This window comes from Vagococcus zengguangii (assembly GCF_005145005.1).
In the GTDB taxonomy this organism is placed as follows: Bacteria; Bacillota; Bacilli; order Lactobacillales; family Vagococcaceae; genus Vagococcus_A; species Vagococcus_A zengguangii.
Map to the genome: position 1 here is coordinate 1,532,501 of NZ_CP039712.1, position 57,671 is coordinate 1,590,171.

General features: G+C 36.9%; 56 protein-coding genes, 1 rRNA gene and 1 pseudogene (2 of these 58 running past the window's edge). 13 read left to right on the plus strand and 45 right to left on the minus strand.

Translation table 11 applies throughout. From position 1 onward, the window contains the following. The 4 genes from FA707_RS07240 to FA707_RS07255 all read right to left on the minus strand — a co-directional run. Positions 1–1,402, minus strand: a 16S ribosomal RNA gene (locus FA707_RS07240) (it extends 159 nt beyond the left edge of the window). Between the two features lie 566 nt (positions 1,403–1,968). Beyond that, on the minus strand, positions 1,969–2,334 hold the full coding sequence (locus FA707_RS07245) for a hypothetical protein (RefSeq protein ID WP_136953590.1): 366 nt from the start codon (positions 2,332–2,334) through the stop codon (positions 1,969–1,971). Between the two features lie 92 nt (positions 2,335–2,426). Then, on the minus strand, positions 2,427–2,798 hold the full coding sequence (locus FA707_RS07250; RefSeq protein ID WP_136953591.1) for a CvfD/Ygs/GSP13 family RNA-binding post-transcriptional regulator: 372 nt from the start codon (positions 2,796–2,798) through the stop codon (positions 2,427–2,429). Between the two features lie 25 nt (positions 2,799–2,823). Beyond that, entirely contained in the window at positions 2,824–3,405 is a 582-nt protein-coding gene (locus FA707_RS07255; protein WP_136953592.1) for a peptidylprolyl isomerase, read from the minus strand. Positions 3,406–3,552: 147 nt separating this feature from the next. On the opposite strand from FA707_RS07255, the gene FA707_RS07260 reads away from it, so the two are divergent. Further along, positions 3,553–4,545, plus strand: coding sequence for an NAD(P)/FAD-dependent oxidoreductase (locus tag FA707_RS07260; RefSeq protein WP_136953593.1), 993 nt, complete (start codon positions 3,553–3,555; stop codon positions 4,543–4,545). 95 nt (positions 4,546–4,640) lie between these two features. After that, positions 4,641–5,144, plus strand: coding sequence for a phosphatidylglycerophosphatase A family protein (locus tag FA707_RS07265; RefSeq protein WP_136953594.1), 504 nt, complete (start codon positions 4,641–4,643; stop codon positions 5,142–5,144). Here FA707_RS07265 and FA707_RS07270 read toward each other — a convergent pair. The 10 genes from FA707_RS07270 to zapA form a co-directional block, all read right to left on the minus strand. Continuing rightward, complete coding sequence (locus tag FA707_RS07270; RefSeq protein ID WP_136953595.1) at positions 5,141–5,788, minus strand: TIGR01906 family membrane protein; 648 nt, start codon at positions 5,786–5,788, stop codon at positions 5,141–5,143. The genes FA707_RS07265 and FA707_RS07270 overlap by 4 nt on opposite strands. A gap of 1 nt (position 5,789) precedes the next feature. Continuing rightward, on the minus strand, positions 5,790–6,551 hold the full coding sequence (locus FA707_RS07275) for a TIGR01457 family HAD-type hydrolase (RefSeq protein WP_136953596.1): 762 nt from the start codon (positions 6,549–6,551) through the stop codon (positions 5,790–5,792). Positions 6,552–6,559: 8 nt separating this feature from the next. After that, entirely contained in the window at positions 6,560–7,396 is an 837-nt protein-coding gene (locus FA707_RS07280; RefSeq protein WP_246032313.1) for a YutD family protein, read from the minus strand. Next, the gene (locus FA707_RS07285) at positions 7,396–8,772 is read right to left on the minus strand and encodes a bifunctional metallophosphatase/5'-nucleotidase (protein ID WP_246032364.1); all 1,377 of its coding nucleotides are present in this window, start codon (positions 8,770–8,772) and stop codon (positions 7,396–7,398) included. The genes FA707_RS07280 and FA707_RS07285 overlap by 1 nt, the downstream gene beginning before the upstream one ends. A 31-nt stretch (positions 8,773–8,803) precedes the next feature. Then, complete coding sequence (locus FA707_RS07290; RefSeq protein WP_136953598.1) at positions 8,804–9,559, minus strand: tyrosine-protein phosphatase; 756 nt, start codon at positions 9,557–9,559, stop codon at positions 8,804–8,806. Positions 9,560–9,696: 137 nt separating this feature from the next. Continuing rightward, positions 9,697–10,152, minus strand: coding sequence for a Dps family protein (locus FA707_RS07295; RefSeq protein ID WP_136953599.1), 456 nt, complete (start codon positions 10,150–10,152; stop codon positions 9,697–9,699). 137 nt (positions 10,153–10,289) lie between these two features. Further along, the gene (trxA, locus tag FA707_RS07300; protein WP_136953600.1) at positions 10,290–10,601 is read right to left on the minus strand and encodes a thioredoxin; all 312 of its coding nucleotides are present in this window, start codon (positions 10,599–10,601) and stop codon (positions 10,290–10,292) included. An 86-nt stretch (positions 10,602–10,687) separates the two neighbouring features. Continuing rightward, positions 10,688–13,060 carry an endonuclease MutS2 gene (locus FA707_RS07305; RefSeq protein ID WP_136953601.1) on the minus strand — a complete coding sequence of 791 codons (2,373 nt, stop codon included), beginning with the start codon at positions 13,058–13,060 and terminating at the stop codon, positions 10,688–10,690. A 63-nt stretch (positions 13,061–13,123) separates the two neighbouring features. Continuing rightward, positions 13,124–13,672 (minus strand): CvpA family protein, encoded by a 549-nt coding sequence (locus tag FA707_RS07310; protein ID WP_136953602.1) that lies wholly within the window; start codon positions 13,670–13,672, stop codon positions 13,124–13,126. Position 13,673: 1 nt separating this feature from the next. Continuing rightward, positions 13,674–14,135 carry a cell division protein ZapA gene (gene zapA / locus FA707_RS07315; RefSeq protein ID WP_136953603.1) on the minus strand — a complete coding sequence of 154 codons (462 nt, stop codon included), beginning with the start codon at positions 14,133–14,135 and terminating at the stop codon, positions 13,674–13,676. A gap of 180 nt (positions 14,136–14,315) precedes the next feature. On the opposite strand from zapA, the gene rnhC reads away from it, so the two are divergent. Further along, positions 14,316–15,248 carry a ribonuclease HIII gene (rnhC, locus tag FA707_RS07320; RefSeq protein WP_136953604.1) on the plus strand — a complete coding sequence of 311 codons (933 nt, stop codon included), beginning with the start codon at positions 14,316–14,318 and terminating at the stop codon, positions 15,246–15,248. Between the two features lie 12 nt (positions 15,249–15,260). On the opposite strand, the gene FA707_RS07325 is transcribed toward rnhC, so the two are convergent. The 9 genes from FA707_RS07325 to pepA form a co-directional block, all read right to left on the minus strand. Then, positions 15,261–15,944, minus strand: coding sequence for a lysozyme (locus FA707_RS07325; RefSeq protein WP_136953605.1), 684 nt, complete (start codon positions 15,942–15,944; stop codon positions 15,261–15,263). Between the two features lie 138 nt (positions 15,945–16,082). Beyond that, positions 16,083–16,370 carry a hypothetical protein gene (locus tag FA707_RS07330; protein ID WP_136953606.1) on the minus strand — a complete coding sequence of 96 codons (288 nt, stop codon included), beginning with the start codon at positions 16,368–16,370 and terminating at the stop codon, positions 16,083–16,085. 154 nt (positions 16,371–16,524) lie between these two features. Next, the gene (locus FA707_RS07335; RefSeq protein WP_136953607.1) at positions 16,525–16,917 is read right to left on the minus strand and encodes a DUF1292 domain-containing protein; all 393 of its coding nucleotides are present in this window, start codon (positions 16,915–16,917) and stop codon (positions 16,525–16,527) included. Positions 16,918–16,948: 31 nt separating this feature from the next. Beyond that, positions 16,949–17,371: a Holliday junction resolvase RuvX gene (gene ruvX, locus FA707_RS07340; protein ID WP_136953608.1), complete on the minus strand. Its 423-nt coding sequence runs from the start codon at positions 17,369–17,371 to the stop codon at positions 16,949–16,951. Beyond that, positions 17,371–17,634: an IreB family regulatory phosphoprotein gene (locus FA707_RS07345; protein WP_136953609.1), complete on the minus strand. Its 264-nt coding sequence runs from the start codon at positions 17,632–17,634 to the stop codon at positions 17,371–17,373. The genes ruvX and FA707_RS07345 overlap by 1 nt, the downstream gene beginning before the upstream one ends. Before the next feature lie 71 nt (positions 17,635–17,705). After that, the gene (gene ytpR, locus FA707_RS07350) at positions 17,706–18,311 is read right to left on the minus strand and encodes a YtpR family tRNA-binding protein (RefSeq protein WP_136953610.1); all 606 of its coding nucleotides are present in this window, start codon (positions 18,309–18,311) and stop codon (positions 17,706–17,708) included. Between the two features lie 15 nt (positions 18,312–18,326). After that, positions 18,327–18,818 (minus strand): universal stress protein, encoded by a 492-nt coding sequence (locus FA707_RS07355; protein ID WP_136953611.1) that lies wholly within the window; start codon positions 18,816–18,818, stop codon positions 18,327–18,329. A 37-nt stretch (positions 18,819–18,855) separates the two neighbouring features. Then, the gene (locus tag FA707_RS07360) at positions 18,856–19,170 is read right to left on the minus strand and encodes a thioredoxin family protein (RefSeq protein ID WP_136953612.1); all 315 of its coding nucleotides are present in this window, start codon (positions 19,168–19,170) and stop codon (positions 18,856–18,858) included. Between the two features lie 9 nt (positions 19,171–19,179). Beyond that, positions 19,180–20,256: a glutamyl aminopeptidase gene (gene pepA, locus FA707_RS07365; protein WP_136953613.1), complete on the minus strand. Its 1,077-nt coding sequence runs from the start codon at positions 20,254–20,256 to the stop codon at positions 19,180–19,182. 162 nt (positions 20,257–20,418) lie between these two features. Here pepA and FA707_RS07370 point away from each other — a divergent pair, with 162 nt between their 5' ends. Further along, entirely contained in the window at positions 20,419–20,754 is a 336-nt protein-coding gene (locus FA707_RS07370) for a PepSY domain-containing protein (RefSeq protein WP_136953614.1), read from the plus strand. 49 nt (positions 20,755–20,803) lie between these two features. On the opposite strand, the gene FA707_RS07375 is transcribed toward FA707_RS07370, so the two are convergent. From FA707_RS07375 to FA707_RS07390, 4 genes are all read right to left on the minus strand, one after another. Next, positions 20,804–21,628, minus strand: coding sequence for a MetQ/NlpA family ABC transporter substrate-binding protein (locus FA707_RS07375; RefSeq protein WP_136953615.1), 825 nt, complete (start codon positions 21,626–21,628; stop codon positions 20,804–20,806). Between the two features lie 13 nt (positions 21,629–21,641). Then, positions 21,642–22,322, minus strand: coding sequence for a methionine ABC transporter permease (locus tag FA707_RS07380; protein WP_136953616.1), 681 nt, complete (start codon positions 22,320–22,322; stop codon positions 21,642–21,644). Further along, the gene (locus FA707_RS07385; protein ID WP_136953617.1) at positions 22,319–23,050 is read right to left on the minus strand and encodes a methionine ABC transporter ATP-binding protein; all 732 of its coding nucleotides are present in this window, start codon (positions 23,048–23,050) and stop codon (positions 22,319–22,321) included. The genes FA707_RS07380 and FA707_RS07385 overlap by 4 nt, the downstream gene beginning before the upstream one ends. A 184-nt stretch (positions 23,051–23,234) precedes the next feature. After that, complete coding sequence (locus FA707_RS07390; RefSeq protein WP_136953618.1) at positions 23,235–24,845, minus strand: ATP-binding cassette domain-containing protein; 1,611 nt, start codon at positions 24,843–24,845, stop codon at positions 23,235–23,237. An 89-nt stretch (positions 24,846–24,934) separates the two neighbouring features. Here FA707_RS07390 and FA707_RS07395 point away from each other — a divergent pair, with 89 nt between their 5' ends. Further along, the gene (locus tag FA707_RS07395) at positions 24,935–25,906 is read left to right on the plus strand and encodes an Rgg/GadR/MutR family transcriptional regulator (protein ID WP_136953619.1); all 972 of its coding nucleotides are present in this window, start codon (positions 24,935–24,937) and stop codon (positions 25,904–25,906) included. Between the two features lie 54 nt (positions 25,907–25,960). Here the strand turns inward: FA707_RS07395 and trmB are convergent, their stop codons facing one another. From trmB to FA707_RS07415, 4 genes are all read right to left on the minus strand, one after another. Further along, a complete protein-coding gene (trmB, locus tag FA707_RS07400) occupies positions 25,961–26,602 on the minus strand; it encodes a tRNA (guanosine(46)-N7)-methyltransferase TrmB (protein ID WP_136953620.1) in 642 nt (213 codons plus the stop codon). Between the two features lie 49 nt (positions 26,603–26,651). Continuing rightward, the gene (locus FA707_RS07405; RefSeq protein ID WP_168177371.1) at positions 26,652–27,437 is read right to left on the minus strand and encodes a phosphotransferase family protein; all 786 of its coding nucleotides are present in this window, start codon (positions 27,435–27,437) and stop codon (positions 26,652–26,654) included. 111 nt (positions 27,438–27,548) lie between these two features. Further along, a complete protein-coding gene (locus tag FA707_RS07410; protein ID WP_136953622.1) occupies positions 27,549–28,757 on the minus strand; it encodes an ABC transporter permease in 1,209 nt (402 codons plus the stop codon). Next, complete coding sequence (locus FA707_RS07415) at positions 28,757–29,494, minus strand: ABC transporter ATP-binding protein (RefSeq protein WP_136953623.1); 738 nt, start codon at positions 29,492–29,494, stop codon at positions 28,757–28,759. Before FA707_RS07415 ends, FA707_RS07410 begins: the two co-directional genes overlap by 1 nt. A gap of 126 nt (positions 29,495–29,620) precedes the next feature. On the opposite strand from FA707_RS07415, the gene FA707_RS07420 reads away from it, so the two are divergent. The 3 genes from FA707_RS07420 (at position 29,621) to FA707_RS07430 (ending at position 31,565) form a co-directional block, all read left to right on the plus strand. After that, positions 29,621–30,046 (plus strand): HIT family protein, encoded by a 426-nt coding sequence (locus FA707_RS07420; RefSeq protein WP_136953624.1) that lies wholly within the window; start codon positions 29,621–29,623, stop codon positions 30,044–30,046. Between the two features lies 1 nt (position 30,047). Beyond that, positions 30,048–30,425: a YtxH domain-containing protein gene (locus FA707_RS07425; RefSeq protein WP_136953625.1), complete on the plus strand. Its 378-nt coding sequence runs from the start codon at positions 30,048–30,050 to the stop codon at positions 30,423–30,425. A 144-nt stretch (positions 30,426–30,569) separates the two neighbouring features. Beyond that, on the plus strand, positions 30,570–31,565 hold the full coding sequence (locus tag FA707_RS07430) for a peptidylprolyl isomerase (RefSeq protein ID WP_136953626.1): 996 nt from the start codon (positions 30,570–30,572) through the stop codon (positions 31,563–31,565). 55 nt (positions 31,566–31,620) lie between these two features. Here the strand turns inward: FA707_RS07430 and FA707_RS07435 are convergent, their stop codons facing one another. The 5 genes from FA707_RS07435 to FA707_RS07455 all read right to left on the minus strand — a co-directional run bounded on the left by FA707_RS07435 (position 31,621) and on the right by FA707_RS07455 (position 39,135). Beyond that, entirely contained in the window at positions 31,621–32,562 is a 942-nt protein-coding gene (locus FA707_RS07435) for a 3'-5' exoribonuclease YhaM family protein (RefSeq protein WP_136953627.1), read from the minus strand. A gap of 8 nt (positions 32,563–32,570) precedes the next feature. Continuing rightward, a complete protein-coding gene (locus FA707_RS07440; RefSeq protein ID WP_136953628.1) occupies positions 32,571–35,237 on the minus strand; it encodes an AAA family ATPase in 2,667 nt (888 codons plus the stop codon). Continuing rightward, the gene (locus FA707_RS07445) at positions 35,227–36,456 is read right to left on the minus strand and encodes a metallophosphoesterase family protein (RefSeq protein WP_168177372.1); all 1,230 of its coding nucleotides are present in this window, start codon (positions 36,454–36,456) and stop codon (positions 35,227–35,229) included. Before FA707_RS07445 ends, FA707_RS07440 begins: the two co-directional genes overlap by 11 nt. A 91-nt stretch (positions 36,457–36,547) precedes the next feature. After that, positions 36,548–36,895, minus strand: coding sequence for a YlbF/YmcA family competence regulator (locus FA707_RS07450; RefSeq protein WP_136953630.1), 348 nt, complete (start codon positions 36,893–36,895; stop codon positions 36,548–36,550). 86 nt (positions 36,896–36,981) lie between these two features. Next, positions 36,982–39,135 (minus strand): transglycosylase domain-containing protein, encoded by a 2,154-nt coding sequence (locus FA707_RS07455; protein ID WP_136954211.1) that lies wholly within the window; start codon positions 39,133–39,135, stop codon positions 36,982–36,984. 230 nt (positions 39,136–39,365) lie between these two features. Between FA707_RS07455 and FA707_RS07460 the strand changes: the two genes are divergently transcribed. Then, complete coding sequence (locus FA707_RS07460) at positions 39,366–40,232, plus strand: RluA family pseudouridine synthase (protein ID WP_136953631.1); 867 nt, start codon at positions 39,366–39,368, stop codon at positions 40,230–40,232. Between the two features lie 113 nt (positions 40,233–40,345). Then, positions 40,346–42,037: an arginine--tRNA ligase gene (argS, locus tag FA707_RS07465; protein WP_136953632.1), complete on the plus strand. Its 1,692-nt coding sequence runs from the start codon at positions 40,346–40,348 to the stop codon at positions 42,035–42,037. Positions 42,038–42,070: 33 nt separating this feature from the next. On the opposite strand, the gene FA707_RS07470 is transcribed toward argS, so the two are convergent. Both FA707_RS07470 and FA707_RS07475 read right to left on the minus strand, forming a co-directional pair. Continuing rightward, on the minus strand, positions 42,071–42,586 hold the full coding sequence (locus FA707_RS07470; RefSeq protein ID WP_168177373.1) for a VanZ family protein: 516 nt from the start codon (positions 42,584–42,586) through the stop codon (positions 42,071–42,073). A 524-nt stretch (positions 42,587–43,110) separates the two neighbouring features. After that, positions 43,111–43,602, minus strand: a complete 492-nt coding sequence (locus FA707_RS07475) for a QueT transporter family protein (protein ID WP_136953634.1) — start codon at positions 43,600–43,602, stop codon at positions 43,111–43,113. Positions 43,603–43,822: 220 nt separating this feature from the next. Between FA707_RS07475 and FA707_RS10470 the strand changes: the two genes are divergently transcribed. Beyond that, complete coding sequence (locus tag FA707_RS10470; RefSeq protein ID WP_168177374.1) at positions 43,823–43,972, plus strand: hypothetical protein; 150 nt, start codon at positions 43,823–43,825, stop codon at positions 43,970–43,972. 124 nt (positions 43,973–44,096) lie between these two features. Then, the gene (locus FA707_RS07480; protein WP_136953635.1) at positions 44,097–45,062 is read left to right on the plus strand and encodes a diacylglycerol/lipid kinase family protein; all 966 of its coding nucleotides are present in this window, start codon (positions 44,097–44,099) and stop codon (positions 45,060–45,062) included. A 496-nt stretch (positions 45,063–45,558) separates the two neighbouring features. Here FA707_RS07480 and alaS read toward each other — a convergent pair whose 3' ends face one another. The 6 genes and pseudogenes from alaS to nifJ all read right to left on the minus strand — a co-directional run. Continuing rightward, positions 45,559–48,210 (minus strand): alanine--tRNA ligase, encoded by a 2,652-nt coding sequence (gene alaS, locus FA707_RS07485; protein ID WP_136953636.1) that lies wholly within the window; start codon positions 48,208–48,210, stop codon positions 45,559–45,561. A gap of 286 nt (positions 48,211–48,496) precedes the next feature. After that, on the minus strand, positions 48,497–49,417 hold the full coding sequence (locus tag FA707_RS07490) for an alpha/beta hydrolase (protein WP_136953637.1): 921 nt from the start codon (positions 49,415–49,417) through the stop codon (positions 48,497–48,499). 68 nt (positions 49,418–49,485) lie between these two features. Continuing rightward, positions 49,486–50,844, minus strand: a complete 1,359-nt coding sequence (gene glmM / locus FA707_RS07495; protein ID WP_136953638.1) for a phosphoglucosamine mutase — start codon at positions 50,842–50,844, stop codon at positions 49,486–49,488. 36 nt (positions 50,845–50,880) lie between these two features. Then, complete coding sequence (locus FA707_RS07500; protein WP_136953639.1) at positions 50,881–51,855, minus strand: CdaR family protein; 975 nt, start codon at positions 51,853–51,855, stop codon at positions 50,881–50,883. Further along, positions 51,856–52,734, minus strand: coding sequence for a diadenylate cyclase CdaA (cdaA, locus tag FA707_RS07505; protein ID WP_136953640.1), 879 nt, complete (start codon positions 52,732–52,734; stop codon positions 51,856–51,858). It lies immediately after the preceding gene. 161 nt (positions 52,735–52,895) lie between these two features. Continuing rightward, a pseudogene (gene nifJ, locus FA707_RS07510) lies at positions 52,896–56,444 on the minus strand (pyruvate:ferredoxin (flavodoxin) oxidoreductase); the annotation flags it as partial. A gap of 235 nt (positions 56,445–56,679) precedes the next feature. Between nifJ and FA707_RS07515 the strand changes: the two are divergent. Further along, positions 56,680–57,309, plus strand: a complete 630-nt coding sequence (locus FA707_RS07515; protein WP_136953642.1) for an NAD(P)H-binding protein — start codon at positions 56,680–56,682, stop codon at positions 57,307–57,309. A 15-nt stretch (positions 57,310–57,324) separates the two neighbouring features. On the opposite strand, the gene FA707_RS07520 is transcribed toward FA707_RS07515, so the two are convergent. After that, positions 57,325–57,671, minus strand: partial view of a SprT family protein gene (locus FA707_RS07520; RefSeq protein ID WP_136953643.1) — the 3' portion only. The gene runs 172 nt beyond the window's last position; the window shows 347 of its 519 coding nt (coding positions 173–519); the start codon falls outside the window, past its right edge — the gene reads right to left on this strand; the stop codon is at positions 57,325–57,327.

Sequence of the window (57,671 nt, forward strand, 5' to 3'; positions counted from 1 at the left end):
GGGAACGTATTCACCGCGGCGTTCTGATCCGCGATTACTAGCGATTCCGGCTTCATGTAGGCGAGTTGCAGCCTACAATCCGAACTGAGAACAGCTTTAAGAGATTAGCTTGACCTCGCGGTCTCGCGACTCGTTGTACTGTCCATTGTAGCACGTGTGTAGCCCAGGTCATAAGGGGCATGATGATTTGACGTCATCCCCACCTTCCTCCGGTTTGTCACCGGCAGTCTTGCTAGAGTGCCCAACTTAATGATGGCAACTAACAATAAGGGTTGCGCTCGTTGCGGGACTTAACCCAACATCTCACGACACGAGCTGACGACAACCATGCACCACCTGTCACTTTGTCCCCGAAGGGAAAGTTCTATCTCTAGAATGGTCAAAGGATGTCAAGACCTGGTAAGGTTCTTCGCGTTGCTTCGAATTAAACCACATGCTCCACCGCTTGTGCGGGCCCCCGTCAATTCCTTTGAGTTTCAGTCTTGCGACCGTACTCCCCAGGCGGAGTGCTTAATGCGTTAGCTGCAGCACTGAAGGGCGGAAACCCTCCAACACTTAGCACTCATCGTTTACGGCGTGGACTACCAGGGTATCTAATCCTGTTTGCTCCCCACGCTTTCGAGCCTCAGCGTCAGTTACAGACCAGAGAGTCGCCTTCGCCACTGGTGTTCCTCCATATATCTACGCATTTCACCGCTACACATGGAATTCCACTCTCCTCTTCTGCACTCAAGTTCCCCAGTTTCCAATGACCTTCCTCGGTTGAGCCGAGGGCTTTCACATCAGACTTAAGAAACCGCCTGCGCTCGCTTTACGCCCAATAAATCCGGACAACGCTTGCCACCTACGTATTACCGCGGCTGCTGGCACGTAGTTAGCCGTGGCTTTCTGGTTAGATACCGTCAAGGCGTGAACAGTTACTCTCACGCTTGTTCTTCTCTAACAACAGAGTTTTACGATCCGAAAACCTTCTTCACTCACGCGGCGTTGCTCGGTCAGACTTTCGTCCATTGCCGAAGATTCCCTACTGCTGCCTCCCGTAGGAGTCTGGGCCGTGTCTCAGTCCCAGTGTGGCCGATCACCCTCTCAGGTCGGCTATGCATCATGGCCTTGGTGAGCCGTTACCTCACCAACTAGCTAATGCAGCGCGGGTCTATCCATCAGCGACACCCGAAAGCGCCTTTCATCATTCGACCATGCGGTCAAAAGAATTATGCGGTATTAGCACCTGTTTCCAAGTGTTATCCCCCTCTGATGGGCAAGTTACCCACGTGTTACTCACCCGTCCGCCACTCATTTCGTTTCTGTGGAGCAAGCTCCGGTGAAACAAAATGCGTTCGACTTGCATGTATTAGGCACGCCGCCAGCGTTCGTCCTGAGCCAGGATCAAACTCTCAATAATATAAGTGGTTCACAACAAAGCTGATGTACCACTATAGCTAGAAACTTGTTTCTAGCATCTTATGAGTTTTAGCTCATTTATGTTTGCTAGCGAATTACTTCACTAAAATTCAAAAATTGTTTGGTTTTGTTTTACACTTTGTAAAACACCCTACACATTTGGTTTGTCTTATTCATTGTTCAGTTTTCAAAGGTCTACTTTTTAAGTCGTTGTCTTTCGTGACAACTTCATTAGTTTATCACGCTTAGTTGACCAAGTCAACAACTTTTTAAAAGTTTTTTTATTCAAAAGTGTTCGTTGTTTTAGAACTTCTATATACTATCACGTTAGTTACATTCAGTCAATCAAAAAACTCGGAAATATTTCAATAAAATCATGATAACTAACTTAAAAGTTGTGATAAAGACGATTAGCTTTACATATCAAACAACATACGCGGAAATATTTTCTTAAATTCAGAGCCATTTTAGTTCATTTTATAAGTCGACTATTCAATTGAATAGCACTATACAAAAAGAGCCATGACTATCTAGTCATGGCTCAAAAGAAATCATTTCATCAAATACTTAAATTAAAAAAGCTTCGCCTTTTATTTCTCTAGTTGAGAGTAATTCTCTTAAATTAGCTGGTGACTCCCATAAGAAGTTCTCAGCTAACTCATAAGTAATAAATTTCTCATCTAATGCAAACAAATAAAGAGGTACACTGCGATTATTTAGACTGACACTTGTTAATTCTACCAATTCAACATGATCAAGATTAATATTTGCCATGTTTTTCAAAAAATCCAAAATACTAGCCAGACTGGTTTTATCATCTAATACTTGGGTTACTGCAAAATCTAAGACATCTTCAACTTGATGCAAAAGAAACAATTGTTTCCCCTCAGTAGTATTAAGCATCACAGTTCCCGCCACAAGTTTATTGTACAAAAACTTTCACCTCTTAAATTATATAGTAGACTACACTTTCAAAAAAACAAATTATAATTTCCATAAAATTATATCATATTTCTGAAAAAAAATCATTGTTTGTTTTTCAATGAGTCTAGTGAGTCATCTACCCAATGTTCCATTGAAGAATCTAAACTTTCAAAACCAATCGTTAATTTAGAATTAGTGAAAAATTTCTTACGTTTATTAGCTGATTCATGAGAGTGATTTTCCAAAGCGCGCATTGATAACGAAATTTTATGAGAAAACTCGTCAATATCAATAACCATCACTTGTACTTGGTCACCAACTGAAATGGCCTCTTTAATATTTTTGATATAACCGTATTTAATTTCTGAAATATGAATGAGCCCTTGGTTATTCGCGTCTAAAGCAACAAAAGCACCGTATGGTTGTAAGCCAGTAATCGTGCCTGTTACGACATCTCCTATTTTGTAATCCAAAATAAACCCTCCTTCAAAAATCGGCTTATTCTGAAATTTCTACCGTTTCAATTACTACATCTTCTTTAGGTTTATCTTGAGCACCAACGGCTACTGCTGCGATAGCATCAACAACATCCATTCCTTCAATAACATGTCCAAATACTGTATGGCGCATGTCTAACCAAGGTGTTCCACCTTTAGTGTACTCTTCAATAATTTCTTCAGGGAAACCAGCAACTTTTAATTGACCTAGCATTTGAGCTGGCATGTTTTGGTTTTGAACGATGAAGAACTGAGAACCGTTTGTGTTAGGACCTGCATTTGCCATTGATAATGCACCACGTAAGTTGAAAACATTTTGTGAAAACTCATCTTCAAAACTTCCGCCATAAATACTTTCGCCACCCATACCAGTTCCAGTTGGATCGCCACCTTGAATCATGAAATCTTTAATGACACGGTGGAAAATTACACCATCATAGTAACCTTGTTTTGCTAATCCTACAAAGTTTGCAACTGTCTTAGGTGCTTCACTATCAAATAACTTCACTTTGATATCACCCATGTTTGTTTTCAGTGTTGCTACCGGACCTTGTACTTCTTCTAAATTTAATTGTAATAACATATTATCACTCCTATCTATATTCTTTTCTATTGTATCTTATAAATGCAATTCTTGCTAGTTACTTTGAACTATCAAACAAATTAATGTTTATTTTTTGAATTCTCTACTATAATGATATGGCTTATTATTTTTATTGGAGGTAAAAAAATGTCTCAGCACGAGAGTTATGATATTACAATTATTGGTGGCGGTCCGACCGGATTATTTTCAGCCTTTTACGCCGGTATGCGACAAGCTAGGACCTTGGTGATTGAAAGTTTGCCACAACTTGGTGGACAACTAGCCATGCTATATCCAGAAAAACATATTTACGATGTTGCAGGTTTCCCAAGTGTAACCGCTAGAGAGTTAGTCGATAATTTAATCGAACAAAACCAACGTTTCGAGCACGATTATGCCCTTACCGAAACAGTGATTGCTATTGAAAAGAACGAGGATAATTTATTCAACATTATGACAAACAAAAACGTGTATCGATCAAAAACAATCATTATCACAGCTGGTAACGGGGCGTTTGAACCGCGTAGAATGACACTGAATGAAGCAGATACTTGCGAAGAGCACTCGCTTCACTATTTCATCAACGATTTAGAAAAATTTCGAGACCAACGAGTTGTCGTGACTGGCGGTGGCGATTCTGCCATTGACTGGGCCCTTATGCTAGAGCCTATCGCAAAGGAAGTTACGTTAGTTCATCGACGTAAGGAGTTTCGTGGCCATGAACATAGCGTGTCATTATTGAAACAATCTAGCGTACAACTTAAGACACCTTATATAGTGGACGAGATTGAACACACAGAGGGAATGATTCACACTATTCATTTAGTCAACCCTAAAGAAGATACGCAAGAAACAATCCTAGCCGATCACTTAATCGTTAATTTTGGATTCAAGTCCTCCATTGGTCCTATTAAAGATTGGGGATTAGAATTAAAGGGGCGCCAAATTAAAGTCTCGAGCGATATGATGACAAGTGCCCCAGGAATTTTTGCAGCAGGTGATATTTGTTGGTATCCCGGAAAAGTAGAATTAATCGCAACTGGATTAGGGGAAGCCCCGACTGCGGTAAACAACGCTTTACATTTTGCTAATCCTGAACAAAGAGTGCAACCTGGTCACAGCACGAGTCTTTTTGACTAATGTAATAACTAATTGGTAACTCCCTTTTACCCTATTTGATTTTACAACGTATAAACGCTATGATGAAGGTATAAAAATATTTAGGAGGCGAGATTGTGACAACAGATATTAATATTTTAGAACAAAAAGCCCGTGATTTATTAGCTGAACGTGGCGTAACCATTGCGGATATTGCTGATTTGGTTTACTATTTACAAGCTCCTTATGTAGAAAATCTTACACTTGAACTATGCACTCATCATATTGAAGCAGTATTAAGAAAGCGAGAGGTTCAAAACACGATTTTAACCGGTATTCAATTAGATTTATTAGCCGAGAAAAACGGCATGATCGAACCTCTACAGGCTATTGTTGGTGAGGACGAAGGTTTGTATGGTATCGACGAAATTTTAGCTCTTTCAATCGTTAACGTTTATGGTTCAATTGGCTTTACTAATTATGGTTATATTGACAAAGTAAAACCAGGTATTCTTGGTAAATTAAATTCACACGATGGCGTTAATGTCCATACTTTCTTAGACGACATCGTTGGGGCTATCGCAGCTGCAGCAGCTAGCCGTTTAGCTCATGAAAATGGCGATAAAAAAACTACGAACTAATTTAAAGTTCGTAGTTTTTTTAATTGGTGTTTGCTTTTAAAAAATAAAGCTAAGATTATCGCTTCAAATAAAATCACCGCTAACGCAAAGCAGTGGAAAAAATATTGCTCAGGTAGTGCCATAATTACCGGGTCGGTCACAGGATCAAATAGCCACGCATCATTGTTAAACATCAAATGATGAAAGGCAATGAACACTTGGTCAAAAGCCACAAGCATCACAAAACCTAAAATTACTGGCACTAAGGCTGTATAGGCTAGCGCTTGTTTGATAATCCAAAGACGATTCGACTGCCATAGTTGTTTCACAAAACAAACAGCCGGAATACTGGTCACAATTAATAAAGCATAATTCAGTATAAACAAACGTTTCACTTCATAAAAATGAAACGCCCCTGATTCTGATACAGGAAAATCATCCATCTTCAATGTTTTAATAAACGGATGATTCAGATAACCCATCAACTGGTGGTAATTTGACAATAACGTTCCCTTGGTTAATCCTGTCATCTCCTCAATCCCTAAATGACCGATATCAAAAACGTAAAGTGGGTAAGCATTAATCGTTAAAGTAATCGCCAACGTTAAAATAAACACAACCAAAATTAAAAATTGGACTTTGTTTTTTAGCGTCATGATTTTCATTCTAAAAACTCCATTCTGCTAAATTAGTTAAAACATGGGTTGGCGCAGTCGGTAACGTTGGAACCTCATCCGGTTGAGTGAAGCCGGTTAAAACTAATAAAGTAGCGATATCATTTTGAATACCCGCCTGAATGTCAGTTTCATAATTATCGCCGACCATTACAACATCTGTCTTTTCCAGCCCCATTCGTTGCAGAGCTCCCTCCATAATGACTGAGGACGGTTTACCAATTATAATTGGCTCTTGTTGCGTGCTTGTGGCTAGACAAGTAACTAAAGAACCAGCACCCGGATACAAACCAGCTTCAGTCGGAATGTTTTTATCAGGATTGGTCCCAATAAAAAGCGCTCCATTTTGAATTGCTAGCGTTGCTTTGACTAACTTGTCATAGTTAAACTGACGATCAAGTCCAACTACGACAAAGTCTGGTGTCGTTTCTTCCCAAACAAAACCTTCCGCAAGTAAACAATCTATCAAACCTGATTCTCCAATCACATAGACTCGGTTTCCTTTATCTAATGATTTCAAATAATCCGCTGTTGCCAAGCTTGCTGTATAAATGGATGATTCGTCGACTACAATATCAAAATTCGACGCTAAATTCTTTTGAACTGCTTGTGGCGTTTTAGTTGTATTATTGGTGACAAACAAAAATGGTAGTTGCTCAGCTTGTAATCGTTCAACAAATTCTTTGGCTCCCTCAATTGATTGGGTTCCCTTATAAATCGTCCCATCTAAATCTAATAAATAACCTTTATACATTCAGACACCTATTTCGGCTCATCTTTTTGGCGAATCACAAAGGAGCGATTAGCTGATGAGTTGTTTTTTTCTGAACGATTTTTGTTGTTATTTTTGTTTGATTGATTTGGGCGGTTTTTGTTATTCGTAGGATTAGTCTTTGGCTTATGCTTAGGCTGTTGAGTTTTTTCTTTATTATTTGGGTTATTTTTATTCTGTTGATTCTTTTTATTTTTTGAGCGATTAGCTGATTTATTATTTGATTGTTTATTTTTAATTGATGCGTTATTTTTATTATTTTTTACTTGCTGTTTCACGTCTTTGACTTTACCACGCTTTTCTTTCGTGTGAGCGGGAATGGTATTAATTAATTTGTCATCTAGTTTTTCAAGACGTTCGATCACAAAATAAGCACAACCAAAATTACAATACTCGTATAAATAATCTTCTAATGTCCCAATTTTCTGATCATAGCCAACTTTTTTACGAAAATCGTCAAAGAAACCTTTTAAGCGTAACTGCTCAAAACCGATATCACCAACAATATAGTCATATTTATCTAAGACATCACTATAACGCTCGTTTAGTTGTTCAATATTAAAGCCATCTTGATAATTCATTAATAATTTGTATTCACGCTCATCAATAACTAAACGATCTGGCGCAATCATGCGGATACGTGGTATCTCCTCAATTTCAACCACTTCTTCCGTCACCTCAGCAGTTGCCAGGATTTCTTGGTCCGTTGTACTTATGGATTCTGAAGGAGTTTCTATATTAGGTGTTACTTTAGTTTCTACAGTAGGCATTTCAATTTTCTCCCCAACCACTTCTAACGTGACATCTTTTTGCTCTGAATGTTCCATTAATTACTCACCTTCTTATTACCATACTTTTTATTAATATAACATGCCACTACATTCCGTAACAATGACGGGCATAATGATTCGATTTTACCTAGTGCGGCTATTTTCGGGAAAAACTTGATAAACGAATAATGATCCATCATCACCAATCGATATGGTTTATCTAACGCTATTGGCTGACCACCGACCAGAAAATCAGCACCCATTTTTTCGATATTTTTAGCTTTCATTTCACCAAAAACTTTCCCTCTAAAACCCATGCCAACAATCGGATAGTCTATCAAATAATCGTGTTGATTAGCAATTTCCGTCAACACTTCAATTAAATTAGCACCACTAAATGTCACCCGAATCAAATGCATCGGATGGGGCAACGTACGATGCAAATCATCGCTGGTCACTTGGCCGGATGCTAAATCACCTAAGAACAGACCTGTACTTAACAAATAGGCATCGGCTTGCGTAAAATCAGCTACCGCCTCTAAAGACTGCTCTATATAACTAGTTGGCCCTTGTCCATTTCGCAACCATGGATTTGGCAAATCGCCAATTATTTGGGCCTGTAACAATTCATGACCTTGTGATTGATAACCTATAACTTCTGCTTGATCATAAGCGTGTTCAACCAATAATTTTGTTGGATAAGTGGTCGATTTTTTGCTAACTACATGATGGTTTTCATCAAGTTCGAGGGTGATTTCACCGACATATTGACCAAATTTACCAGCCGCTGCAAGAAGTGTTGTGTCGACCACTTTACCATTTTCAAATAAGTGATGAGTGTGTGAGCCGATAATCACATCAATCTCTGGGTAGTGCGCGGCAATATGCTCATCATCAAGATAACCCAGATGCGATAATAAAACAATCACATCGGTTTGTGACGACAACTCAGCTAATAATTCAGGCAACACCTCGTCTGGAAAGCTAACGTCCCAACCAAGCGGACCATAAGTAAAAGGAAATGGCGCCGTTAATCCAATAATTCCTACACGAGTCCCTCGTGGGGTTTGATGGATTTTATAGGTGTGACACCAAGGTGACGTCTGTTGATGATTATCATCTAACAGATTACTGACTACTACTGGAAAATTAGCGTGTTCATATAAACGATCTAGCTGAGGTTTCGTATTACCGATTCCCTCATTATTCCCTATCGTTACGGCATCATAGTGCACTTGATTCATTAGTTCGACATTGGCCCGACCATCCGTTGCTTCAGTCAGCGGGTGAACTCGGTCACAAAAATCTCCTAAATCAACGGTCAATACCGGGTGTCGATTACTAGCGTATTGTTGCTTTTGTTGAATAAAACGCCTAATTTTAGGCCAATTTTCAAAATGTGAATGGAGATCATTCGTATGGATTATCGTCATTCTTTCCAACGAAATCCCCTCCCATCTCTAATTAATCTTCTAAATATTTCGCTCTAATTTGAGCGATTAGTTCTGGGCTAACGTCTAAGCCTTCTAAGACATATTGTTCAACCGTTCCGTAGTGCTGTTTAATTTGCGCGAAACTTTCTGCTAAATATTCATGTTTGACTTCCATCATAATTTGGAACATCTCTAACTGCTCTTTTGGCGCACCTTCACGAGCCATCGTTTCAATCATTTTATTATTAGCTTTCTTACGCATAAGATTCGTTAATAAGTAGTCATGATAAATATCTAATTCCGATACACCTAATAGCGAAAGGATCAAAGCAGCCGCAAAACCGGTACGATCTTTACCAGCAAAACAATGGAAAATAAACGGTTTGTCTAACGTTGCCACTGTTTCTATAAATTGTTTATAGCCCGCACGAGCACTTGGATCCGTCACAAACGCACGATAGGCTTCTAACATGAACGCGTCAGGACGCGTTTGCGTCGCTTCTTCTTTTAAGTCATCTAAACTAACAGAACGTTGCATTCCTTTTAAGATATCAATCGCATAAGTTGTGACGCCGTCGAAATTTTCATTCGGACGCTCATCACGCTCTGAATCACTTCTAAAATCAAAAATTGTTTCAATATGATACTCATCTTGAAATGATTGATGATCCTCTGGAGATAAATGATTGATTTCGCCGCTGCGATAAATCAATGCTTGCTTTACTTTTTTATTATCTAAACCTCGGTAACCACCGATATCTCTGAAATTCGTTAATGTAGGTAACATCGCTTAATTCCTCCTCGTTAAACAGTCAATATGATTTTATTATAGCATATAATTCCGGTAGAATAGCACGCTTTTCCACCTAGAAAAAAATAGAGAGTCGCGAAAAAGCGACTCTCTAACTTGTTTATACAAATGAATTAGTTAATTTCTGGTGCACGACCCAATTGTGCAGTTAACATCCAGATTTTCTTTTCTACAGCACCTTTGATTCCAATAAAGATGTCTTCTGTTACAGCATCATCTTCATCATCAGCTGCTTCAATACCTTCCTCTGCTAAACCTTGAATATAGCGGTAACCTTTTAAGATAGTTTCTAAATGATCCGTCATTGATTTATCGTAGGATCCTTTTTCATCTTCAATTTTTGTATTATCAGCAAATTCTTGTAAAGTAGAATAAGGAGAGCCACCAATTGTGATTAAACGCTCTGCGATTTCATCTAGCCAATCATTCACTTCATCCATTAATTCATCCATTTTAGGATGCATAGTTAGAAAACCATTACCTCTCATATACCAGTGTGCTTGGTGAATCACTGTTGCAAATTGACTTAAGTCTGCTACTGCTTGATTTAAAACTTGTTCTTTCTTCATTATTTTCCCTCCATCTATTAATAATTATTATAAACTAAAACGTTTTATACTTATATTTTAACATCTTATTTAGAATAATTACAATAAATAACCTTTTAAAAACACAAAAAACTAGCCATTTCTGACTAGTTTTTCTTTTACATGTATTTAGCTAAAACGTCTTGTAATTGTTCTTTACGGTGAACACCGATTAATTTTTCAACAACTTGATCGTCTTTTTTAACAAGTAATGTAGGAATACTCATAATTCCAAATGAAGCAGGAACTTCAGGGTTTTCGTCAACATCCATTTTGTAGATTTTAACTTGTCCATCTAATTCTTCTGCTAATTCATCAATGATTGGTCCTTGGATACGACATGGTCCACACCATGGTGCCCAAAAGTCTACTAAGACTAATCCTTCTTTTGTTTCTTCTGCAAATAAAGCATCTGTTAATTCCATTGCCATTTAATCTTCCTCCTACTACTTTAATTATCCTTATTATATCAAAGCAACCTTTTTTTTAAAACGAATTGAATTGTGAAAGTTTTATTTTATTTGAATTCCACAACGGTTGCACCGGTTCCGCCCATATTTTGTGGCGCTAAACCAAAACTTTTGACACTACGATGACCATTTAAATAATCTGTTACCGCGTTACGAATAGCACCGGTTCCTTTGCCGTGTACAATAATAACGGATGAATAACCTGACATTAAAGCTTCATCAAGATACATGCTTAACTCATGTACTGCGTCATCATAACGCATGCCACGTAAATCTAACTGACTGTCAACACGTTTACGGGAACCACCATCTGAATTTTTAACACGGACAATATCACGTTGAACCGTTTTTACAGGTTTAACTTTCGTTAAGTCACTTTCAGGTAAATTCATTTTTAAAATACCAAGTTGAACTTGCCACTGACCTCTACCATTAGATGAAATTAAGGTACCACGTTGGCCATACGATTCTACCATAACGTCGTCACCTGGTTTTAGAACTTGTGCTTCTTTTGCCTTTTGTAACACTTTATTTTTCTTCAAATGGGCTTCTTCATGCGATAAATCACCTAGATCTTTTTGCACTTGAATTAATTCATGTTCTTTAACATGCGCTGTTCCTAGATTTTGTTGTTTTTTACGAATATCACGAACAATTTCATCAGATTTTTCTTTGGCTTCTTCGATAATTTTATTCGCTGCTTCTTTAGCTTTTGCCATCTCTTTTTCACGTTCTTCAAAGAAGTAGCCATAAGCATTTTTTAAATCTGCTAATAATTTTTCGGAAGCTGCGACTTGCTCACGAACTTCTAAATATTCCGTTTCCGCCATCTTCCGACGCAATTCTAAGTCAGCAATCATCTCGTTTAAATCTTGGCTCTCACCGTCGACTAGTTGTTGCGCTACTTCGATAATTTGGTTATCTAGACCCAAACGTCGTGAAATTTCAAAGGCATTACTACGTCCGGGAACGCCGATTAGTAATTTATAGGTTGGGCTTAATGAATCGACATCAAATTCCATACTGGCATTGATCGTTCCTTGACGGTTGTATCCATAAACTTTCAACTCAGGATAGTGAGTTGTTGCAACTACGTAAGCTCCGGTCGCAGCAACCGTATCTAATAGAGAAATCGCTAAAGCAGCTCCCTCTTGTGGATCAGTTCCGGCTCCCAACTCGTCAAATAATACCAATGAATCTTGATCGATTTGGTCGATAATGGACACAATATTGGTCATGTGAGAAGAGAACGTACTCAAGTTTTGCTCAATTGATTGTTCATCACCGATATCAGCAAAGATTTCTTTAAAAATAGCCACACTACTTTCTTCGGCTGCAGTAATTGGTAAGCCTGCTTGGGCCATTATTTGTAGTAGTCCTAATGTTTTGAGCGTAATTGTCTTCCCACCTGTATTAGGTCCAGTAATAACAATTGTTTGGTAATCTTTACCAATAACGATATCATTAGCGACTGCCACGTCTGCAGAGATAAACGGGTGACGTGCTTGTTTCAATTCCACCTGTTGCTCATCACTTATATGTGGAATCACCGCTTTGACCTCTTTTGCAAATTTCGCTTTAGCATTAATAAAGTCTAGCTGCCCAATCACATAGGCATTTTGCATGATTTCTTGGCGATATGGAGCGATTTCGTTAGATAATTCAGCTAAAATCCGCTCTACTTCATGACGTTCAGCAATTTGTTGTTGGCGTAAACGATTATTTAGTTCAACCACTTGCTTAGGCTCCACAAAAATCGTTTGACCTGAGGCACTTTGATCGTGAACCACTCCACCAAAAACACCACGATATTCACTTTTAACTGGGATAACATAGCGGTCATTACGCATGGTGATAATCGCATCGCTCAAATATTTTGCATTTTTCCCACGAATTAATCCATCCAATTGTTCTTTAACGCTCATCTCTGAACGACGAATTTGATGACGAATTGTTCGTAATTCTGGTGAAGCCTCATCAGTTACGCGCCCATCTTCTTCTACCGCCGCTCTAATTTTCCCCGATAAACTTGGGACACTCTCTAACTTGTCGGCTAATTCATAAACACGTTTTAGTGCTAATTCACTATCAGCTAATTCTTCAAAAAAACGGACTAACTCTGATGTCGTATATAAGACCTTACCGATTTGGGCAATTTCAAGACCATTCAATAATGCACCGATTTCAAGACGTTTCAAATGCGGACGAATATCTTGTAAATTTGGGACAGGTATCCCTCCCTTAATACGATAAATCGTCATGCCATCTTCCGTTTCATCCAATAGTTTCGTCACAGCAGTCGCTTCAGTTTTAGGGGCTAATGCTTTAACCGCTTCTTCACCAAACGCTGTTGTTGTATAATCATTAATTTGTTTTTTTATTTTATCAAATTCTAAAATCGCTAGAATTTTCTTATTCAATTCGTTCACTTCCAATCTATACTTTAGAAAAAGCTGAACGGAATCGTCCAGCTTATCGCGTCACTATGACACAGCTGTCTGTGTCCATAGCTCAATAATTTTATTTGAATAATAGGGTAAATTAGCAATAATAAATTTTGCCAGTCCGCTACCCTCAATCATGTTTTGAACAAAATCTAAAGGCACCATCGCAACAACATTTAAAATGCAACTTAATGTGACCATAGCCACCATAACTGCTAGAATTCCGCTTAAAATTTTTCCCACAACACCAAATAAATCAAAAAAGGTTAGCCCATAGAAAAAGAACCCAGTAAATCTAATCACTGCCCAACCAATTAATAAGATTAATAAAAATGCGACCCCAGCATAATAGTATTGATCTAAATCAAATAACTGTTGACCTGAATAATAAATAAGGTTTGAATCTAGGGCTGGTTGAGGATAAGGGACCAATAATTCTAATTTATCACTTAGCTTCTCAAAATTTTTACTCGCTAAATAAAATACAATAAGATAACCGATAGTATGGACGGTTTGAAAAACAAATCCACGACGAACACCACGAAAAGCCGCAAATCCTAAAATTACAATTAATAACAATGATAACATTTTACTTCAAATCACTTTCCTGTTGAATTTTTTCCAGATTGTGCTTATTAATTAACTCTTGAATTTCAGCAAGTGATAGGTCTTCATAAGTTAAATTTTCAGCTGCTACTATATCTCGAGCCTTCTTATCATAAACTTCAAAGCGTGCTAGTCGTCGTTCTAGCTCATCGATGCGGGATAAGGCTTTATCTAATTCATCCATACAATCTTTATTTTTCTTTAATTCATTAATTTCAGTTTCTAATTGATTACACTTTTCTTGAAGATGCAACTCATCTGAAAGGACATTAATAGCTAGCAACACTGCCGCTTTAGTCAGCGATGTATCAGGTGAAAGTTCAATAATCTTATCAATTTGATGATTGGCTAAACCAGTAACAGCATCCATATGTGCTTTGGTTTCAGTTCCAACAATTGTATAAGTTTCACCATTAATTTCTGCTTTATAACGTGTTTTATTCATTTAGCCCGAACTCCTTTCAATCATTTCATTTAATCATCATTAATCTCTTCTACCCATTATAAAATAGTTCTGTTTCATTTACAAACGCTATCCTCTATTATTCAAAAAGAAAGTATTTGTCAGATAGACTTTTTTTCGTTACGATTAAAGAAATAAAAGAAAGTGAAATCGAGGAGACACATGAGTAGCTATTCATTAAAAAATCAATCTAAGACACAACTTAATACAATTAAAGAGCACTATCAAGCATTCTTACAACCTAAAGTTCCCGCGCACGCCCTTTTCGTAGCCAAAGCACCTGGCGTAACGGTTACAGCATACCATTCAGGAACAGTCTTATTTCAAGGAAATAACGCCGAAACAGAAGGAAATCGTTGGGACAATTCCTCAACAAGTTCATCCACTCCTAGCAATTCAACAGCAAAAAAAACAAGCAGTAACTTACCTACTGGCTTTTCTCAGTGGAACGTGGTCGGTAGCGATGAAGTTGGAAACGGTAGTTATCTAGGTCCAGTCGTCGTTTGCGCTAGCTATGTAACCAAAGAACAAATGCCTTTACTTAAAGAGCTAGGGGTAAAAGATTCAAAAATGCTAAAGGATAGCGAAATCATCAAAATAGCTGCTGACTTGAAACATGTCATTCAATATCAAGAACTTGTGGTTACACCACAAAAATATAACGAAATCCAACCAAATTATAACGTCAACCGTATGAAAGTTGCCTTACATAATCAAGCAATTTATTTATTGTTAAAAAAAATAGCACCTGAACAACCACAAGGCATTTTAATTGATCAATTCACACCTGAAGGTAATTACCGAAAATATTTAAGTATGGAAAAAAATCAAGTCAAAGATGACCTTTATTTCACGACTAAAGGAGAACAATATCATCTGGCCGTCGCTGCCGCATCAATTATTTGCCGCGCTAGCTTCTTAAATGAATTGAAAAAAGCCAGTCAGGAACTTGGTTTCAACGTTCCTTCTGGTGCGGGCAAACCGTCTGATTTAGCTGCCGCTAAGATTTTAAAACGCGGGGGTATCGAATTATTAAGCAAATACGCCAAACTTCATTTTGCAAATACCGATAAAGCAAAAAAATTATTAAAATAACCGCTCAAAAGCCTATGAAAAAAACTTTTCATAGGCTTTTTTTATCATATCAATCGGCGTTAGCGCTTCTTCGCTATTAGCTTGTGATGGAGCGCTTGAATCACTCTCAACTGAATTTGACGTACTAGTTTCAGGTGAACTAGTATTTGTCGATGACGAAGCTACCTCTTCACTCACCTGTTCAGAACTAGAAGAGCTTGTGGTCATTTCTTGACTCGTTGTTGATGTGGCTTGAGATTCACTAGTACTTGTTTTTGTGTTATTTTCAAGAACAGATAAAAACAACTGAACCTCATCGTGGCGGCGGTTGACTAAACCTTGTGATTTTTCTTTACCCGCGTAGACATAACGTTCCATCTCCTTAGCAGCCTTTTTCCACTCTTGTTGATTAATATAGATTAATAAATCAGAATCTTTCAAAATTTCTGCACCTAAGTTAAAGTGAAAGCTAGCTAACGCATCGAATTGGTCTTGAGTCAATGGCACCTTTATAACCTGTTCCATATAGGCAACATGATGTTTAATATCTTTTTTTAAGAAATCCTCGGCTTGTTGTTGCGTGATAGTCATACCTTTTTTGACATCCTTCGTGTGACCGTAACCGATTGTCCAGACACCAATAATGTCTTCGTAGGCTTCTAAACGAACGCCTTCCCATTTTTTAATGAGATTAATCCCTTTCGCTGAAATTTCCATCTAACTCATCTCCTTTCAACCATTTAATAACATGTAATTTCTTAATGTTAGTGTATCAAGAATTTGGTTTAAGCAAAAATTATTGGCTTAAATCATCAAAAAACCTCAGAAAATTTTTCTGAGGTAAGACAATATAAGTTATTCTACTTTAAGTTTTAAGTTTTTCCAAAATGATAGGCCATTAATTCCAATAGTAGCGAATGTTAAAATCCATAACATTGAAGACATCGTTGGCGTTACATCCATTAAAGCCGCTAAATCTTCTTCCTCGATCCACTTGACAACAGCACTGTATTCAGCACAAATAGCTAACGCTGTTAAAGACAAACTAGCGTAGCTTAACCAACGACTGTTTTTATTTTGAAACGTCAGAATAACACCCACAATCCCCAATACAAGTCCTAAAGCACCTAACATCATTCCCATAACAAATCCCTCCGTCCTCCAAGTATTAGCGATATTATAGCACCCTCAGCTATTACATAAACTAAATTAGATTCATTTTAAATGAACCTTAAACTTTTTGGAACAAAAAGACCTAACACCATAAAAGGTATTAGGTCGATAATGTTGATTAAAATTATTCTTCTTCTGCTGCAAATGCATTGAAGACTTCTTCAATCATATCCCACTCAGCGTCAGTTTCGATAGGTTTTAATTCGCCTTCAGAATCGTCTTCGCTTTCGATGTATTGGTAAGCTAATAAATCAATTTCTTCTTCGCCATCTTCATCGAATTCAGCAGGGTATAGTAAAACGTATTTTTTGTCAGCAAATTCTTCTTCGCCGTCAATTGTTAATAAAATTTCGAATAATGCTTCGTTACCAGCTTCATCAATTAATGTGATGAATTCACGGTTTTCATGATCATGGTTATGATCGTGGTTGTGGTCATGGCCACATCCGCATCCTTCGTGTTTTTCTTCTTTATGGTCGTGACCGCATGCGCAATCGTGATCGTGATTATGTCCCATTCTGTTACCTCTTCCTTATTATTAATATTTATTATTTTGAATGTCTATCCAAATAATTTTGTAAAATCATCACCGCAGCTAATTTATCAATGACTTTTTTACGTTTGCTACGTGAGGTATTGGCTTGTTCTACTAACATACGCTCTACTTCAACCGTTGTTAAACGTTCATCTTGATATTCAACTGGGATATTATATAACTCTTCTAGGGCCGTGCCGTACGCTTGAGACGCTTCAGCTCTTGGTCCTAACGTGTTATTCATGTTCTTAGGTAACCCTAAAACCACTTTTTCGACTTTGTATTCGTCGATTAACTCTTTGACACGCTCGTAACCAAATTCACCGGCTGCTTCATTAATTTTAATTGTTTCGATTCCTTGGGCTGTCCAACCTAAGCGATCACTAATGGCTACGCCAACCGTTTTAGAACCGACATCTAATCCCATAATTCTCATTAACTAATCCCATTATCAGATAAATAACTTCTGATTAACTCTTCCATAATTTCATCACGTTCATGGCGACGAATTAAATTACGTGCCTCTTTGTAACGTGGAATATAAGCTGGATCCCCAGATAGTAAATAACCAACAATTTGATTCACTGGGTTATAGCCTTTTTCTTCTAACGCATGATAAACAATCCGTAACGTTTCACTGACTGGTTGTTTATTTAAGTCATTGACGTCAAATTGCATAGTCTCATCTGTATAACTCATCTAACATCCACCTCTTTCTGCTGTGTATCTTCATTTTACAAGAAAGGGGTTTAAACTACAAATAATATTTTTTAGCCTTTAAACTCAGAACCAACGACAGCGTCTTCTGGTAAAACTAAAATCCCTTTTACTTGAGGCGCATTTGGTAAGTTTAATTCTTTGGCAGAACATACCATTCCGTAGCTATCCACGCCTCTTAAATTACCTGGCCAGATAATTAAACCATTCGGCATCATAGCGCCTGGTTTAGCTACAACAACTTTTTGCCCCTGTTCAATATTTGGTGCACCACAAACAATTTGTAATTCTTCCCCATTGTCTACTTCAATTTTTGTCACTGATAAGTGATCAGAATCTTCATGAGGTACACATTCCTTAACATAACCAACGACAAATTTGGGACTATTGTCCGCTACTAAGTTCGCGTCAAAACCAGCGTCACTTAATTGCTCATTTAAACTAATCACTTGTGATTCTGTTAAGAAAACTTGTCCTTGTCCTTCTAAATCATTTAAATAAGTGGAAACATCGAAGAAGTTATATCCCACTGTCTTATCAGCAGTAAAAACTTTTGCAACGTTTCCTTTGCGCTCAAAAGAAACTTTCTCTGATCCTGAATTGTCGACAATCGCAACTAACACGTCGCCAACGGCTTCTTTATTATATGAAAAAATCATCCCTTACTCCTAATTCTAAGACTTACTACTTTGTCTATTTTTTTTGCTTTTGATATCCTTGTCAGAACGAACAATCAGTACATCACATTTAGCATGACGGACAACATATTCGCTGACACTCCCAATAATAACACGTTCAACAGCATTTAAGCCAGATTGACCAATCATAATTAAGTCGACATCATATTTTTCTGGTAATTCTTCGGTCATCACGAATTTTGGGGTGCCAAATGTTAAAACAGTTTCTAAATTGTCAAAATCTTGCTTACTTGCATACTCGACGTAATCTTGTAACATAGTTTTTGAGCGATCTTTTTCCACCTCAATAATATCAGCGCTTGTTAAGGCATACCCTGTATTCCCAAACAAACGGCTTTCGATAATATGAGCTAAAATGATTTTTGCATCGTTACGTTTGGCTACTGCTAACGCCTTTTGAAATGCGGTGAAAGCCTGATCACTACCATCAATACCAACTAAAATTGTTTTATACTCTTGCAATAACATAACAAACACCTTCCTTTTCTAAATAATTGAAAAACTATTAATAAAAGGGTGTGATGAACTCGATAACTTGCTCTTTCGTTTTGCGTTCTTTGCTGACGAATCTTCCGAGTTCTTGCCCTTTATCCACGATAATAAAACTTGGAATCCCCATGACCCCCATCTCGATGCATACATCTAAATACTCGTCACGGTCTATTTCAACAAATGATAACTCTGGAAAAGTGGCCATGATTTCTGGCAAATATGGTTTAATAAAGACACAATCACCACACCAATTAGCAGTGAAGAATAAGACATGTTTACCTGTATTAATTAATTCTGCTAAATGTTCTAAGCTAGTTGGTTTAATCATTAAAATGACCTACTTCCCGTAAATGATTTCATTAATTTTTTCGTTTGTTAAGGTTGTCATTGACGTGATTAACATTTTCTTAGCTGCTTCATAATCGGATAGACGGTACATCGTTTGATGCGTATGAATATAACGTCCTGGTACACCGATAACCGTACTTGGAATACCATCGTTCATCATGTGAGCTGCCCCAGCATCTGTTCCACCTTTTGATACAAAGTATTGATGTGGAATTTCGTGTTCTTCTGCTAAATCTAGTACGAATTCACGCATACGTTTTAACATGATCATACCCGGGTCAAAAATACGTACTAAGAAACCTTCACCTAATTTACCAAAGGTCTCTTTTTTACCTTCTAAGTCATCTGCTGGTGAGCAGTCAACCGCAAAGAATAAATCTGGTTTAAATTTATGTGTTGATGGACGTGCACCACGTAAGCCAACTTCTTCTTGAACGTTAGCGCCGGCTACTAAGTGAAATGGTAACTCAACGTCTTTCAACGCTTCTAACATCTCAATAACAGCGACACAGCCATAGCGATTGTCCCACGCTTTACCGATTAAGTTTTTACCGTTTGCTGAAACAACTGTTTCAACATCAGGAACAATACTGTCACCTTGACGCACACCGTACTCTAAGGCTTCTTCTTTTGATTCAAATCCAGCGTCGAATAAAATATCCGTCACTTGTACGTTGCTTTGACCATTTGAACCACGTAATAAATGTGGTGGAACTGATGATGAGACGATTGGGTAATCACCTTTGCGTGTTTTTAATGTGAAACGTTGTGCTGAAACAACATAAGGATTCCAACCACCTAAAGGTTGCACACGCATTAAACCATTGTCCATAATCTGCGTTAACATAAAGCCGACTTCGTCCATATGAGCGGCTACCATAACTGTTTTAGCTTCAGGGTTTTTACTTTTTTTAATTCCAAAAATACCGCCTAAGCCATCGTATTCAATACGATCAACTAATGGTGTCATTTTTTTGTTCATTAAGGCACGTACATCGTCCTCAAAGCCACTTGTTCCTTGAACTTCTGTTAATTCTTTAATGAGTGAGATTGTTTTTTCTTCCATGATTTATCAATCTGCCTATGCAGATATCCACCTCTCTATCTTCTTTCTTTTATTATACCTCATTTTTTGCAATTTGTTATAACAAACTCCATCAAACATGAGATGTTTGGAATTTTTTTTATCTGTGGTACAATGTTTATGAATATGATAGGAGGTGTCTTGATGGCACAGAACAAAAATAATGCCTTAATTGGTTGGGGACTTGTTGGCGCAGCAGCTTTAGGAATTGCTGGTGGCATAGTGGCTAACAAAAAATATCAAGAAACAAAAACCTTATCACCTGAAGAAATTTTAGAGTTAATTAAAGAGCACTTTTTAAAAGAAGGCACAATTGAGGGAGCTTGGATTAATTATACAAAAGAACCTTTACGCAAATTTGCTGTGACATATACGACTTACAAAGGTGGTATCACGCGTAAAGAAGGCGACGAAACCGTTCAATATGAATTTATCGCTGACGCTCAAACCGGTAGTATTTTAGATGTTTATCCATTATAACAAACAAACCAGACACGACGATTAAGTCATGTCTGGTTTTTGCTTTCGCTTAAAATGATGGAATTAACGACACTTTATTTTCTTCATTTTGTAAGTAGTCACGGACACCATCACTGGCAACGGCTTTTTTCAAGACTTGAATCGCTTCTGAGTCCTGATTGTCTTCACGAGCCACTAAACTAATCGCAAAATGATTGTCGTTTGGTGTTTCTAAGAATAACGCGTCTTCCGGTGTTAAATTGATTTTTTTCAAGTAAGTTGGGTAGTTGTAAACTAGTGCCATATCTGGTTCGTCATACGCTGAAGCTAAGTTTACTAAGTCGATTTCTTTAAAATCAAAATCTTTAGGATTTTCAACAATATCTTTAACTGTTCCTTCAAACGCCACACCGTCTTTTAATTTGATTAAGCCTTTTTCATCTAGAATGGCTAAGGCGCGACCTTGATTTGATGGATCGTTTGGTAAAGCAACTTTTTTACCGTTCGGAATATCTTCAATGTTTTTATATTCTTTTGAGTAGAATCCAACTTTTGCATCATACACGGGTTGAACAACCACTAAATTACCTTTATAGGCTTCGTTGAAGTCTTCCATAAATGGTTTGTGTTGTGCTAAATTAGCGTCAACTTCTTTATCATTTAATAATTTATTGTATTGCACGTTATCATTAACGCGTACCATCTCAATCGTGTAGCCTTCTTTTTCGGCTTCTTTGTTGGCAATTTCTAAAATATCCGCCACTGACTCCATTTGAGAAGCGACTTTAATGACTTTTTTCTCTGACTCTTTGCTTTGGCTGTCAGAATTTTTATTGCTCGTGCATCCTCCTAATAAAACGGCAAAACTTGCTAATAAGACTAATGTTTTCTTCATTTATAACTCTCCCTTATCTTCTTTTATCTATTTTTTTTGATACAAATGAACCCAATAATTGAATCAAGACGACCATCACAATCATTAACACAATGGTCAAATACATTAAAATAAACTCATACGATTGATAGCCATAACGAATGGCAAAATCCCCAATACCTCCACCACCAACGACCCCCATGATAGTTGAATAAGAGACCATTCCAATTGTCACTGTTGTAAAACTCAAGACTAAACTAGAACGTGCTTCCACGTATAAGAAATTAAAAATAAATTGACGTAAGGTTGCTCCAAGAGATTTGGCTAAAGCAATCGTTTCGACTGGCACATCCAGTAGTGATTGTTCAACCATCCGACCGTACTGAGCCACCGCCACAAATGAGAGTGGGAGTGAAGCTGCGCCTGTTCCAAATGAGGTCCCCAGTACTAAACGCGTAAAAGGAATCAAGGCCACGACTAATAATAGAAATGGAAACGAACGGACTACGTCAACATAGACAATCGCTAATTTGGATAAAAATTTCATCGCTGGGTGTTTTAGTTGATCGGTTTTTCCTAAGAAAATTAAGGTCCCCATCGGTAGTCCAATCAAAAGTGCTACCGTCATCGACACGAGCAACATTAATCCGGTTTGCGCACACGCGGTAAATAGTTCTACTCGGTACGTATTAAAAACTTCGATTATTTCTTTCATTGCAAATACTCCACAACTTGCTGATAGTAATTGGCTGATTGTGTGACAACCTCTTCAGGTTCCACTTCAATCACCGCTAATAAATTGCCTTTTTCCATGATGCCTGCGCGCTGGCACCATTGTTTTATTAACGGTAATTCATGGCTGACAAAAATCACGGTGGTGCCGAATTCCGTCTGCACTTGCTTAAGGAGCTTCATGACTTCAAAGCTATTCTGTGAGTCAAGCGCCGAGGTCGGTTCGTCACACAATAAAATATCTGGTTTCGTCACTAACGCTCTGGCAATGGCGACTCGTTGTTTTTGCCCGCCACTTAGTTGTACGGGATACTTGTCTTGGAATGGTGTCATCCCAACAAATTCCAAAACATTAGCAACTAACGCATCATCTGATTTTCCCTGTAATTTCAATGGTAACTTCACGTTCTGCTTGACCGTTTGATTTTGCAACAAATTAAACTGTTGAAAAATCATCGCCGTCTTTTGAACCATTTTTCTTAGTTCTTGCTCATTCATTTGATTCAATGATTGACCATTTATCAAAATATCACCTGAAGTGGGAACTTCTAAGCGATTCATTAACTTTAATAAAGTTGATTTTCCCGAACCACTCTCACCAACTAAACCGAAAAATTCATTTGGTTTAATGCGGAGCGATACAGAATTTAAAGCTGTTATATTCTTTTGGTTTTGCTGATATATTTTCGAGATATTTTTTAATTCAATCACTCGCTACTGCACCTCCTGATAGACACCATAATGCCATAGTATGAACACAAGCTCAAAGAAACCTTGTGAAAAACACAAAAATAATTTTCCTGAAAAATTAACGAGCCTATCATACCAACTATTACAGAGTTTCTAACTGTTACACAAAGAACAATTTTGTATTTTTAAAACAAAAAAAGAGAAGCTAACTCGCTTCTCTTGCTTGTTTATCGAGTGGTATCACACGATCAAAGCCACGTTGTTCTTCTGTACTTAATTTATGCCCGACTTCAATTACTGTACCAGGATAAGCGTTAATTATATCACGAATTGTTAACGAAGTTTGTTTGTCTAGTGCAGAAGTCCCTTCATCAATTAATAAAACCGGACGCTTCCTTAATAAAGCTCTAGCAATTTCTAACCGTTGAATTTGCCCACCTGACAAATCGCCTTGTCCCTCACCTAACAAATAATCCCAGCCCTTTTCAGCAACAACATCCGCCAACCCAACTTGTTCGATGACATGCTCAAGCGCCTCGTCTGAATAATCTTCGCCGAGCGTTACATTGAATAATATACTACTGTTAAAAATATAAGGTGTTTGCTGGACATAAGCAAAGTAACGTTGTAATTCTAATTGGGAAAGTTTTTTTACTATTTGATTATTAATAAAATATTTACCTGTACTTAACTCATGATGCCCTTGCAGTACTTTTAACAATGTACTTTTCCCATAACCTGACGGCGCGGTAATTAGGATTTTTTCGTTTTCTTTCACTTTTAAATTAGTAGACGGCATTAAGACATGCTGTCCATCTGAAACGATAGCACCGCTTAGTTCCAATGAATCAAACTTAATGTGCTCCTGAGGCTCAAATTCATTTAGTGAACTTGTATTCTCCGTAGCAAGGATTACCTCCAAGTTCTCGATAATAGCATCTGTGGTCGCTTTTTGATTTTTCAATTGCATCATCTGAATCAACGGGTTAACAAAGTTATTGGATAATTGGAGCACGCCCATAAAAATGCCCAAACTTAGTTGCCCTTCAATGACCAAATAAATACCCACCGCAAAAGGCAACATCATGCCTGATATCCATGAAACCAAATAAACAAAGGTATCTGATAGTGAGACTATTTTATTCATAGTCGCTAATTTATTTTCTAATTGATTAGTTGCGACTGTTGCACGTCTTTCCATGGGCTGTATCGTTTGATAAGTTTTGATTGTCGTTAAACCATCTAACGTATCTTTGACCATTCTGACGTATTGTTGATTAGTTCTTTGCCACTCAGCGCTAGCTTTTGTTATTTTCCTTTTAGTTAACTTGCCAATAATTAAGGGTAGTAACGAACCAATAAAGAAGACGATCGTCATACGAACATCAAATAGCAACGCACCGAACACGGAAATAACAACTGTAAAAAGACACGTTATCGCCATTAATTCGACTTGTAAAGCATTCGTTTCTAACTGTTTTAAATCATTAGTTAGAAACGCTAGTCCTTCTTTACTTAACGCTTTATCATTGCTATTCAAATATACCGACATCACTCTAGACCTTAGCGATTGATTAATTGATTTGATTAACTTAATTTTACTCAATTTCGACAAATAGTTTACCACGGCAAAAAGAGTTAACAGTGTAATGCCTACTATTAGAACTCGTTTGAACAACTGACTATCTTGTTGGGTGGCGGCAGTAGTAAAACCACTCACAATATACGCCATCATTAATCCTTGAAATGATACAACCAAAAATAAAGCCAAACAAAGCAACCATTCTCTTTTTTTCCCATATTTAATAATTAACATCTCAACCACTTCCTTTCACTTTGATTGTAAAATAAATAAAAGAACGTTAAACTAAAATTACAATATACTGTAAATATAGAGGTGAGCAGATGAAAACTTATGGTGAGGTATTTCACTATTTAAGAACAAATAAAGGCATGAGATTAAAAGAATTATCCGATGAACAACTGTCCATTTCACTCATTGCCCAATTTGAAAAAAATCAATCGAAATTATCTTATGACCGCTTTATTCGCTTGATGAATAAATTAGAAGTTTCTTTTGATGAAGTACAGGCTCTTTTAGAACAATCGACTTTAGAAAAGAGCTATGAAGACATATTAATGAACCAGTACCAAAATATAACGAATAGTGTAGTCGGTTACGATAAAGAGTTATTTTCTCAACTACATCAACAATTAATACAAAAATCACAAGAATTTTTTACATATTTACAAAAGCATCCTAGTTTACGTTTAGCTCATTATTACCAATTTGTATTAATTAATAATCAGATGTGGTATGAACTCTCCGCACATGATAAACAACTGAAATTAAGTTATTGCCAAACAAAAGTACAATCCTATTTATCACCGATTATCCAATACTTACTTTCGGTTGATAACTGGGGAGTGTATGAAATTTCTTTAATGAATCGTTTTGCCATTGCTATGCCCATTGATTTACTTATGAAATTAATGAATCAAGCAACCAAAAGAGCCAAAAACTATCAACACCTTCCAGGAAACCAAGAAATGATTTTTAATGTTTTTTTGACTTGTTTTTCAGTAGCCTTAAACTTGGATGCATTTGATGAAGCCAAACTCATTCTCAAAAAAATAAGAGACCATCTAAAAACAACTCCAGATACACGTTACGCTATGCGTTTAATGTTTTATGAATCATTGTTACAAAATAAAATGGGGAATAATCAAGAAGGCGAACGACTTTTCCAACAACTGATAGAAACCTATAATCTAATAGGATTACCTGAACTAGGAAAAAAAATAACAGAAGAACGAAAAAATATGGAATACTCAGAACAACAAGGAGCATTTTCCGTCTATATTTATATTGTTTAAGACAAAAAAACAGGCAAACCACTCTTGCATCTGAGTAGTTTGCCTAGTCTATATTTATTTCACAAATTGTGCTTCAACGCGATAAATTGGTTGGCCTTTACTTGAGAACTTCTCTTCGTATTCGGTCATCACATTTCCTTCAAAGTCAGAAGCATGTAAGTCTAACCAGACTTGTTTTAAACGCATGCCATATTCCGAGAAACTGACTAATGAATATTCAAATAAACCGCGGTTATCGGTTTTGAAGTGAACTTCACCGTTATCGACTAAGATCGTTTCATACGTTGCTAAAAATGTTTTATATGTTAAACGACGCTTCGCATGGCGTGTTTTTGGCCATGGATCAGAAAAGTTTAAGTATAATAAATCAACTTCGCCTGCTTCAAAATACTCCGTTAAGGCTGAGCCGTTAACGTGTAATATTTGCAAATTAGGTAATTTTTCTTCTAATTGTTTTTCTAGAATTGAGACTAAAACACTTTCTTCTAATTCAATCGCGATATAGTTAATATCTGGATTTTGTTTCGCCATTCCTACGATAAAACGACCTTTACCAGAACCGACTTCGATATGTAAGGGTTGAACCTTTTCAAAGCGTTCTTGCCATTTTCCTTTATGGCTTTCAGGATTTTCTACAACGTATTGGGGATTTTGTTCGATTAACTCTTTTGCCCATGGTTTGTTTCTAACTCTCATAATTACTCCTCTTCATAGAAAAAGCTGAGCGAGTCTGCACTTGCTCAACTTATTCAAAAATAAAATAGTCTTTTAATAACTTTAATTCTTGTTCTATTTTTTCATTATTTTGTTGCAAATGGTAATGCTTGATATTTAGTAACAACATCATGCCAATGTACCACTGAACTTTTTGCATATAATCGGGTGTCACTTCCACACCGTATGCTTGTAACCACGCTTGCCATTCATCTTTAGGAATATAGCGACATAATATATATGCGACATCAACAACTGGATCCGCAAGTACGCAATTGTCCCAATCGACTAAATATAAGCGTTGATCATTCGACACGTACCAGTTGTGATGAACCGGATCACCATGACACACACAACTATCCGTATCGCTTGGTAAATGATCTTCTAAATATCTAAAGACACGATGTAAATAATGATTATCTTTTAATTCTTGCGGTACATCTTGTGCATATTCTCTTAAAAAATCAAAGGCGCTACGTTTATGTCCGCCAACTTTGCTTAACATATTTTTTAGAGAACTTGAATGATGTAAACGCAATAATAATTTAATCACTTCTTGGTTTTCTTTCATATCAGCCGCGCTTAAAACGTTTCCGTCAAGCCATTCTTGGGCTGTGATAATATCGCCGGTCCCTGTTCGCTTTGTCCACAACAGTTTAGGCGCAACGCCTTCTTGAGAAAGTGCAGCCAGAAACGGTGTGGTATTACGTTTTATGAATACTTTTTCAGTATTGCGAATGCCCATATAAGACTTACCGGTATCTCCCGCAATGGAGTGCAGGGTCCAAGTATTATCAAATTGAAAATCAGTTTCCATACTTCCCTCCACCATTTCTTAGTAATTAAACTCTCTTCAAGAAAAACTAGCATTTTCTATTGTATATCGCAATGTCTTAAACGTCAAGATAGGATATCGTAACATAGGTTTTTATTTTTTGAGACGCAGTGGCACATAAAGGTAGCTTAGAACTAAACTAAACGCAATAGTCGCTGCAACGGCTAAGCCTTTATTAGCTAAACCATTGACTGTGATAGCTAAAACAATAGCCAAAATCACAGCAGCAAGCAGTAATAACACCGCCATTACTTTTTGGAGTCCCTTTTGCTTCTGACTGTCCGGAACAGGATATAGTTGGGTCATAACCATGTAATCAAATTGGTGATACATCGGAATTAATTGGAAACCAATTAAAAAGATAGCGACTAAACTAATAGGTAAAGCCATGTATAAACTCTTCGCGAACCATAACATGACAATCGCTACTAATAACAACCTCACAAACATCCCACTAAATTCATTACCACGTACAAAACTTCTCGCAAACAAATAGACATACGGATTTTTATCATTTTTCGTGACTTTTGTTATCAAGCCATCGAAATAGCTACGACGTTTGACTTGACTCTTAATACCTGGCACATCCGTGAATAAATTAATAAACTGATAGATTTTTTTCTGACGACTATTTTCAGCTTTAATCGCCTGGTCCCAGTCGAAAATCCCCTGAGCTAAGATTCGTTTCGTTTCTTTATTGAAGCTAAGGACCCATCCTAGTGAGCCACACATCGCAAGAACCGGATTAAAAAGTAAACCTAAACCAATAAAAAGGACAGCTATTAACCACAAATTGCGAGTCGCCGTTTTCTTCTGTTTAGCCGGCAACTGATACAAAGCCTGTTGTTGCAGTTGCAGATGAGAAAATTTAAATGCCAACATCATGAATAAAAATGGTGATAAGCCGATAAACGTTTGACTAGCATCTGTTAACAATAGCGGTCCAGACAACGCCACGACAAGGACTATAACAAACATAGGAAGCATTAATGAATGCTTAAATGCCTGATTTAAATAGCGGCTAATTTCTTTTTCTTTAGGTAGTAAAAAAACTTTATCAGCTTCTTCGACCAAGGTCGCCAATCGACCGATAGATAAAGCACCTAACCAGATAAAACCGACTAATACCTTAATCATCAGCGGATGCTCCGCAATAACTTTAATAAATTCTGTATAATAAAAAACAAAACCACCGACTAAAAATAGTAATAACAATGACATGTGATCATTAAAGACATACTTCAGATATCGAAATAATTTCTTTTGGTAACGACTTAAGCGTAATTGGAACAGTTCTGCCATTAAGCATTCCCCTCTTCCTCGGTCAGCTTAACATAGATTTCATCAAGTGACGCTTCAGGTAATGAAAACTCTCGGCGCAACTCAGCCATCGTACCTACTGCTCGTATTTTCCCTTCATGTAACACGACAAAACGATCACAATATTTTTCAGCGGTCGCTAAAATATGTGTTGACATTAAAATAGCTGCCCCTTGTTCTTTCATTTCGTTCATCAATTCTAACAAGGCGTGAATCGCTAATGGATCTAATCCTAAAAAAGGTTCATCAATAATATACAAACTTGGTTCAATTAAAAAGGCACATAAAATCATCACCTTTTGTTTCATTCCTTTTGAAAAATTTGACGGAAACCATTCTAATTTATTTTCGAGACGGAAGGTTTTCAATAAACTTTCTGCTCGCTTCATCCCTTCTTCTAACGGAATATCATACGCCATACATGTAATTTCGATGTGCTCTTTTAACGTCAATTCTTCGTACAGAGCAGGCGTTTCTGGGATATAGCCAATTTTTTTACGATAAACAGATGGATTATTTTTTAATTGCTCACCATCAATCGTGATTTCACCTTTTTGTGGTGTTAAAAGACCGATGATGTTTTTAATCGTCGTACTTTTACCGGCTCCATTTAATCCGATTAAACCAACTAATTCACCGGACGACACGTCAAAACTAATATCTTTTAAAACAGGTAAATGGCCGTAACCCCCTGTTAGATTATCTATTTTTAAACTCATTTTTTTCCTCCTATATGAACTCCACTATATTATAACATAATTGTGTTTTTACAATCATTTCCTTTTGACTTTAAATAAGACTTTCCTTATCATTAACTTATATGACTCACTCAGGAGGGAACAAACATGACAGACTGTATTTTTTGTAAAATCATTTCAGGTGACATTCCAAGCTATAAAGTCTATGAAGACGATGAGGTATTCGCCTTTTTAGATTTATCACAAGTTACGAAAGGTCACACACTAGTTATCCCTAAAAAGCATGTCACAGATATTTTCGAATACGATGATGACTTAGCTGCTAGTCTATTTGCGCGTGTACCCAAAATCGCCCGTGCGTTAGAAAAAGCTTTTCCAGAGATGCAAGGCTTAAACTTAATTAACAACAATAAGGAACTAGCGTACCAATCAGTCTTCCATTCTCATATCCACTTAATTCCACGTTATGCTACTGATGACGATTTCGGTTTGAAGTTTGGCAACAACCAAACAAAATATTCAACAGAAGAAATGTTGGCTATTGCTGAAGCCATTAAAAATGAGGTGAACTAATATGGCTAAATTTTCTAAAGGAATCTTGTTCGGTTCACTTATCGGTGGAGCGTTAGGTTTACTTTATGCACCTAAAAGTGGCAAAGATTTACGTCAAAAATTTTCTAGTGATGTTAATCAATCAAAAGACAACATGGTCAATGCAATCGATACATCCGTCCAAAATGTGAATGAGATGCAACAAAGTTTAACCGATTTAAACCAATCATTAGCGAACTTTAAAGCAGTCGCACAAGAAACCTTACCCAAAATTGCTAGCGAAACGAAAGAAACTATCGAAGCGTTCAAGTTCCAATCAAAACCACGTATTAAAGAAATTAAACAGACGACTGAACAAATTAAACAACATCTTAACGATTTTAATAGCCCGCAAAAATAGTTTTTTTAAGTTTCGTTTAAGTTATATATGTTTAAATATTTAATAGAATTTACTTTACTATAGTTTTAATAAATTTAAAGTATGGTATATTATTATAGGATAGAAAAACATACATAACTAAATCATGAGAAATGGAGTCACAAAATGAAAAGCAAAAAGTTTAAATTAGCGATTATTGGATTCATTTGTGCCACTACGTTAGCGGCATGTTCATCTGAAAAAAATGAAGACGTTATTACAATGAAAGGTGATACTATCACAGCTGTAGATGTCTACAACGAAGTAAAAACAGATAGTACTGTTCAATCAAAAATCACCAACATGATTTTACATAAAGTAGCCATGAACGCTTACGGCGATAAAGTGGATTCAAAAGAAGTTGACAAAATGTTCAAAGAGACAAAAGATCAATATGGCGATTCATTCGCTTCAGCTTTATCTCAACAAGGCTTAACTGAAGAGTCTTATAAAGAAGCTTTAACTGCTAATGCTGCCTTTGAAAAAATGTTAGAAGCTCATATTAAAGTTAAAGACGCTGACTTGAAAGAAGTTTGGGCTAACTTCCATCCAGAAGTAGAAACTCAAATAATCGCCATGACAGACGAAAAAGAAGCGAAAAAAGTTTTAGAGGAAGCGAAGAAAAAAGACGCTGATTTTGCTAAATTAGCTAAAGAAAACTCTACATTAGAATCAGCTGCTGATAAAGGAACCACTAAATTTGATTCCACTGATACAACTGTTCCAGATGAAGTTAAAATAGCTGCATACAAATTAAAAGATGGTACTGTATCAGACTTAATCAAAGTCACTTCATACGATGCTAACTACCAAGAAGTTACAAACTACTACATCGTGAAAATGGTTAAAAATCAAGAAAAAGGTAATGATATGACACCTTTCAAAGATCAATTAACTAATATCGTAAAAGATAACAAAAAGAACGATAGCGAATTCCAAGTGGACGTTATCAGCAAAGAATTCAAAAAAGCTAATGTAAAAGTTAAAGATGAAGATATTTCTTCAGTCATTAGCCAATTCATCCAAGAAGATGAAAAATCTACTGAGTCTTCTACAAAAGATTCAGCTAAAACAACTGAATCTTCAAAAGCAACTGAAGAATCAACAGAAGCATCTAAATAATATAAAAAACGTTGTTCCCGATTTGGGAACAACGTTTTTTTACTATTTATTTAATTTAACATTTGGGTAAATAGAAATTTCGGTTGTCCAAACCAAAGATTCGTTCTGTTCTCTCACCCGGTTCAATCGAGCGTAAAGCTCCTAACATCATCTGAATTGACGCATCCAGATTATCTAATTGATGCAAGATTTCCGCTTCCATAATTTGTGGCCTAACTGGTGAGCCATATTCTAACAAGCCATGATGTGACAATACCATATGTTTCAAGACAATCACATCTTCAGACATTTGATCCAACTTTAACTCCTCACAAGTCTTCGTAATCTCTTCATCAATAATGACAATATGTCCCAGTAAATTACCTGCTAGCGTATATTCAGTGCTCACTGAACCCGAAAGCTCGATTACCTTTCCTAAATCATGTAATAATGTACCTGCGTACAATAACGATTGATTGACTTCTGGATAAAAATGGGTGATACCTTTTGCCAGTCGCAACATTGATAGCGTATGGAAAGCCAATCCTCCAGAAAAGGCATGATGATTACGTTTTGCGGCTGGAAATTCGTAAAAGGCCTCGTGATACTTTGTATAAAGATGACGAACAATGCGATTCCACGTGGCATTTTGAATATCAAAAATCACTTGTTGAATTTCTTCTTCCATCGCTTCACGTGTCATCGGAGCTGCTTCCATATATAAACTCGGATCATTTGGCTCTAACTCCGTTGCTAAACGCATATTCAAAATTTTAATTTGTGGTGCATTTTGATAGGCTTCGCGTTTTCCGCCTAAAAGGACGACTTTTCCTGCAGTGAATTTACTGATTTCATCCTCACTTGCTCCCCAAAACTTCCCGTCAATCGTGCCTGACTTATCTTGAAAAGTAAACGCGATAAACTTCTTACCATTTTTTGCAACACGTACATCAGCGTTTTTTAATAGTACAAATATTTCAAATGTTTCATCTAATGTTAATTCTTTTAATTTCTTCATCGTTCCTCCTATAAATTAAGCATGTCCACTTGATAAGTTTCAGCAAATTCTTTTAATGTGATGTCTGAGCTAAAACAAATCACTTGAACGTGACGACTTAGTTTATGTAATGCTTTAAACAAAGCAATCTTCCGCTGATAATCATAATGTAGCCAACTATCATCAATTAGTAATGGTGCTAAGCGGTCATCGCTATGGATTGTTAAAAATGCTAAACGCATGGACATATATAATTGATCTTTTGTCCCAGTTGAAAGTTCACTCAACGTAAATTTTTTACCTTTAGCATGTTGAGCGACTAACTGCCCTTTTTCGAATAAACAATATTGATAGTTTCCTAATGTTAAATCGTTAAAGTAATCCGAACAAACATTTAATAATTGTGGCAATTGCTCGCTCCCCATGACATCTTGAATATCTTGAGATAATTGCGCCACTAACTTATGGACTATCCACTCATCTTGCACACTATTGATTTCACCTCGTAAATTGGCTTCCATTTGATACAGTTCTGCTAACGAGCTATCTTCTTCCATACGTTCAATTGCGTAGTTCAGCGCATCATACGCTTCTTGTTTGTCCTTCAGTTGTTGTTCTAACGCCTTAATTTTTGTTGCTTGCTCTGCCTGTTTAGCAGTTAATTGTTCCAAATCATAGGTTGCTTCTGGATTAAAATTAGGAGTAATTAGTCGTTGCTGATGTTCCAGCTGATTTTTTGCTAATTGTTGAGCTTCTTGTTTCTTAATAAAAGCTGGTAATTCTTCAAACGTCGTCATACCGTATTGTTGCAAACGTGGGCGAAACTGATTAATTAACGTTTTACGTTGTTGACGAGCATTTTTTAAAGAATCAAATATTTGATAGGTATCAGAGTTTTCTAGTAAATATTGTTGTTGTTTTTGTTGCATTAAATGAATATGATTGGTTACTTCAGAAAGTTTAGCTGGCATCTCTGATACCTTGACACCAAAACGTTCCACTAACCATGAATGATTAGCTAAGTAATCTTCTAAATACTTTTCATTTTCAGCAATTGACTCAATCATCTCTTGCGTTGTAACTTGCATATCGAACAAGCGCTCACGTAAATTGATTTCATCTAGCCACTGTTCAGCTGTCTTCTCTTGATTGAATTGATAAATTCCCGCATAGGCTTGTTTTTCAACTTTAATCTTATAAGCCTCTTGATCAAGGTTTGTTAGCCAATCACTGTTTTTGGTCATCTGTTGGTCTAAGAGCGCCAATAACTCTTGTTGCGGATCTTCGGTTTCTTTTTTTCCAAAAAACTGATATAAAAAGTAACCTAGCAAGCCAAGACCTAGTAGACCAAAGGCCAAAGCAAACCACTTCATCTTGATAATCATTGAAAAACCAAGTGCCAATATACTAAATGCAAAAGCACCATATAAATATTTGTAGTCAACTGGCGCTGAAACTTGCCTCACTTCTAGCTCAGTTGCGACGGCTTTCTCTTTTTGCTGTAATAGGTCGCGCTCACGTTCACGTTGCTCTTGATAATTCTTTTGAAGTTTAAGCTCACGCACTGCTAAGGCTTGAATCTCTTTTAAACCTTTATTTTCTGGATAGAAGGATTCTTCGATATCTTCAATTTTTAGGTGATTTTTTAGCGTCGCGATTTCTTCTTGTTTATCAGCTAATGAACGTTTCAACTGTTCCACATCACGTGCAAAACTTTCAACAAGAGAGCGGTCTTGTTGATATTGTCTAAATTGCTCTTCATTATTCAGATAATAAGCTAACTCTTCACTATCCGTTTTAGCTGAATGCAATAATTGTTCTTCAGTTAAACGACGTTCTTGCTCATCTAAAATTTGATACTTTTGATAGGCTTTATGGTACATACCTAACGTTTCATCATCTAAATCAATTTCAATTTTTTCGACTTCACTCTTTAACTCAGCAAAGCGTAACCAATCGTCAAAATGGTTGATACGGCGTCCTAGTTTATCGGTTAATTGTCGTTCTTCTTGTAGGAAGAGTTGTGCTTCGTTAATTTCATCCATTAAGTTGTCACGATCAAACAGTTTCTTTTGATAAACTTTTTCTTCATTTTCTTTTTGCACTAATTGCTGTTTTAATCCTTCGTACTCTTCCAATTGTTGATTCAATTTCGGATTTTTACCACGTGGTCGGTAGACTTGATCAGCTAATTTTAAGTTATTCTCCTGAAATTCGACGAGTTTTTTACTCCCAACTAGCCCGATATTTAATAATTGCTTTTGTAAGTTTTCTTCAGATAACGAAGCTAAGGATTGTAATTGATTTTGATCCAATCGGAAAACTTCATCAAATAGTTCTTCGTTAAGGGGTGCTAGCATATCTTGCAAGAACGCTTCATCAGCTTGAGAGCCATTAGCTAAGACCACAATCGCTTTACCTTTATTTTCGGTCTTGAAGCGTTTAATCGTCAACTCACCATAAACTGGATGATCAACCACCATCTCTCCACCAAATAAGGCTTGTTCTCGTGGCTCGTATGATTGAAGACTAGCATTTTTTCTTGGAAAACCAAATAGCATCGTTTTGATAAAGTGATACATCGTAGATTTGCCTGCCTCATTTACACCGAACACTAACGTCATCTCATCTGAGAGATTAACTTGTTTATTAATTAACTTCCCGAAACCAACAATATTTAGCTGTTTAATTTTCATGACGCGTCACCTCATCTCTGAAAGCAAATGATTCATTAAATACGCTATTTGCGTGTGCTATTAATTCTGCTTGCTTAACATCATCGATTGCAACTAATTGAGCAGAAGTAGCATTTTTATACAAATCACCCATCAGTTCTTGGAAACGTTCTGATTCTTGATAAGCAGCTAATAAATTGGCTGCTTTTGTTTGAGTAATTGGCAAAGCAAAGCGTTCAAATTCAAAATCTGGTTGCGTTTCTAACGCATACAACCATGTTTTTTGATTAGATGCTTCAAAAATTTCATTTTGCAATAAATAAAGTAATTCTTTCTTTTGAGTGGTATCTTCTAGGAGACTTGCAAATTTCTCCGACATATTCTCAAGTTTCACTTTGACTAACTGATAGTCCCCACCCTCTCGCTTAAACAATTGGCGAGAATGGTTAATTAAACTTTGCATATTATCCACTTGTTTAACATCTAGTTGTTCCTGAAGCCAAGCAACATTCGCTACATGGTGCCATTCATATAACAATTGATTCCCATCACTCGTCACCAATACGTAGGCACCACTGTCCTTTTCCTTCTGTGTATGAGGAATCAGACTACCTGCATAAATTATAGGTGGTTGTTCTTGCACAATTTGAGGCTGATGAATATGCCCTAAAGCCCAATAATCATAGCCTTTTTGGGCCGCAGTCATCGGTGAGAACGATGCGTATTGGTTTTCTCCCACTTGTCCATGGAAAAAGCCAATATGATAATCAACCGTCGACTCACGTTGTGGATATTTTAAGGTCATCGACTCAGTTAGCCAACGATGTTCGTAAGAAAAACCAGTTATAGCCACTGTCTCCCCAGCTTGTGTTTCAAGCGTAACCGTTTGAATTTCTTCTGAATCAAACAAGTAAACATTTTTAGGAAAGTCAAACCAGTAACGATGCGCTTGATAATAGTCATGATTACCAAAGGATAAAATCACTTTAATTTGTTGTTGTTCTAAACGTTTTAACTGCTGAATAAAGAAATTTTGGGTTTGAATCGTAATGCGTGGTTGGTGAAACGTATCGCCAACCATTAAGAGAAAATCAATATCATGACGGATGGCTTCATCCACTAGTTTGACCATGGTCTGTTGATTTTGTTTTAACAAATTCGTTGCTAAAGAATAAGGAATCTTTCCTAATCCTTCAAATGATTGATCTAAATGTAAATCTGCAACATGCATGAATTTCATCGTCATCTCTCCCTAATCTAATTAAAGCCCTTCGACTTTTAGGTTAAAAAAAAGCTGTCTCAATATTATTAATACAGAGACAGCCTATTTATTATTTATCTTCGTATAATTCTTTAACTGGCGTCATGATTATTCTGTTTAAATCGTTAATGATGACACTAAATGCTTGTTCTTTTTGCATTAAATTTGCAATTTTTTCAGAAGCTTGTACTTTCTCCGTTAATGATTGGGCTTTTTCAGCATCCTCATCTGTAAATTCTTCACCAGTCATTTGTTTTTGTTGGAATGATACTTGTAACTCTTGAAACTCGATGAATAATTTATATGCTTCTTCGTCAGCTTTTAATGTAGCGAAAGCTTCTTTTAACTCAACGAATTGAGGGATTTCACGAATTTCTTTTTCGATTTGGTTGGCACTATCATAAATATTAACTGTCATAAATTTAATCTCTCCTCTAATCTATTAATTGATACTATTATTGTACCATTAGTCATGGTATTTGCCCATCTAAAGTAGCTCAAATTTTAGCGATTCATCAGACCATGCCAGGCATCAGAAAATTGATCTTTCCAGTAATGAAGACCTTCTTTTATTTTATCCTTAATAGTTGGTAAATTTTCATCAACAGTATCTTTCACTTTGTCTTTCAAATTGTCATTAATTTTATCTTTCCATGACTCTAGCGTTTCACCAAATCCCGATGAACTTTCTTTATTAACATCGGTCACTTCAAAAGGTGTCTGTGGTGAATTAGCCAAAATCCGTTCGGTCTGATCTTTAAATAAAGCCGATAAAGTTTGACCACTTGAGCCGGTTAAATAATGTGTTTCACTACTCTCATCAAAACCAATCCACGTTGCAACTACTACATCCGGCGTATATCCAATCATCCATTGATCTTTAGCATTACCATCTGAGGAGATATTTTCTGTCGTCCCGGTTTTACCTGCCATTTGATAGCCGTATGGTTTAGCTGACGCGCCCGACCCATTTGAAAATACACCTAACATCATACTCGTCATATCGTCTGCTACTTTTTTAGACGTCACACTCTTCGCTTTTGGTGTTTCATTTTCATAGACAATTTTGCCAGAAGCATCTTCTATTTTACGAATGAAACGGGCAGGTACTTGTTGGCCATCGTTAGCAAAGACACTATAGGCACTTGCCATACGCATCGGAGTAGTCCCTTTCGTTAAGCCACCTAATCCCATACCGTAGTAATGATCTTTTTCATCTAAGTTTATTCCAAATTTTTGAACTTTATTAAAACTTGTATCAATCCCAATTTTATTCATTAACCAAACAGCAGAAACATTTAAACTTTGTTCTAATGCGTAGTGCATCGTCACATCACCATAGAATTGTCCGTCATAGTTAGAGACGTTATAAAAATCAATTGGTTCGTCTTTAAGAATGGAATCTGCATTGTAACCTGCTTCTAAAGCTGGTGTATATATTGCTAGTGGTTTCATAGTTGAACCAGGTGATAAACTAGCTTGTGTTGCCCGATTTAAGTCACGATAAGCTTTCTCACCACGGCCTCCGACCACTGCTTCAACACCACCAGTAGATGGATTTAAAGCAATTGAAGCCCCTTGAACCATCTCCCCATCCTCAGCATTTGGAGGGAATAAATAGTCATTTGCAAATGATGTGTCCATTCCTTGTTGGTAATTTTGATTTAAATACGTGTAGACTTTATAACCTTTCTTTTGTAAATCTTCTACCGAAATTTTGGTTTTAGCTTCCACTTCATTAAGGACTGCATCAAAGTAATAAGGATAACGATAGCCATTCGTTGTTTCATTATAATTATCGCTTAAATATAATTGTTGAGACATATATTTATCTGCCTCTTCTTGCGTTAATTTCCCATTATCCACCATGACACTTAATACTGTATCACGACGGGCAATCGCATTATCATAATGATCAATTGGATTATAAATCTCAGGACCTTTCAACATACCAACTAACACAGCTGCTTCATCCACAGTTAATTCAGCCGCTGTTTTTCCAAAGTAGCGATGAGAAGCATCTTCGATTCCTTTTACGCCGTTAGCCATGTAGACATTATTTAAATACATTTCTAAAATTTCATCTTTACTGTAGGTCTTCTCAATTTCAATCGACAAGAACAACTCTTTTGCCTTACGCGTTAATGTTTGATCTAAGTTTAAATACGCATTTTTAGCTAATTGCTGCGTAATTGTGCTTCCCCCACCAGTAATGCGTCCTGTTGTCAATTTACCGACAACCGCCCGTGCTATCCCTTTCAAATCATATCCTCGGTGCGTATAAAAACGACGATCCTCGGTAGATACTAACGCGTCAATGACATAAGGGGAGATTTCATCAATTGTTACAAACGTTCCTTTCTGACCTAAAGTTCCCGCTTCTTGATCTGATTGGTCATAAACCACGGTTTTTTGTTGAAGACCAGCTTTTAACATACCGACATTTTGACTTTTAGCCAGTACGAATAAATAAACACTAGTGACCAGTACCGAAACTAAGGCCAATAAAATTAATATCTTATTCACCTGATACTTTTTCCAAAAACGTTTGCGCCATTCTTCAAAGCGGATAAGTTGGGGTTTGATTTTCACCCAAACAGGTGTCCAATACTCAACAATAACAGCCCAAAAACGTTTGAGACTATCGACTAATTGCATCATTTTTTCTTTCATTTATTTTGTCCCTCTTTTACTTAATAATTTAATTTTCATTTCTCGATTTTATGTAGTTTAGAACGTATTTACGCTTCATTTTAGCATAGTTTTCTTAAAAACATCTAAATCCTAAGACGGATATTTAGAATTTATCTTAAATTTTACCTTTTATATAAGGAAGTTTATTCAATCTGTGATACAATCTAATAAATAAACAAAAGGAATGTGTTTTTATGCAATACAACATACAATTGCCAGATAACTTCGAAACATGTGATATTAAGACACTGTTAGAAGAACGCTGGCTCGTACCTCGTAAAGTCCGACATTTTTTACGAACTAAAAAAAATATTCTCGTAAATGGAGAAAGTCGCTCATTTCATGAATTAGTCGACGCTGGTGATGAGATAACGTTACATTTTGACGCTAGCGATTATCCAGACTATGAGGTGACGTTAGGTGATGCTTCAAAAGTCGAGGTTATTTATGAAGATGAGTATCTAATTATCGTCAATAAACCGATTAAAATGAAAACTCACCCTAATCAACCAGATGAAAAAGATGCACTTTTAAATCATGTCGCCAGTTATTTAGCACCACAAGGCCTATTACCTTATGTCGTACATCGGTTAGACATGGAAACAAGTGGTTTAATTCTATTTGCCAAAAACCCATTTATCTTACCTATTCTTGGCCGTATGCTAGAACAAAAAAATATTAAACGCTCGTATCAAGCAGTTATTGACGGTCAACTTAACAAAGATAGTCTGAGCGTTAATAAAAAAATTGGGCGTGACCGCCATGATCGTCGTAAACGACGTATAGACGAACGTACTGGGAAAATAGCCGTTACCCACTTTACGACAGTTAAACGTGAAAATCGTTATTCTTTGGTGAACTGTGAGTTAGACACTGGGCGAACCCATCAAATACGTGTTCATCTTCAAAGTTTGGGACATCCAATTGTTGGGGATCCACTATACAACCCACGGAGCCAAGCCGGACGTTTAATGTTACATGCCTATAAACTTAACTTTATACACCCGCTAACCAACGAACATATTAGTTGTGAAAGTAAACCTTTCGATTTTATAATGTAGGTTTTTCGTAATAAATAATAATAGGAATATAACGATATTTTTGCTATACTGTAAGAGTATGACTTTATATTTCACGTAAATAATTAAGCCAATTAATCTATGGAGGGATTCGAATGAACGAAAAAACTTTAGTAGCACAAGCCTTAGAAAAAGTTCTAGGCGAACATCTTACACTTGAAGAAATTACTAACTCGATTGAACGACCAAAAGTTTCAGAACATGGAGATTTAGCTTTCCCAGCTTTCCCACTTGCAAAAATCATGCGTAAAGCACCTCAAATGATTGCGCAAGAAATTGCTGAACAAATCGAGCCCAGCGAAGATTATACAGTAAAACCAATCGGTCCATATGTTAACTTCTTCTTAAACAAAGCAGAAATTAGCGAAGCAACTTTATCTGAAATTGTTGAAAAACAAAATCATTATGGGAATCAAACAATCGGCAATAATGGGATGATTCCAATTGACTTATCTGCACCAAATATTGCAAAACCAATGTCAATGGGCCACTTACGTTCTACTGTTATTGGTAACAGTATCGCTTTATTAGTTGAAAAATTAGGTTACCAACCATATAAAATCAACTACCTAGGTGACTGGGGTACTCAATTTGGTAAATTAATCGTTGCCTACAAAAAATGGGGATCTGAGCAAGCCGTTATCGCTAACCCAATCAAAGAATTACTACGTCTGTACGTTGATTTCCATGAAAAAGCTGAAACTGATCCTTCACTAGAAGAAGAAGGGCGTGCTTGGTTCAAGAAATTAGAAGATGGCGACGCAGAAGCATTGCATTTATGGAAATGGTTCCGTGACGAGTCATTAAAAGAATTCCAACGTGTTTACGACTTATTGGAAGTTGAATTTGATTCTTACAACGGTGAATCATTCTACAATGATAAAATGGATGCACCAATCCAAATTTTAGAAGATATGAACTTATTAGTATCAGACCGCGGAGCTGATATTGTTGATTTAACTAAGTATGATTTAAACCCTGCCCTAATCCGTAAATCAGATGGCGCAACGTTATATATTACGCGTGACCTAGCTTCTGCTTTGTACCGTAAAAAAGAATATAACTTTGTAAAAGCTGTCTACGTTGTAGGTAACGAACAAAGTATTCACTTCAAACAATTAAAAGCCGTACTTAAAGAAATGGGTAACGACTGGGCTGATGATATCATCCATGTACCATTTGGTTTAATTACTAAAGATGGTAAAAAATTATCAACACGTAAAGGTAAAATTGTCTTACTTGAAAAAGTTTTAGGCGAAGCCATGACATTAGCTCAATCTCAAATCGAAGAAAAAAATCCTACCTTAGAAAATAAAGAAGAAGTTGCACGCCAAGTCGGTGTTGGTGCAGTTATCTTCCACGACCTTAAAAATGACCGTATGAACAGCTTCGACTTTAAACTTGAAGAAGTCGTGCGTTTCGAAGGTGAAACTGGTCCTTACGTTCAATACACACATGCTCGTTGTGCTTCTATCTTACGTAAAACTAACTGGCACCCAGCAGCAGGTCAATCTTATGCCTTAAACGATGCTGAGAGCTGGGAAGTTGTTAAGTTATTAAAAGATTTCCCTTCTGTTATCGAAAAAGCAGCAGCGAAATACGAGCCATCAGTTATCGCTAAATATGTGATCGACTTAGCTCAAACATTCAATAAGTACTATGCACATACTAAGATTGTTAACGACGACGAACAACAAGACGCTCGTTTAGCCTTAGTTTACTCAGTGAAAACTGTTCTTAAAGAAGCGTTACGTCTATTAGGTGTTCACGCTCCAGAAGAAATGTAACAAAAAAACAACTTGCCTCAGCAAGTTGTTTTTTTATTTATTACCTAAATACAGCATCACAGCAAGTCCTAAAAAAATGATTAACAAGATAACGCCACAAATATTTAAAAAAGCATTGAGACGTGCTTTTTTACGGAATATTAACTCTAAAATATCATATAAAACCAAGCCAATAAATCCACCTAATGTATTATTAATTAAATCCGTAATATCTGCCCCACCGATTGTTAACCAATACTGAATGGCTTCGTAACCAAAACTTGTTAAGAAAATCAATAACCATTTGGAGCTAAATCTCATCTTTGAAAAATTCATTGATAACAGTAATCCAAAAGGCACAAATACTGCCACATTTGCTAATAATTCTTTTTTGTCTAAAGCACCATTGATTATCGCAGTCCCTTTAAATGGAATCAAATTTAAACGATGGACACCAGTAACCAGTTCTTGATAGTTAAATCCAAGTTTCAATAACACTAACCATGTTAATATTATTAAGTATAGCATCAATAATAACGCTGAAATCGTATGATGTTTTCGCTCTTTCATCCTCTTCACCTCATAACAAGTATAGCAAATATAAGGGGGAACAAACATCAGACTTAAGCACTAAAAAAGCTTGGTTCTCTTATTAGAACCAAGCTTTTTATAGTATGATTTTCGTCGTTTCACGCATATTGCTAAGAAGCTAAACGCAACCTCAAATACTTTTTTAATCCGGCTTTCGGTCGCAACTTCCTCGGTAATATGTCACGACTCTCAAAAATTACTTCGCAATTTTCGTCATAGTGTGCATATTACTCGGAAGCTAAACGCAACCTCAAGCACTTTTCTTAATCCGGCTTTTGGCATCAGCTTCTGCGGTAATATGATGAAGTTCTCAAAAGGATTTTCAATCCTTTCGTCACTTCATGCCTATTACTTGAAGCTAAACGATGCCTCCAGCACTTTACGCAATCCGGCTTTTGGTCGCAACTTCCTCGGTAATATGTCACGACTCTCAAAATTGTTGCACAATTTTCGTCATCGTGCGCATATTACTCGGAAGCTAGACGCGACCTCAAGCACTTTAATTAATACTTTTTAAAATTAACGCGTTTATCGATGGCGTACATGATTGGTGCTGAGATGACCATGATGAATAATTCACTGACGAAGGTCCAACCGTATGTTACCCAAAATGGGGCTTCGACTGCCATGTTTAGCATTAAGGCGATCAAACACATGCTTAAACTGAACACTAACGTATTTGCGACTAATAATTTCTTTTTATCTTTAATCACGCGACTTAACAAAGCTGTCATTAACAATGAACCTAGAGTTTGTGTACCTCCAAAGGCTACATCTAAAATACCAAATTCTGAAAACATCATATTATATAGTAGAACGCCCGAAAAGACACCCCACAATAATCGTTTATTAAAGACGACAATGTGATTCAAACTTTCTGAAATTCTAAACTGGATAGGACCAGATGCCACGGGATTGACAATAATTGTTAACGCTAAGTAAATAGCTGCGATAACCCCATTCATAATTAAGCTTGTTGTTTTTTTTGATGCCATAAATCTTCCTCCTAGTTTTGATAACGCGGGATGGTATGAACGAACCGCGGTTTTTTGACTACCTTACTACTCTATGCTTTTTATTCAAGCTTGTCAATCAAGAAACTTAATACTTGCATTCATTTAAAAAAGAGCGTAAAATAGACAATGTTGGAATTTCGTTATGAGACCTAGTTACTTTGCCTTTTGTGAATGAACACAATGTAAAGGAGAGGATACTATGCTATTCAATAACAAACAATTACCTTACCGTATCGCTTTAAACACTCAAACGCAACAATTTATGGCGTTCGATGCTAAAGATGAGTCTAAAGTGGCTTATGGTAATACAATTGAAAAAGCTATTGCAGCTTTAAAAAAAATCATTTAAAAGGAGAACTTTTAAAATGGATGAATCTTGTAGTTGTACAAGATAGAAGTCGTTAGCACTTAAAAAAAGCTGATGACTTCTTTTTTATTGCTTTCCAACAATTTTTAATACTGAGAGGATTATTATGCACTCATTACATTTACATATTATTGCGAACGAAAATGCCGGAAGCGGCAACGGGATGCACTCATTACAACAAGTAAAAAATTATCTCATTGAACATAACTTACCTTATACTATTCATCTATCTGAATATGCAGGACACGCAATTGAACTAGCACAAACGTTAGCTCAATCGACTTTAAAACCTTGGCATGAAGCTTCGGACGTAAACTCTAGTCCTTTTCCCTTGCTAGTTGCTCTAGGTGGTGACGGCACAGTGTTTGAAATCCAAAACGGCTTGTCTGAATTTCCGCTTATCCCATTTGGTTACATCCCAAGTGGCTCAGGTAACGATTTCGCTAGAAGTGCAGACATTCCAAGAGAACCAATTGAGGCTCTAAAACAACTACTAGCAAGTACTGCGCCAACAAGCATTTATTCCTTACTTTATCAAGAAAATACCACAAATGAAACTTACTTAATTTCAAATAACTTAGGCATTGGCTTAGACGCGGCCATCGTCGCTAAGGCGAATGAATCTCAAAATAAGACGACTTTAAACAAATTAAAGCTAGGTTCGCTAGCTTACCTATTTTCGATGATTGGTTTATTGTTTAAACAGAAAGGCTATCCCTTAACGGTTGATGATGGTCAACAACAAAAAAAATTTAAAAAAGCTTTTCTAGCTACAAGTAGTAAGCATCCTTATTTCGGTGGTGGCGTTAAAATTTTACCAAATGCTAGTTTGTACGAACCGGAGTTAGAGTTAATAGTTGTTGAAAAAATTAGTTACCTGAAGATTGCAAGTTTGTTATTGAAATTAACTAAAGGTACACACGTTGACAGTCCTTATGCTCATATCTTCCGTTCTAAAGAATTAAATTTATATACAGAAACTAAACAATATGGTCAAATGAATGGTGAAGCGATTACCCCACGTCCATTTAAAGTCAACTTAACCTCGGTTGAACGACTGCTTTGGAAATAAGACAACAACCCCCACGTAAAAGATACGTGGGGGTATTTTTATATATTTTGAAAAAAGAGCTCACCAAATTGGCAACCTCTAATATACGATTGTAGTAAAAAGTACTCAAAAGTTAAACGCACTCGCAAGCACTTTATTTAATCCGGCTTTTGAGTGCAGTCCTTCGGAAATATCTCCTAACAGTTTAAAAATTTAAGAAACAATTTTTAACTGTTTTTCGATATTTCTCAGGCCTAAACGCACTCGCAAGCACTCTATTTAATCCGGCTTTTGAGTGCAGTCCTTCGGAAATATCTCCTAACAGTTTAAAAATTTAAGAAACAATTTTTAACTGTTTTTCGATATTTCTCAGGCCTAAACGCACTCGCAAGCACTCTATTTAATCCGGCTTTCATGAGCTGCTTTTTCGTCAATATGTTGTGACTCTCAAAAATTGTTAAACAATTTTTGTCGTCCCACGCATATTGCTCAAAAGCAAACCGCTCATTCAAGCACTCTACTTTTCAGCGATCCATGTTTTGACTGCGGCTAATGCTTCAGACATACCGGCTGGGTTTTTACCGCCTGCTTGGGCTAAGTCTGGGCGTCCGCCACCGCCACCACCTACTAATGGTGCGATTGCTTTAATTAAGTCGCCAGCACGTAAACCTTTTTCGTTCATGGCAGGTGTCATCGCAACTAGTAAATTTGCTTTATCGTCTTGGGTGATACCTAAAACTAACACGTCAGACACTTCTTTTTGTTTCCATTGATCTGATAATTGACGTAATTGGTTCATGTCTTTGACAGTTGCATGTTGAGCAATCACTGTAATGCCGTTAACTTCCTCAACATTATTGAAGATATCGCCAGCTTCTTGGTTCGCTAATTTAGCAGCTAATTGTTCGTTTTCACGTTGTAACTCTTTTAATTGAGCTTGTAATTGTTCCACACGGCTTGTTGCTTCTTTTAATTGAGGAGCTTTAACTAATTGTGCAATAGCTTTTAATTCGTTTTCTTCGTTATGGAAAACTTCATAAGCTTCTTCACTTGTCACCGCTTCAATACGACGAACACCAGCACCGATTCCTGATTCAGATAAAATCTTGAAGATTCCAATTTCGCTTGTGTTACGAACGTGCGTCCCACCACATAATTCTAATGAGTAGTCACCGACTTTAACAACACGTACGTCTGAACCGTACTTCTCACCGAATAACGCCATTGCACCCATGCCTTTAGCTGTGTCGATGTCAGTTTCGATTGTTTCAACAGCTAAGCTTTCCCAAATTTTTGCGTTAACGATTTGTTCCATTTTTTCTAACTCTTCAGGGGTTACTTGACCAAAGTGTGTGAAGTCAAAACGTAAGTGACCTGGTGTTACTAATGAACCTGCTTGGTTAGCATGTGTGCCTAATACATCTTTTAAGGCTTGGTGTAATAAGTGAGTCGCTGTATGGTTTTTCACGACTTTATTACGACGTACTTCGTCAACAACTAAGCGGTACGATGTACCAGTTGTCATTGGCTTAGTCACGATTAATTTGTGTAATGGTTGACCGTTTGGAGCTTTTTTCACGTCCACTACTTCGGCTACCACTTCGTTTTGGTCGTTGTAAACTAAACCAGTATCAAACGTTTGTCCACCCATTTCAGCATAGAAAGTCGTTTGGTCAAACATTGCTTCAGCCGCTGTTTCTTCGGTTGGTTCTAAGCTAATAACTTTTTCATCATTAGCAATCAATACGACTAATTCACTTGTCACTTCTAATTGATTGTAACCAACAAACTCGCTAGCAACATCGATATCTGTTAATAAACCTGATTGAATGTTCATTGATTCAACAGAAGCACGAGCAGCACGTGCACGTTCACGTTGGGCCGTCATTTCTTCTTCAAAACCAGCGTGATCCACATCAAAACCAGCTTCTTCAGCGATTTCTTCGGTTAATTCAACTGGGAATCCGTATGTATCATACAATTTGAAGATGTCTTTCCCGTTAATTTGTGTGTCATTATTTTCTTTAGCATCAGCTAAAATACCGTTTAAAATCGTTAAGCCTTCATTGATTGTTTCGTGGAAACGTTCTTCTTCAGTTTTAATTACTTTTTGGATAAAGTCTTTTTGTGCTAATACTTCTGGGTAGAAGTCTTTCATAATATCGCCAACAACTAGCACTAATTCATACATAAATGGTTTGTCGATCCCTAATTTTTTACCATGACGAACAGCACGACGTAATAAACGACGTAACACGTAACCGCGGCCTTCGTTTGAAGGTAGCGCACCGTCACCGATGGCAAAACTTACGGCACGTACATGGTCAGCGATTACTTTAAATGAAATATCTGTTTCAACGCTTTGACCATAAGTGAATTGACCGCTCATCTCTTCGGTTGCTTTAATGATTGGCATGAATAAATCTGTTTCAAAGTTTGTTTTAGTGTTTTGAATAACAGAAGTTAAACGCTCTAGTCCCATACCTGTATCAATGTTTTTGTGTGGAAGTGGCTCATACGTGCCTTCTTCTGTATGGTTAAACTCTGAGAATACTAAGTTCCAAATTTCTAAGTAGCGTTCGTTTTCCCCACCTGGGAAGTTTTCTGGATCATCTTCCGCCACATCGTTGAACTCTTGGCCACGGTCGTAGAAGATTTCTGTGTTAGGACCTGATGGACCCACACCGATTTCCCAGAAGTTACCTTCTAAATCGATAATGCGGTCTTGTGGTAACCCAATTTCTTCGTGCCAAATGCGGCGTGCTTCTGTGTCACTTGGGTGAACGGTGACAGATAATTTTTCTGGATCAAAACCAATCCATTTTTCATCTGTTAAAAATTCCCATGCCCAGTGAATCGCTTCTGGTTTGAAGTAATCACCTATTGAGAAGTTACCTAACATTTCAAACATTGTATGGTGACGAGCTGTCTTCCCTACATTTTCAATATCGTTCGTACGGATACTCTTTTGAGCATTCGTTATTCTTGGGTTTTCTGGCGCAATGGTACCATCAAAATATTTCTTTAATGTCGCAACCCCTGAGTTAATCCATAAAAGCGTTGGATCTTCAAATGGTACTAATGACGCACTTGGTTCAATACTGTGACCTTTTTCTTTGAAAAAGTCTAAAAACATTTGACGAATTTGACTACTAGTTAATTGTTTCATCTGTTTTCTCCTTTAAATTAAAATAAAAAAACACCATGCAAAACAAGGACGACACAATCGCGGTACCACCTTGTTTGCAATGATGTTTTGAACAGTCATTACCTCTTAAGTTTCCGTAACGTAGAAAAGACGTGAATAGTTTCCTATTCATTTACCAAGGGAGCATTACGATGGTTAGCGGGTTTTTCTCACAGCCTTGGAAAAACTTTCTGGACCTAACTAAGTCACCTAATATATCCTTGCCCTACAAGTATAATGAATCTGTATGAAAAAGTCAATTTACAACTTACATATATTTCGCTAAAAAAGCTTGAACTTTTTCATTGTAGCCTTCTGGATCGACTTCGATACTTTTAGCATGTTCAGCACCTTCGACTAACCATTTTTCCTTTGGTCCATTAGTTGCAGCATAGACACTGTCAATCATATATGTTGGCACAAAAGTATCTGTTGTTCCGTGTATAAACAGCATTGGACGTTCATTTTTTGCTAGTTGTTTCGTTGCATCCGCTTCGTAAAAATTATAGCCCACTTTTAAATCCGTATAAGCTGAAGCTAAAGGAATCATCGGGAAAGCTGGTAAATTAAACATATCCTTTAATTGGAACGCCAATTCATTGCTAACTTTATCATAGCCACAATCTTCAATAATGACTTTTAATTGAGTAGGTAACTCCTCTCCAGAAGACATCATAACGGTCGCCGCTCCCATACTTAAACCAAATAGCGCGATTTCAACATTACTATCATATTGATTCACCAAGTAATTTGACCAATCGACCACATCTAACCGCTCATGCCATCCAAAACCGACATAATCACCTTGGCTTTGACCATGGCCACGTGCATCTGGCATGAAGACATCATAACCTTGATTAAAGAATAGGCGCGCATAATCTTCCATCCCTTTTGAACTGTTACCATAGCCATGAACGACAATAGCTAGTTTATCCGTCGGCTCATTATGTTTCAAATGAACACCGAATAAATTCAAGTCATCTCGAGATTCTAATTGATAGTACACAGGTGCTTCTTCTATAAAATCCCAAGTTGCGTATACATTATCAGAATCAGCTTCATGATTCTCCGCTAAAAATTCTTTTTCCCCTGGCACGATAGCATAATTATATAAATAATTAACGCCCCAGTATAATCCACCTGCCACGACACATAATACAATAAGTAAAATAACCATTAATTTCTTCATTTTTCCACCTTTTTAATTTAATAAGGAGGGTGAAACCTAAGTTTCATCCTCCTCTTTATTCTTACAAATTATTCAACGCCAACTTCTAATTTCACAACGTCAGCAATTTTATTAACATAGTACTCAACTTTTTCAATTGAAGGAGCTTCTGCCATCACACGTAGTAACGGTTCTGTTCCTGAAGGTCTAACTAAGACACGACCATTTCCGTCCATTTCTACTTCAACTTCTTCAATCACTTTGTTGATTAATTCGTTATTTAAGGCTTCTTCTTTATTAGTTACACGAATGTTCACTAATTTTTGAGGATAAATGGTAAATTCTGATGCTAGTTCTGATAATTTTTTACCAGTTTCTTTCATGACATGTAGTAATTGAATACCTGATAACATACCATCACCTGTAGTGTTGTAATCTAAAAACACGATATGTCCAGATTGTTCACCACCGAAGTTATAGTTGTTTTTACGCATTTCTTCAACCACATAACGGTCACCTACTTGCGTTGTTAAAGCCGTCATTCCAGCTTCTTCAACCGCTAAATGGAAACCTAAGTTACTCATAACAGTTGACACGATGGTATTATCTTTTAATTCACCTTTTTCTTTCATGTATTTCCCACAGATATACATGATTTGGTCACCGTCAACGATATTTCCTAATTCATCGACAGCAATCACGCGGTCACCATCACCATCAAAGGCTAAACCAACATCGGCACCTTTTTCAACGACAAATGCTGCTAATTTTTCTGGATGAGTTGAACCCACACCATCGTTGATATTTAAACCATTAGGACTTGTTCCCATTGTAAAGAATTCAGTTTCTAAATCAGCAAACACACGATTGACTAAAGGTGATGTTGCCCCATTTGCTGCGTCTAGACAGACAGTCACCCCTTCTAAATCACCATCGATTGATTTTGTTAAGAATTGTGCGTACTTGATTAAACCTTCTGGGAATTCTTCCAATGTCCCTAAACCTTCCGCAGCTGGACGAGGTAATGTATCTACTTCTTGATCCAATAACGCTTCAATTTCTAATTCTTCTTCGTCAGCCAATTTGAAACCATCTGGACCAAAAAATTTGATCCCGTTATCTTGAGCTGGATTGTGCGAAGCCGAAATCATTACACCGGCATCGGCTTTTTGTAAACGTGTTAAATACGCAACTGCTGGTGTAGATACCACACCTAATTGATAAACTTCAATTCCAACTGACATTAAACCAGCCATTAAAGCTTGTTCTAGCATTTCACCTGAAATACGTGTATCACGTGCCACTAAAACTTTCGGACGTGTTGTTTCATCGCTATGGTGCTGAACTAATACGTAACCTCCACAACGACCTAATTTAAATGCTAATTCTGGTGTTAACTCTTGATTTGCGATTCCTCTAACACCATCTGTTCCAAAATATTTACCCATTATTGACACCCTATCCTTATAATTTATCAAACTATTTTATTTTTTTGGTTTTTCCACTAATTTTGGCGTAATCGTTACACTAATCGTCTCAGGATTTGTCGTAACATTATTGATTTTTTCAATTTTATAATCGCCAGTTTTTGTTTCTTTGATTGTTGATGTATCCACAAGTACTTCGACTGCTTCAATTTCATCAATCACATCACGTGACCCTATGATTTCGACATTTTGAACTGGACTGGTAAACGTATATTCCTTGATACCTTCAGGAATCTTCCCTGACTGTTTAATTTTAACAGGTACTGATTTTGAAGGTGTACTGACATCAATTCGAACGTTTACTTTGGCTGGATCGACAATTGCTGTTAGAATATTACCTTCTTTGTCAATCGCATATACATCATACTCTTTTTCAAAATCCGAAACAATCTCTTTATCCTGTTCAACAGAAACAATGACATCATCAATATTCTTCATTGTCTTTTCGCCCGTTGTAACCGTCACTTGGCTAGGTGACAGATTGATGCCTTCTAAAGTATAACCATTTTTAAATAAATTGTCATTTAATTTAGGATGGACATTAAATGACTGACTAACACGTTTTTCTAAATCAAAACTAATTTGTGGTGACTCAAGCGTTGCTGTCACTCCTGAAGGCAGATTCAAGACTTTAATATCTACTTTATGTTTTCCTTCTTTATAACCACTTAAATCAGCTTCTAAAACAAAATGTCTCGTTTCACTATTTAGTTCAGTATCTAATAAAATTCGATTGGAACTTTTTAAGACAACTGACATTTTTTCTTTGAAATCAGAAATAAAATACTCGTTGGCATCATACTTTACTGATACAGGCACTTCTTCAGCAATAACTGAAAAATTAGGTTGATTGCTTGAGCCACTGTCATTATTAAAGAACGTACTATTAGAGTTAGCGTTAAAAAATAATAATAACGCCAATCCAAATGAAACTAGCACCATGAACCATTTACTGGAGGTAAAATCTTTCATTTATTTACCCTCCTTTTTGAATAAATCAACAATCATTTTAACGATATTTTCTGATGTTTCATCATCTGCTATCACTAACTCTTCAGTTAATATAGCCATGTACTCTTCTTCTGTTAAATGTGCATGTAAACGGCCATTTCTAGTGATACTGACATCTCCCGTTTCTTCTGAAACAACCACCGTAACGGCATCCGAAACTTCGCTCACCCCAATAGCGGCCCGATGTCGTGTTCCAAATTCTTTCGGGATAGCATCATTTTCAGAAAGTGGCAAATAAGCACAGGCTACCGCAATTTTATTATCTTTAATAATTACTGCACCATCATGAAGTGGTGTGTTTGGAATAAAAATATTAATTAATAATTCCCCAGATATTTCAGAGTTTAGTGGAATACCTGTTTCTATATAATCATCTAAACCTGTTTGCTTTTGAATCGTAATTAATGCGCCAATTTTACGTTTTGACATATACTTAATTGCTTGATTAAATTGTTGAATCATCTCTTGGCTGTCCATCTCATTTACTAGCTTTTTCCTAGAAAATATTGCGCCTCGTCCTAAATGTTCTAATCCTCTTCGGACTTCTGGTTGGAAAATGATAATCGTTGCGATTACACCATAAGTAATCACTTGACTCATCACCCATTCAACAGTGTTTAATCCTAAGATGCCACTAAGGACACGAATCAAAATGATAACCACAATTCCTTTAATTACCTGAATCGCTTTAGTCCCTCGAATGATTTGAAGTAGTTTATAAATAAAATACCAAACCACCGCAATATCAATGGCACTAATAATGAAATTTTTAGAAAAAAGGTACTGTGAGAGAATATCTTTCATATTTTCAAGCGTTGATAAAAATAAAAACTCAACCATTTACTTATATTCTCCTTTCTTTTCTGTTAATTAGTATACCATAAATAGTGAAAATATGACCGTTATTGCCTGACTTTTCACAAAAAATTCTTTCTTTCATCTCGCTTAAAAAAACACAAAACCGCCTGAATATTTTCAGACGGCTTTGTTAGTATGAATTATTTGTTTTCAAGTTTCTGACGGATTTTTTCTTCTTGACCTGCAATGCGGGCATAACGATAAAATCGTTTCTTCGCATCTTCAATTGTCTTATTGTATAATTCATCCGAAATGTCAGGGTCTACCTTATTTAAAGCAGAAAAGCGCGTTTCGCTTAATAAGAAATCCTTCATTTGACTAAAATCAGGCTTCTTAAAGTCTAACGTCATCGGATTTTTCCCTTTCTCTTCTAATACTGGATTATAGCGATATAATGACCAGTATCCAGAATTAACGGCATCTTTCGTTTGCTGTAACGTGATACCACCACTAATTCCGTGTGCAATACATGGAGTATAGGCAATAATCAAAGAGGGGCCTGGGAATTTTTCCGCTTCTTCAATTGCCTTAATCGTCTGCATTTGATTAGCGCCTGAAGCAATTTGTGCGACGTAGACATTACCATAACTCATGGCAATCACACCTAAATCTTTTTTAACACTCCGTTTACCATCAGCTGCAAATTTCGCAATGGCTGCACTTGGCGTCGCTTTTGATTTTTGACCGCCAGTATTGGAATAGACTTCATTATCCATCACCAGTATATTAACATCTTCACCACTTGATAAAATATGGTCAATCCCGCCAAAACCGATATCATACGCCCAACCATCGCCACCAATCATCCAGTGACTCGGTTTCACTAATAAGTCCCATTTCTCTAAAATTTTAGCCAAAGCGGGATAACGAATTTGCTCACTTTCAACCATCGCTTTCACTTTTTGTGCACGTTGCTGTGTGCCTTCACTATCATTAAAATGCGCTAGCCAATCATTCAGCATTTCGGTAATCTCTTCTGGCAAGTCTTCTTCTTTCAAAATCGTTTTAACGATTAACGCTAATTCCTCTCGACGTGAACGATTAGCTAAATACATACCATAACCAAACTCTGCATTATCTTCAAATAATGAATTGGACCATGCTGGCCCTTGACCTAAGTGATTGGTTGTATAAGGTGTTGTTGAAGCAGAGGCTCCAAAGATAGAGGAACAACCTGTTGCATTAGCCATCATTAAACGGTCACCATACAATTGCGTTAATAATTTCAGATAAGGTGTTTCACCACAACCGGAACAGGCACCCGAAAACTCGATTAACGGTTGTTGAAATTGAGAGCCACGAACACTTGTTGTTTTAAACGGATTGTCTTTAGTTTTTAACGTCATCGCAAAGGCCCAGTTAATCGCTTGTTCTTTCATCTCATCGTAAGGTTTCATCTCTAATGCCTTGCCTTTTGCTGGGCAAGCTTCCACACATAATCCACAACCGGTACAGTCTTCAAGGGACACTTGAATGCGATACATTAAACCATCCGCTCCTCGCATTTCACGCGTCAGGAATCCTTCAGGTGCTTCACTTTGTTCGCTTTCATCAACTAAAAACGGACGAATCGCCGCATGTGGACAAACAAAGGCACATTCGTTACACATTGTACAACGGTCGACATTCCATTCAGGTACTTCTAACGCGATGCCCCGTTTTTCATAAGCAGCCATCCCACTTGGAATACGGCCATCTGTCATGTTTTGATTTTTCAAATCAGCGACCGTTAATTTATCTCCTTCTTGACGAGCAATCGGGTCCACTATTTTAAATACAAATTCTGGTCGCTTAACTTTAGTGTCAGTTAAACGTCCTTTAGCGTCTAACCATGACTCATCTAATTTAATTTCGCGTAAACTATCTACCGTTAAACTCATTGCCTCGATATTTTTATCGACAATTTCTTGTGATTTCTTAGCAAAACGTCGACTAATGTCAGCAGTCATCTGTTCTTGTGCTATGCTAGGCTCGATAATACCAGCTAACTCAAAGAAAGCACGTTGCATGATAGTGTTGATGCGACCTGGCACCCCTACTTTTAAGGCAATTTGAGCGGCGTCCACGACATAAAAACGGATATTTTTTTCAAGCATCTTCTGACGCATTTTGTAAGGTAAAATAGTTTTTAAGGTGTCATTTGACCAACTAGCATTCAATAGGAAAATACCGTTATCTTTTAAAGAATCAATTAAATCGTATTTTTTGACATAAGAGGCATGGTGACAACCTACAAAATCAGCTTCATCAACTAAATAAGTTGCCTCAATCGGTTCCGGACTAAAACGTAAATGTGACACGGTTAAACCGCCTGATTTTTTCGAGTCGTAATCAAAGTAACCCTGAACAAATTGCTCGGTCTGATCCCCTACAATTTTGATTGTTGAATGATTAGCACCCACTGTGCCATCTGAACCAAAGCCCCAAAACTTCGCTTGATACGTTGTTTGAGGTATTAGGTTAAGTTCCTCTTCAACCGGCAATGATAAAAATGTCACATCGTCAGTAATACCAATTGTAAAACGACGTTTCAATTCGCTTTTTGGCTTCATTAGATGGCGATAAACAGCTAAAATATGACTCGGTGTTGTATTTTTTGAACCCAAACCATAACGTCCACCCGTAATAACCGGTGACAACTCACTATCATAAAGGGCGCTTTGCACATCTAATAATAACGGCTCACCATTTGCCCCTGGTTCTTTTGTACGGTCTAACACCGCAATTTTTTCTACCGTTTTCGGTAATTTATTTAAGAAAACTTCAGTTGGAAACGGACGGTATAAATGGATATTCAAATGCCCCACTTTATGCCCTTGAGCATTTAAATGATCAACGGTTTGACGAACAGTTGACGCCACACTTCCCATTGAAACAATCACTTCCGTGGCATCTTCCGCTCCATAATACGTAACTAAATCATATTCTGTACCACGTAACGCATTAATTTTTTGCATATAATGTTGAACAATACCCGGTACTGCTTCGTAATAGCTGTTAATTGTCTCACGCTGTTGGAAGTGAATATCCGGATTTTGATTCGTCCCACTCACATGTGGCTGATTCGGATTTAAGCTACGCTTGCGAAATTCAGCTAACTTCTCTTCATTGAGTAAGGGACGTAACGCTTCATAATCTAGCACTTCAATTTTTTGTAATTCATGACTCGTTCTGAAGCCATCAAAAAAACTTAAAAACGGCAAGCTCGCTTCTATCGTTGCCAAATGTGCAACAGCCGCTAAGTCCATTACTTCTTGAACACTACTTTCGGCCAACATCACAAAACCTGTTTGACGAGCAGCCATCACATCTCCGTGATCTCCGAAAATACTTAAAGCATTTGTTGCAACAGCACGTGATGCGACATGAAAGACCGTTGGCAATAACTCACCAGCAATTTTGTACATATTAGGAATCATCAATAATAAACCTTGTGAAGCTGTATAGGTGGTGGTTAACGCACCTGTTTTTAATGAGCCATGAACAACTCCTGCTGCTCCGGCTTCTGATTGCATTTCGATAACATTAACAGGACGATTAAATAAGTTCCTCTTCCCTTGAACTGACCATTCATCAGTGACTTCAGCCATCGTTGAACTAGGGGTAATCGGATAAATTGCGGCAATTTCTGTGAAAGCATACGCAATATGCGCTGCCGCTGTGTTACCGTCCATTGTCTTAAATTTACGCATTGACTTGTTCTCCTTTTTTCATCTTTGTGAAAAAACTACCTAAGTTATTATATACTCTTTCTATGTTTTTTTAAAGAGTATATTCACTTTTTAACAAAGTGTTAATTAACTCTTAATCCTGAATGATAAAGAAAATTAACTTATTATCCCTAAAATTCAAAATATCCCTGTTTTTTTAATTTTTATGTTAAAATCGTTTATAAATAACCCCTTTAAATAATAGGAGGAATACATTATGAAAATTGCTGTTATTGCCGCAAATGGAAAAATTGGACAACTTATCACGAATGAAGCCGTTGATAATCACTTTGATGTAACGGCTATTGTTAGAAATGAGAACCATACCCATGCACCTAATGTTCTTAAAAAAGACTTATTTGATTTGACCGCAGAGGATCTTCAACCGTTTGATGTTGTTATCGACGCTGCAGGTTTTTGGGCACCAGAAGATTTAATTAAGCACGAAACATCACTGGTTCATTTAACAACGATTCTTAAAGATACAGCTGTTCGGTTAATTATTGTTGGAGGCGCGGGTAGCCTCTATCTAGATGAAACTCGTCAACAGCGCTTAATGGATCTATCTGTTTTTCCAGAAAGTTACAAACCACTTGCACAAAGTATGGCTAACGGGTTAGACTTTTTGCGAACCGTTCATGATGTAGAATGGCTTTACGTCAGTCCAGCAGATGATTTTCAAGCTTTTGGTGTCAAAACAGGCAACTTTGAGCTAGCTGGTGACATCTTAACGACTAATGAAAAAGGACAAAGCTTTATTAGTTATCCTGATTATGCATTAGGAATTATCGAACTTATTAAGAGCCCCCCTAGTACTCAACAACGTGTGTCGCTTTATACAAAATAACAAAAAACCTGCGAGCTATTTTTCTCGCAGGTTTTCTTTATTTTGCTCAATTAAATGCAACTGACCACGACAATGACAACGATATCGGTTGGTGTCGAGTCTTTTTTGACGTTGATAAATTTGATGACAGGTTTGACACTGATATTGATAACGATAGTTATGTTCAGCTAAAGGTTTAACATAACGACTCCCTCCAACCGCTTGTAAAAGTTGTTTAAAATCAGCATCACGGTGTTGATAACCACATCCTGTTAAATGTAAATGATAATGACACAATTCATGTAAGATCACATCCACTAGTTCCGACCAACCATATTTTTCATATACTAACGGATTAATATCGATATGGTGATTCGTTAAAT

Coding starts and splice junctions, on each gene's coding strand:
- FA707_RS07490 (WP_136953637.1), bottom strand. CDS start 49,417: ATGAAGAAATTAATGGTTATTTTACTTATTGTATTATGTGTCGTGGCA.
- FA707_RS07375 (WP_136953615.1), bottom strand. CDS start 21,628: ATGAAGAAAACATTAGTCTTATTAGCAAGTTTTGCCGTTTTATTAGGA.
- zapA (WP_136953603.1), bottom strand. CDS start 14,135: ATGAATAAAACACGTTATAAAGCAGAAATTAATGGTGAAACTTATACA.
- FA707_RS07280 (WP_246032313.1), bottom strand. CDS start 7,396: ATGGAACATTCAGAGCAAAAAGATGTCACGTTAGAAGTGGTTGGGGAG.
- FA707_RS07355 (WP_136953611.1), bottom strand. CDS start 18,818: ATGTTATTGCAAGAGTATAAAACAATTTTAGTTGGTATTGATGGTAGT.
- FA707_RS07310 (WP_136953602.1), bottom strand. CDS start 13,672: ATGTTATCATTGTTATTAATTGTAATTTTAGGATTTGCGGCTTTTCGT.
- ytpR (WP_136953610.1), bottom strand. CDS start 18,311: ATGATTTTTTCATATAATAAAGAAGCCGTTGGCGACGTGTTAGTTGCG.
- FA707_RS07435 (WP_136953627.1), bottom strand. CDS start 32,562: ATGAAGAAATTAAAAGAATTAACATTAGATGAAACATTTGAAATATTT.
- FA707_RS07410 (WP_136953622.1), bottom strand. CDS start 28,757: ATGGCAGAACTGTTCCAATTACGCTTAAGTCGTTACCAAAAGAAATTA.
- FA707_RS07515 (WP_136953642.1), top strand. CDS start 56,680: ATGAAAATTGCTGTTATTGCCGCAAATGGAAAAATTGGACAACTTATC.
- cdaA (WP_136953640.1), bottom strand. CDS start 52,734: ATGGTTGAGTTTTTATTTTTATCAACGCTTGAAAATATGAAAGATATT.
- FA707_RS07425 (WP_136953625.1), top strand. CDS start 30,048: ATGGCTAAATTTTCTAAAGGAATCTTGTTCGGTTCACTTATCGGTGGA.
- FA707_RS10470 (WP_168177374.1), top strand. CDS start 43,823: ATGCTATTCAATAACAAACAATTACCTTACCGTATCGCTTTAAACACT.
- FA707_RS07420 (WP_136953624.1), top strand. CDS start 29,621: ATGACAGACTGTATTTTTTGTAAAATCATTTCAGGTGACATTCCAAGC.
- FA707_RS07445 (WP_168177372.1), bottom strand. CDS start 36,456: ATGAAATTCATGCATGTTGCAGATTTACATTTAGATCAATCATTTGAA.
- FA707_RS07405 (WP_168177371.1), bottom strand. CDS start 27,437: ATGGAAACTGATTTTCAATTTGATAATACTTGGACCCTGCACTCCATT.
- FA707_RS07325 (WP_136953605.1), bottom strand. CDS start 15,944: ATGGAAATTTCAGCGAAAGGGATTAATCTCATTAAAAAATGGGAAGGC.
- FA707_RS07330 (WP_136953606.1), bottom strand. CDS start 16,370: ATGGGAATGATGTTAGGTGCTTTAGGACTTGTATTGGGGATTGTGGGT.
- FA707_RS07500 (WP_136953639.1), bottom strand. CDS start 51,855: ATGAAAGATTTTACCTCCAGTAAATGGTTCATGGTGCTAGTTTCATTT.
- FA707_RS07345 (WP_136953609.1), bottom strand. CDS start 17,634: ATGAGTTATACAGATGAGACTATGCAATTTGACGTCAATGACTTAAAT.
- FA707_RS07290 (WP_136953598.1), bottom strand. CDS start 9,559: ATGTTACCTACATTAACGAATTTCAGAGATATCGGTGGTTACCGAGGT.
- FA707_RS07390 (WP_136953618.1), bottom strand. CDS start 24,845: ATGTTAATTATTAAATATGGGAAAAAAAGAGAATGGTTGCTTTGTTTG.
- trxA (WP_136953600.1), bottom strand. CDS start 10,601: ATGGCAATGGAATTAACAGATGCTTTATTTGCAGAAGAAACAAAAGAA.
- FA707_RS07380 (WP_136953616.1), bottom strand. CDS start 22,322: ATGAAAGAAATAATCGAAGTTTTTAATACGTACCGAGTAGAACTATTT.
- FA707_RS07285 (WP_246032364.1), bottom strand. CDS start 8,772: ATGACGATAATCCATACGAATGATCTCCATTCACATTTTGAAAATTGG.
- FA707_RS07335 (WP_136953607.1), bottom strand. CDS start 16,917: ATGGGACATAATCACGATCACGATTGCGCATGCGGTCACGACCATAAA.
- FA707_RS07455 (WP_136954211.1), bottom strand. CDS start 39,135: ATGCAATTAGTCGATAGTCTCAAACGTTTTTGGGCTGTTATTGTTGAG.
- alaS (WP_136953636.1), bottom strand. CDS start 48,210: ATGAAACAATTAACTAGTAGTCAAATTCGTCAAATGTTTTTAGACTTT.
- FA707_RS07460 (WP_136953631.1), top strand. CDS start 39,366: ATGCAATACAACATACAATTGCCAGATAACTTCGAAACATGTGATATT.
- trmB (WP_136953620.1), bottom strand. CDS start 26,602: ATGAGAGTTAGAAACAAACCATGGGCAAAAGAGTTAATCGAACAAAAT.
- FA707_RS07430 (WP_136953626.1), top strand. CDS start 30,570: ATGAAAAGCAAAAAGTTTAAATTAGCGATTATTGGATTCATTTGTGCC.
- pepA (WP_136953613.1), bottom strand. CDS start 20,256: ATGGAAGAAAAAACAATCTCACTCATTAAAGAATTAACAGAAGTTCAA.
- FA707_RS07370 (WP_136953614.1), top strand. CDS start 20,419: ATGGCACAGAACAAAAATAATGCCTTAATTGGTTGGGGACTTGTTGGC.
- FA707_RS07480 (WP_136953635.1), top strand. CDS start 44,097: ATGCACTCATTACATTTACATATTATTGCGAACGAAAATGCCGGAAGC.
- argS (WP_136953632.1), top strand. CDS start 40,346: ATGAACGAAAAAACTTTAGTAGCACAAGCCTTAGAAAAAGTTCTAGGC.
- FA707_RS07295 (WP_136953599.1), bottom strand. CDS start 10,152: ATGAAGAAAGAACAAGTTTTAAATCAAGCAGTAGCAGACTTAAGTCAA.
- FA707_RS07270 (WP_136953595.1), bottom strand. CDS start 5,788: ATGAAAATCATGACGCTAAAAAACAAAGTCCAATTTTTAATTTTGGTT.
- FA707_RS07415 (WP_136953623.1), bottom strand. CDS start 29,494: ATGAGTTTAAAAATAGATAATCTAACAGGGGGTTACGGCCATTTACCT.
- glmM (WP_136953638.1), bottom strand. CDS start 50,844: ATGGGTAAATATTTTGGAACAGATGGTGTTAGAGGAATCGCAAATCAA.
- FA707_RS07360 (WP_136953612.1), bottom strand. CDS start 19,170: ATGATTAAACCAACTAGCTTAGAACATTTAGCAGAATTAATTAATACA.
- FA707_RS07450 (WP_136953630.1), bottom strand. CDS start 36,895: ATGACAGTTAATATTTATGATAGTGCCAACCAAATCGAAAAAGAAATT.
- FA707_RS07255 (WP_136953592.1), bottom strand. CDS start 3,405: ATGTTATTACAATTAAATTTAGAAGAAGTACAAGGTCCGGTAGCAACA.
- FA707_RS07440 (WP_136953628.1), bottom strand. CDS start 35,237: ATGAAAATTAAACAGCTAAATATTGTTGGTTTCGGGAAGTTAATTAAT.
- FA707_RS07275 (WP_136953596.1), bottom strand. CDS start 6,551: ATGTATAAAGGTTATTTATTAGATTTAGATGGGACGATTTATAAGGGA.
- ruvX (WP_136953608.1), bottom strand. CDS start 17,371: ATGAGAATTATGGGATTAGATGTCGGTTCTAAAACGGTTGGCGTAGCC.
- FA707_RS07260 (WP_136953593.1), top strand. CDS start 3,553: ATGTCTCAGCACGAGAGTTATGATATTACAATTATTGGTGGCGGTCCG.
- rnhC (WP_136953604.1), top strand. CDS start 14,316: ATGAGTAGCTATTCATTAAAAAATCAATCTAAGACACAACTTAATACA.
- FA707_RS07475 (WP_136953634.1), bottom strand. CDS start 43,602: ATGGCATCAAAAAAAACAACAAGCTTAATTATGAATGGGGTTATCGCA.
- FA707_RS07395 (WP_136953619.1), top strand. CDS start 24,935: ATGAAAACTTATGGTGAGGTATTTCACTATTTAAGAACAAATAAAGGC.
- FA707_RS07470 (WP_168177373.1), bottom strand. CDS start 42,586: ATGAAAGAGCGAAAACATCATACGATTTCAGCGTTATTATTGATGCTA.